This window comes from Streptomyces tateyamensis (assembly GCF_003205575.1).
Lineage (GTDB): Bacteria > Actinomycetota > Actinomycetes > Streptomycetales > Streptomycetaceae > Kitasatospora > Kitasatospora tateyamensis.
Map to the genome: position 1 here is coordinate 57672 of NZ_PYBW01000013.1, position 57671 is coordinate 115342.

Sequence of the window (57671 nt, forward strand, 5' to 3'; positions counted from 1 at the left end):
GCGGCCACGCCGCTGCCGAAGAAGATCAGGAAGAGCGAAAGCACCAGCTTCCAGGACGGGATCCAGCGGCGGAAGCCGGTCTTGCCCCAGCGCGGGTAGTCGATGAACTTCTTCTTGCCCGGCGGCTTGGCCCCGCCGGCCCCGCCGGCGCCACCGGCACCGCCGCGGCCCGGGCCCTGGCCGTCGCCCGCACCGCCGCCCCGCCGACCGCCACCGCCGCCGCCCTTCTGGGCCGCCCGGCGCAGCTCGGCCCGGGTCGGCCGGGGCTGCGCGGCGGTCTCCCGGGCGGCACCGGGCTGCCCGGGAGACCGCCGGGCGGCGCGCTCGCCGGGGTTGTAGTCGGGCGCCCCTTCCGGCGGAGTGCCGTAGGCATACGGGCGTTGGCCGTCCGGCCGCCCGGGGGGCTGCTCACCGCCGCCCCCTTGGGGCGATCGGCGCCGGTGTTCGCTCATAGTCCAGTAACTCCTAGGCCAGGCGGGACGCCTGCTCAGCAGGATCTGCTTGCAATGCCCGAACCGCCCTGGGCCGTGGAACGGCCGCTCCCCGGAGGTGGTCCTCGTGCACACGCGACAGCGTACGCAGCCCGAATGAGTGTCATATCCGGCATAACGGATCAATCCGTCACAAATGACCAGCAGATCATTACATGCCCGTTGCCAAGAACCCCCGGGTCGGACGCGGTCGGCGGCCCCGGACGGCGCCGGGCGAACCCTGGGTGACCGCGATCTGAATCCTTGTGATCACATTCACCCGTGCCCCCCTTGCCCGAATCGTGACCCGGGCCTATCGTTCTCGATATATCGAGTCGATACATCAGCGCGGCATAAGCTCGGCGGAGAACGAGAGGTGGGTGGAGTGAGCAGGCGTTCAGGAGTCCTGGAGTTTGCCGTCCTCGGCCTGCTGCACGACGCCCCGATGCACGGGTACGAGCTGCGCAAGCGGCTGAACATCCTGCTCGGGTCGTTCCGCGCCTTCTCCTACGGGACGCTGTACCCCTGCCTGAAGAGCCTGGTCGCCCAGGGCTTCCTGGTGGAGGACAACCCGGACACCGAGTACGTGCCGGCCACCGCACTGAACGGCAAGCGGTCGAAGATCGTCTACCGGCTCTCCGCGGAGGGCAAGCAGCGCTTCGAGGAGTTGCTCGCCGACTCCGGTCCCAACGCCTGGGAGGACGAGCACTTCGGGGTGCACTTCGCCTTCTTCGGCCAGACCGACCGGGCAGTGCGGATGCGGGTGCTGGAGGGCCGGCGCAGCCGGCTGGAGGAGCGGCTGGAGCGGATGCGCTCCTCGGTCTCCCGCACTCGCGAGCGGTTCGACGACTACACCCTCGAACTGCAGCGACACGGTCTCGAATCGGTCGAGCGCGAGGTGCGCTGGCTCAACGAGCTGATCGAGACCGAGCGGGCCAACCGGAGCGGCCGCACCGCGACCGGGCCCGCAACCCCACAGTCTTCGGACGGCCGTGGCCGCCAGGACGGGTCTCCCGAACCCGAACGGCCACCGTACGACCGCCCGGGGCGCTCCACCTAGGAGTGCCGCCACCGCGTGTTGCCCTTGCCACGCGGCGGATTTGGGCGCAGTGCGCCCGTCAGACAGTCACATTGAAGAGAGCAGGACGAGGAGCGCCGCACCACGGCGCGCCTCACGAGAACAGGGAGCAACCGGAATGGGTTCGGTTCGCGTAGCCATCGTCGGCGTGGGCAACTGCGCCGCCTCGCTGGTGCAGGGTGTCGAGTACTACAAGGACGCCGACCCGGCCGGCAAGGTCCCCGGGCTGATGCACGTCCAGTTCGGCGAGTACCACGTCCGTGACGTGGAGTTCGTCGCGGCCTTCGACGTCGACGCCAAGAAGGTCGGCTTCGACCTGGCCGACGCCATCGGCAGCAGCGAGAACAACACCATCAAGATCTGCGACGTGCCGCCGACCGGTGTCACCGTGCAGCGCGGTCACACCTACGACGGCCTCGGCAAGTACTACCGGGAGACCATCGAGGAGTCCGACGAGGCCCCGGTCGACATCGTCCAGATCCTCAAGGACCGCCAGGTCGACGTCCTGGTCTGCTACCTGCCGGTGGGTTCGGAGGACGCGGCCAAGTTCTACGCGCAGTGCGCCATCGACGCCAAGGTCGCGTTCGTCAACGCCCTGCCGGTCTTCATCGCCGGGACCAAGGAGTGGGCGGACAAGTTCACCGAGGCCGGCGTGCCGATCGTCGGTGACGACATCAAGTCCCAGGTGGGCGCGACCATCACGCACCGCGTGATGGCCAAGCTCTTCGAGGACCGCGGTGTCGTCCTCGAGCGCACCATGCAGCTGAACGTCGGCGGCAACATGGACTTCAAGAACATGCTCGAGCGCGAGCGCCTGGAGTCCAAGAAGATCTCCAAGACCCAGGCCGTCACCTCGCAGATCCGCGACCGCGAGCTGGGCGCCAAGAACGTCCACATCGGCCCGTCCGACTACGTCGCCTGGCTGGACGACCGCAAGTGGGCGTACGTCCGCCTCGAGGGCCGCGCCTTCGGTGACGTTCCGCTGAACCTGGAGTACAAGCTCGAGGTCTGGGACTCCCCGAACTCGGCCGGCGTGATCATCGACGCGGTGCGCGCGGCGAAGATCGCCAAGGACCGCGGCATCGGTGGCCCGATCCTCTCCGCGTCCTCCTACTTCATGAAGTCGCCGCCGGTGCAGTACTTCGACGACGAGGCCAAGGAGAACGTCGAGAAGTTCATCCGGGGCGAGGTCGAGCGCTGAGCACTGCGCTGACCGTTTGACGCTTCGTCATGCCGAGGGCCGATGTTTCACGTGAAACATCGGCCCTCGGCATGACACCCTGGGCAGGTGTCGATCACCCGACGGCCGGCCCCGGCCCCGCCCAGCCCCGCGAGCAGCCGTGCCGCGCTCGGCGAGCTGCTGCACACCCGGGACTTCCGGCGGCTGCTCGGTGCCCGGCTGCTCTCCCAGCTCTCCGATGGGGTCTTCCAGGTCTCGCTGGCCTCGTACGTGATCTTCTCCCCCGAACGGCAGTCCTCCCCCGCGGACATCGCCTCGATGCTCGCCGTGCTGCTGCTGCCGTTCTCGGTGGTCGGTCCGTTCGCCGGAGTGCTGCTGGACCGCTGGCGCCGCCGCCAGGTGCTCTACCTGGGCAACCTGACCCGGTTCGGCCTCGGCCTGGTGACCGCCGCGCTGCTGCTCGCCCGGGTCCCCGAGTGGCTCTTCTTCGCCTCGGCCCTACTGGTCACCGCGCTCAACCGGTTCATCCTGGCCGGCCTCTCCGCCGCACTGCCCCGGGTGGTCACCCCCGACCAACTGGTCACCGCCAACTCGCTCTCCCCCACCGCCGGCACCGTGGCGGCCGCGGCCGGCGGCGGGATCGGCTTCGTGTTCCACCAGATACTGCCGCCGGGCACCCGGGCCGACGCCGTGCTGGTCACCGTCGCCGCCGCGCTCTACCTGGCCGCCGCGCTGGCGGCCCGCCGGATGGACCCCGAACTGCTGGGCCCGGAGCACCACCCCGACCGGCCGGATCTGCGGTCCGCACTCGGCCAGGCCGGGCGCGCCCTGGCGGACGGAGTGCGCCACCTGGTCCGGGAGAGCCGCCCGGCCGTGGCGGCGCTCGCAGCGGTCACGGCGGCCCGGTTCTGCTACGGGATGCTGATCGTCACCGTGCTGATGCTCTCCCGGTACACCTTCAACGCGCCGGGTGACACCAAGGGCGGGCTGGCCACCCTGGGCACCGCGCTGCTCTTCTCGGCGGTGGGCTTCTTCCTGGCCGCCGTGATCAGCCCGTGGTTCTCCCGGCGGCTCGGGCTGGACGGCTGGATGGTGGCCTGCCTGGGCTCGGCGGCGGTCTTCGTCCCGGCGCTCGGGCTCTTCTTCTCGGTCTGGCTCACCATGGTCGCCGCGCTGCTGCTGGGCGTGGTCACCCAGGGCACCAAGATCTGCGCCGACACGATCGTGCAGCGCGAGGTGGAGGACGACTACCGCGGCCGGGTCTTCTCGCTCTACGACGTGCTGTTCAACGTGGGCTTCGTGGCCGCCGCCGGGGTGACCGCGCTGGTGCTGCCGCTGAGCGGGCGCTCGGCGGTGGTGGTGTTGGGCGTCTCGGCGATGTACGCGGGGACGGCCGCCCTCTACGCCCGCACCGCGCGCCGCTAAGGTACGGGAGCACGACGCGTCGTCCGTAAGGTACGGGAGCACGACGCCTCGTCCGTCGACTTGGGGAGAGTCCGCGTGACCAATCCGTACCAGCCGCCGGCCGACCCGGACCAGGACCAGCCGCCGGCCGACCCGAACGCGGTGCCGCCGCGGCCTACCGCGCCTCCGATGGCTGCGCCGCCACCGGTCTTCCCGAGTCAGTCGGCACCACCGGTCGAGGACACCCCGCCCGCGCCGCCCGTGCAGGACGCGGTTCCCGGGCAGGCCCCGCCGCCGGTCTTCGCGCCGCCGAGCACACCGCCGGGAACACCGGCCGTGCCGGCAGCGCCGGCAGCTGCGGGAGCGTCGGCTGCTCCGGGCGCACCTGTCGTGCCGGGCGCACCGCCCGTACCGCAGGGCCCGCCCGCGGCCGTGCTGCCGACCCAGCCGTACGGCTTCCCGCCCCAGCAGCCAGCCGCAGCGGCCGGCTACGGCTTCCCGCCCCAGCAGCCGCCCGCCCCGGCCGGCTACGGCTTCCCCCCGCAGCAGCCGGCCGCAGCGGGGTACGGCTTCCCGCCGCCGAACCCGTACCAGGCCCCGCCACCGCCCGGCCAGGGCTACGGCTTCGGCGCGCCGCCGCCCGGCTACGGTCAGCCGCAGCTGCTCGCCTGCCGGATCTGCGGCGGCGTCCCGGCCGCAGACGTCACCGTCCGCGGCCACCGCGGCCTGATCGTGCTGATGCGCTTCCTGCGCGCCCCGGGGCCGTACTGCTCGGTCTGCGGCACCGCCATGGTCCGCGACATGTCCGAGCAGACCCTGCTGCGCGGCTGGTGGAGCTACCTCTCCTCGCTCTTCACGCTGATCGCGCTGTTGCAGAACCGCGCGGCCTACCAGCGGCTGCGGCGACTGCCCCCGCCGCAGCCCGGCACCCACGGACCGCAGCTGAACCCGGGCCGCCCGCTGACCAAGCGCGGCGCGATCTGGATGCTGCTGCTGCCGGCGCTCTCGCTGGTGCTGGCGGTGACCCTGCTCGTGGTGGCGCTCGCCACCGCGGGCGACGCCCCGGTGGACACCAGCAACGACCGCCCGGTGGCCACCGCGAAGGCGGGCGACTGCCTCTACGACGCCAACGGCTCGCCCGGCTCCGACGACTCGGACGCCTCGGTCACCGTGGTGCCGTGCTCCGACAAGCGGGCCCACTTCCAGGTGCTCGCCCGGGTGGCCACCATGGAGGGCGGCTCCCAGGTCTGCGCGCGCTACCGCAACGCCAGCAAGTGGTTCTCGCACAAGGACGCCGGGTACAGCTTCGTGCTCTGCCTGGGTGCTCCGGGCAGCATCCCGCCGACCGGCAGCAACGGTGACAGCGGCAGCGACGGCACCGGCAGCGGTACCGGGTCGTCCACCTGACGGGTGGACAGGTGGACGGGCCGTCAGCTCTCGGAGCTGACGGCCCGTTCGCGTCAGCTGAGGTCGTCGATCAGCTCCTCCTCCACCCCCTCGTCGAGGGCCCGCAGCAGTGTCAGTCGGCGCCGGGCCGCGGTCCGCTGGTCGTCGTCCAGCACGATCCGCTCCAGACGGTCGACCCGGTCGGTCAGCGCGTCGACCTTCCGGCTGATGTGCGTCACGTCCTGCGCGACGGCGTTCAGCAGCGGGACCACGGCGGTGCCGATCACCTTGGTCACCACGCTCTCGGCGATCCGGGCCACGGCGGCGTCGATGCTGCCGGCCGACGCGCCGAGGAGGTTGTCCACAGGGGGTGCTCCCCAGTTGTCCACAGGCACCTGGCGGGCCTGCTCCTCGACGTTCAGCAGGTGGAACCGCACCTGACGTGCGACGTCGCTCTCCTTCAGCAGCATCGCCACGTTGAGCACGGTCCGCCGGGTGAACAGCGCGAGGGACTTGGCCCGGCTCTGGATCCGACTGACTTCCTTGAAGGAAGCCAGTCGCGCCCCGCTCAGCACGCCGTACCCGTTGGAGCTGAGCTCCGCCCGGTGGTCGTAGACCAGCGAGTGGATCGCCTGCACCGGGACCTCGAAGTACGCCGCGACCCCCTCCGTGGTCACGTGCACCCCGTCCGGCAGCAGGGTCAGCGCGCGGACCTTGTCCAGCACCTCGACCCGGTCGCCCACCCGGGCCCGCATCGTCGGGGACTCCAACAGCACTGCGTCGACGGTCATCGCCACCACTCTCCCTCCGGGGAGGAGACCCTCTCCTCACCCGGACAGAGCAACGCGCTGCTGATCGGCCAGTCACATGAACTGGTGAGTATCCGCACCTTCGGGCGATTTCGCTAAAGTGCCCTCACACAGTTGCAGATCATGGCAAGCAACGGCTCAGGCGCCCTGCTCGGCCCACCACTCCTTGAGCGCCGCGACCGCCGCCTCGTGCTCCATCGGCCCGTGCTCCAGCCGCAGCTCCAGCAGGTGCTTGTACGCCTTGCCGACCAGCGGACCGGGCTTGACCCCGAGCAGCTCCATGATCTGGTTGCCGTCCAGGGCCGGCCGGATCGCGTCCAGTTCCTCCTGCTCCTTCAGCCGGGCGATCCGCTCCTCCAGGCCGTCGTAGGTGCGGGCGAGGGTGGCGGCCTTCTTCCGGTTGCGCGTGGTGCAGTCCGAGCGGGTCAGCTTGTGCAGCCGCTCCAGCAGCGGGCCGGCGTCGGTGACGTAGCGGCGCACCGCGGAGTCGGTCCACTCGCCGCCGCCGTACCCGTGGAACCGCAGGTGCAGCTCGACCAGCCGGGAGACGTCGTCCACCAGCTCCTTGGAGTACTTGAGGTCCCGCATCCGCTTGCGGGTCATCTTCGCGCCGACCATCTCGTGGTGGTGGAAGGAGACCCGGCCGTCGGACTCGAACCGGCGGGTGCGCGGCTTGCCGATGTCGTGCAGCAGCGCGGCCAGCCGCAGCGACAGGTCGGGGCCGTCCTGCTCCAGGTCGATCGCCTGCTCCAGCACGGTCAGCGAGTGCTCGTAGACGTCCTTGTGCCGGTGGTGCTCGTCCTCGGTCAGCCGCAGCGCCGGCAGTTCGGGCAGCACGTGGCCGGCCAGACCGGTGTCCACCAGCAGCCGCAGGCCCTTCACCGGGTGCGCGGCCAGCAGCAGCTTGTTCAGCTCGGCCTGCACCCGCTCGGCGGAGACGATGGTGATCCGGTCGGCCATCGCGGTCATCGCCGCGACCACCTCGGGAGCCGGGTCGAAGTCCAGCTGGGCGGCGAACCGGGCGGCCCGCATCATCCGCAGCGGGTCGTCGGAGAAGGACTCCTCGGGGGTGGCGGGGGTGCGCAGCAGCCGGGCCTCCAGGTCGTCCAGCCCGTGGTGCGGGTCGACGAAGCCGCGCCCGGGCAGGTCGACCGCCATCGCGTTGACCGTGAAGTCGCGCCGGACCAGGTCCTGCTCGATGGTGTCGCCGTAGGTCACCTCGGGCTTGCGCGAGCTGCGGTCGTAGGCCTCGGACCGGTAGGTGGTGATCTCGATCAGGAAGCTGCCCTCGGTGCCGTCGGGCAGCGTCACGTTCTTGCGGGCACCCACGGTGCCAAACGCGATCCCCACGTCCCAGACGGCGTCGGCCCAGCCCTTGACCAGCTTGAGCACCTGCTTGGGCCGGGCGTCGGTGGTGAAGTCCAGGTCGTTGCCGAGCCGGCCGAGCATCGCGTCCCGCACTGAACCGCCGACCAGGGCCAGCCGGAAGCCGGCCTCCTGGAACCGCCGGGCGATCTCGTCCGCGACCGGGGAGACCCGCAGCAGCTCCTGCAGCCCCATGGTCTGGGCCTCGCTCAGCCCTGGCAGGGCGGTGGCGGCAGCGGCGGACGGTGCGGCGGTGGTGCTGGGCTCATTGGCGTTGGACACGGCACAAAGGGTACGTGGCCCGGCCCACCGACCGCCCCCGGCTTTTGCCGGGCCGCTTTGGCCAGGGCCGCAACACTGCGGGCCCGGCCGCGTCGTTACCATGCCGGTTGGGGAAACTGCGGGCACGGCGCGACGCGCCGCAGGTACGACGCGGCCCGACCGCAGTGACCCGACACATCCGACCAGCGGACCGCTGACCAGAACGGCGAGGACGAAGCGCGTGGGCGAGCCTGCACGGCACACCGAGGGTCCCGGTCGGGCGTACCCGGCCACCCGGCGGGGGCGGTCCCTGGTGCGGCGGCTGCCCGTACTGGCCGCGAGCGCCTTGGCGCTGCTCGGCGTGGTGACCGCAGCCGTCCCGCCGGCCCAGGCTGCTCCGGCCTTCGCCACCGTCTCGCCGGAGTACCCGGTCGCGGTCACCATCAAGTCGGTCAGCCAGTCGGGCTTCGGCACCGGCGACACCGTGCAGGTCAGCGGCACCGTGACCAACACCGGCCCGACCGCGCTGAAGGCCCCCACCGTCGGCCTTTCCTTCGGACGCGGCAACCAGCAGCTGGCCTACCGCAGCAGCATCACCCAGCTGCTCTCCCGCACCGATCCGGTCAGCTCCGACGGCACCAAGCTGCAGGGCGCCACCAGGACGCTCGGCGACCTGCCGGCCGGCGGCTCGGCCGCGTTCGATCCGATCAGCATCCCGCTGGGCGACCTCAAGCTGGACGGCAACGGGGTCTACGAGCTCGCCGTCGAGGTGCAGGCCGGCACCCCGGACGACGAGTCGGCCCACCCGGTCGGCATCGCCCGCACCGTGCTGCCGTACTTCCCGGAGCCGAACGGGGTGCAGCCGACCAAGGTCGCCACCCTCTGGCCGCTCACCCACGCCCCGGAGCTGGTCGCGCAGAGCAACTCGGACTCCGAGGACTCCCCGGTGCTGCGCGACGACAGCCTGGCCGCCGACCTGGCACCGGCCGGCCGTCTGGGCCAGCTGCTCAACCTGGGCAGCGACCTGCCCTCGGTGACCTGGGTGGTCGACCCGGAGCTGCTGGACGCGGTCTTCGCGATGACCAAGCCGTACCGGGTGCAGACCCCGGGCCACGGCGGCGCCCCGGCAAAGGACTCCAACACGGTGGCCGGCACCGGCCAGGCGGTGGCCACCGAGTGGCTGGCCAAGCTGCGCACCGCGGTGGCGAAGAACGGCGCCGAGGTGGTCAGCCTGCCCTACGGCGACCCCGACCTGGCCTCGATCGCGCACAACGCCAACGGCGTCGCCGGGCTGGAGACCGAGCTCGACCGGGCCCGGCTGGAGGGCCGGCTGACCGTCGAGGGCCGGCTGTCGGTCGACCCCAAGGACAGCGTGGGCTGGCCCTACCAGGGCGCGCTGGACCAGCCGACCGCGCAGGCCGCCCAGCAGCTCGGCGCGAGCGAGCTGCTGGTGAGCAGCGCGAGCGTGCCGGACCAGCTGTCCTACACGGCCAACGCCGCCCGCCAGCTGAGCACCGGTCAGACCGCGGTGGCGGCCGACAGCACCATCGCCAACCAACTGCAGTCCGACCTGACCACCGCGGACGCCAGGGCCCAGGCCACCCAGCGGCTGCTCGCCGAGACGCTGGCCGTCACCCTGCAGCGGACCACCCAGCAGCGCACCCTGCTGGTGATGCCGCCGCGCACGCTGACCACCGCCACCGCCCAGGTGCTGCACGACGCGCTGAAGACCGCGCAGAAGGCCGGTTGGACCGCCTGGGCCGGCCTGGACGAGGTGGCCAGGACCCCCGCCGACAAGGGCGCCGGCACTTCGATCGCCGAGCCCTACCCCGCCGACCTGCGCGGCTCGGAGCTGCCCGCCGCCACCTTCCAGTCGGTGGCCGCGATGCAGCACGACGTGGAGCTGATGGTCCGGATCCTCACCGTGCCGTCCCGGGTGAGCGCCCCGTTCGGGGCCTCGATGGCCCGCTCGGTCTCCACCGCCTGGCGCGGCGACCCGAGCGGTGCCGCCGGGTACCTGGCCAACAGCCAGGCCTACCTGACGCAGCTGAAGACCGCGGTGAGCATCCCGCCGAAGAGCAGCAGCCTGACGCTGGCCGGCGACTCCGGGCTGATCCAGGTCAGCGTCCGCAACGACCTGCACCAGCCGGTGGTCAACCTGGAGCTGCGGCTGACCTCCAGCCAGCCGAACCGGCTGCGGGTGACCAGCCAGCACTCGATCGAGCTGCCGGCCGGTCAGAGCACCTCGCCGCGGTTCCAGGCCCAGGCGGTGGGCAACGGCACCGTGGCGATGACCGCCCAGCTGTGGACGGTCGGGCCGGACGCGCAGAAGTACGGCGAAGCGGTGACCTTCAACGTGGAGGTCAGCCAGGTCCCCAGCGGCGTCTGGTGGGTGGTCGGGGCCGGCGCGCTGCTGGTGCTGGCGGCCGGCGTGCGGTTCGTGCTGGCCCGGCGCAAGCACGGCGGCCAGCCGCCGGAGGACCCGGACGCCCCGCTGGTCGACCCGCAGGCGCCGCCCCAGGCTGACGGCACCGAGGAGGCCGGGCACGGTGCCGAGGCGGCCGAGGAGACCCCGGGCGGGGTCGCCGAGCCCGGTGCGCCGCGGCCCGACGAGGCGGCGGCGCACCCTTAGGCCCCGCGTGGAAAGTCCGGATTCTGCCGCATGGTGATGAGACAGTAGGCCTCGACGAGGACCGAATCCGGACAGCGATGAGGTGGCATGAGCGAGCGCGGCGCCAACGAACCTGCGACCGAGGAGCCGGACTGGTACCTCAGCGACACCTACGCGCGGGATCCGTTCGCCGCCGACCCGTACGCGCCGCAGCAGGGCCCGGACCCGTACCGGGCGGCCGAGCCGACCGGGTCTGCCCCGGCTGCGGCCGACGCCGTCGCCGCACCCGTCATCGAGGAGGAGCCCGCCCTCCCCGGTGCGGAGCCCGGCCTCGCCCATGGATCGCCCGGACCCGCCGAGGAGGAGCCCGCCGAACTGCCCAGCCAGCAGTCGGAGGGCGCCGAGCCGCTGCAGGAGCCGGTGGTGCCGGCCTCCCGGTGGGCCCGGGCCGCGGCCGAGGGAGCCGAGGCACCCGCGGCGCCCGCCGAGGAGGAGCTGGGCACCGACTTCCTGGGCGTGGACGCGCTGCTCGGCCCGGCGGCCGGCGCGGTGGCCGCCGAGTCCGGCCGCCCGGCCGTTCCGGTGATCGAGTTCGACCCGCCGCTGCGTCCCGCCGAGACGGGCGCGCAGCCGCCCGCAGGGGGCCGACCGCGCCCCGCCGAGGGGGAACCGCCCGGGGAGCTCCCCGAGGACCCGCAGCCGCCCGCGCCGGGCGGCCGGCTGCCCGGCCTGCTGGGTTCCAGCGCGGTGATGGCGGCCGGCACCCTGGTCTCCCGGGCCACCGGCTTCCTGCGCACCATGGTGATCGCCGCCGCGATCGGCGTCGGCACCATGGGCGACTCCTACTCGGCCGCCAACACGCTGCCCACCCTGCTCTACATCCTGATCGGCGGCGGCGCGCTGAACGCGGTCTTCGTGCCGCAACTGGTGCGCAGCATGAAGCAGGACGGGGACGGCGGCACCGCCTACGCCAACCGGCTGCTCACCCTGGTGATGGCCGGCCTGGCCGGGGTCGCCTTCGTCGCGGTGCTGGCCGCCCCGCTGCTGGTCCAGCTGATCTCGCACTCGCTGATGTCCGACCCGGCCAGCGCCGACGCCACGGTCACGCTGGCCCGCTACTGCCTGCCGACCATCTTCTTCATGGGCGTCCACGTGGTGATGGGTCAGATCCTCAACGCCCGCGGCCGGTTCGGCGCGATGATGTGGACCCCGGTGCTCAACAACGTCGTGGTGATCTTCACCTTCGGCAGCTACCTCTGGGTCTTCGGCACCTTCCAGCACAGCCGGGTCACCCCCGAGACCATCTCCCCCGAGGGCCTGCGGCTGCTCGGCCTGGGCACCCTGCTGGGCCTGGCGGTGCAGGCGCTGTCGATGGTCCCGTACCTGCGGGCGGCCGGCTTCGCCTTCCGGCCGCGGTTCGACTGGCGCGGGCACGGCCTGGGCAAGGCGGCCCGGCTGGCCAAGTGGACCTTCCTGTTCGTGCTGGCCAACCAGGCGGGCTACCTGGTGGTCACCCAGCTGGCCACCGCGGCGGGCCGGGAGGCGGCCGCCGACGGCCACCTGGGGGTGGGCCTGGCGGCGTACTCCAACGCGCTGCTGATCTGGCAGCTGCCGATGGCGGTGGTCACCGTCTCGGTGATGAGCGCGGTGCTCCCCCGGCTCTCCCGGGCGGCGGCCGACGGGGACGCCGGTGCGGTGCGGGACGACCTCTCGTACGGGCTGCGCACCTCGGCGGTGGCGATCGTGCCGGCCGCCTTCCTCTTCCTGGTGCTCGGCCCGCAGATCGGCACCGCCATCTACGGGCTGGGCAACGGCGGCAGCGTGGCGCACAGCACCACCCAGGTCGGCTTCATGCTCTCCGCCTTCGCACTGGGCCTGATCCCCTACTCGGTGCAGTACGTGCTGCTGCGCGGCTTCTACGCCTACGAGGACACCCGTACCCCGTTCTCCAACACCGTCTGGGTGGCCGTCGCCCAGGCCGGCACCGCGATGCTCTGCTACCTGGTGCTGCCGGCCCAGTGGGCGGTCACCGGGATGGCGCTGGGCTACGGGGCGGCGTACGCGGTGGGCGTGGGGGTGGCGGTGCCCAAGCTCAAGCGGCGGATCGGCGGGCTGGACTCGGGCCGGATCGCCCGCACCTACGCCCGGCTGGCGATCGCCTGCCTGCCTGCCGCGCTGGCCGGTCTGCTGGTCGAGCTGGCACTGTCCGCCCTGCTCGGCGGCTGGCTCGGCAGCGTGCTCACCGTCCTGGTCGCCGGTACGGTGCAGCTGACGGTCTTCCTGGTGGTGGCCAAGCGGATGCGGATCGAGGAGTTGAACGGGATGATCGGTATGGTCCGTAGTCGGCTGGGACGCTGACCGGTCATCAGTTTGTCTACCGACTGAGCAGTTCGGGCGCCGCGGGAACCGAACGGCCTGAACAACGGTCGTACTCGGGGCGGAAGAGTGGGCACAATTGTCCCGAACGACCGGGTCACAAGGGGAGGCAGGACGACGGTGGCTGACCGCACCAGGGACCGCGCCGAGGCAGTCGTGCAGCTGCCGGCGGCCGAGGCGACGGGCGAGATCACCGCACCGCTCTCCGCCGCGGAGATCGCCGCCGAACTGGCCGGGTCGGTCGCTCCGGCGGCCGAACCCGAGCCGGCCGCCGAGACCGACCCGAAGGCTGCACCCGAGCCCGAGCCGAAGGCTGCCTCCGAGCCCGACCCGGAACCGGCCGCAGAGGCCTCGGGGGCCGCAGACGCGGCAGACGCCGCCGGCGAGGCGGACGGGCCGGCCGAGCAGGTGCCGGTACCGGAGCGGCACAGCGGCGACCGGATCGCCGACCGCTACCGGCTGGAGGAGTGCATCTCCCGCACCACCCAGTTCAGCAGCTGGCGCGCGGTGGACGAGACGCTGCGCCGGGCCGTCGGGGTGCACCTGCTGGCGGCCGGCAACCCGCGTGCCGACGGCGTGCTGGCGGCCGCCCGCTCGGCCGCGCTGCTCGGCGACCCCCGGTTCGTCCAGGTGCTGGACGCGGTCCGCGAGGGCGACCTGGTCTACGTGATCCGGGAGTGGCTGCCCGCCGCCACCGATCTGGCCACCCTGCTCTCCGACGGTCCGCTGGAGCCCTACGAGGCCTACCAGATGGTCCGTCAGGTCACCGACGCGGTCGCCGCCGCCCACGCCTCGGGCCGGTCCCACCTGCGGCTCACCCCCCGCTGCGTGCTGCGTACCGACACCGGCCAGTACCGGATCAACGGGGTGGCGGTGGATGCCGCACTGCGCGGTGCGGCCGACCCCGCGGACGCCACCGGCCCGGCCGCCGAACTGGCCGACACCCGGGCGATCGGCACCCTGCTCTACGCCGCCCTGACCCACCGCTGGCCGCATCCGCAGGACCGCTACGACCTGCGCGGCCTGCCCGCCGACGCCGGCCTGCTGCCCCCGGACCAGGTCCGCTCCGGGGTCCACCAGGGCCTGTCCGACCTCGCCGCCCGGACCCTGTGCGAGCCGCCGCCCGGCGAGCTCGCCCCGATCACCAGCCCGGCCGAACTGGCCAAGGAGATCGCGCTGCTGCCGCGGATCCGGCCGCCCCAGGCCGAGTCCGGCGCCGCCACGGACCGCTACCCCGCCCCGGGCCAGACGGTGCAGCGGGACCGGGTCGCCCGCCCCGGGCCGGCCTCCCGGCACACCCCGCCGCCGCCCGGCACCCGGCCTGCCCGCCCGCAGCCGCCGCGCCCGGCCCGGCGGCGCAGCCGCCGCCAGCTGGCCAAGCGGACGGCCCAGTGGACCGTCTCGGTGGTGCTGCTGGCCGCGATCGGCTACGGCTCCTGGCAGCTGGCCGGCAAGCTCGGCGAGAGCGGCCCGCCCACCGCACTGGGCACCTCCGGAGCCGGCCTGCCGCCGTCCAGCTCAGCCTCGGCCAAGCCGACCCCGCTGACGATCGCGAACCTCACCTCGTTCAACCCGTTCGGCGACCACCCGATGCACCCCGACCTGCTGGGGGCCGCCCACGACAACGACCCGAGCACCGCCTGGCAGACCGACGGCTACTTCGACGACCTGCCCACCATCGGCCACGGCACCGGCCTGCTGGTCGACCTCGGCGCGGCGCGGCCGGTCAGCTCGGTCAGCGTCCAGTTCCTCGGCGCCACCAGTGCCGAGCTGCGGGTGCCCACCGGCGCCGGGGACGGCACGCCGACCAAGTTCGAGGAGTTCGGCCAGCCGGTGGCCCACGGCAACGGCACCGACGTACAGCTGCAGCCCGGCTCCCCGGTCACCTCGCGCTACCTCTTGATCTGGCTGACCGGCCTCCCCAAGGATGGGACCGGCAGATACCGCGGCCAGGTGGCCGAGATCAAGGTGACCGGCTGACCCGTCGGACCGTGCGGTGTGGTCCGACGGCCCCGGAAGGTGTGGGCGGATGGCAGAACCGGCAGGACCAGGGGCACAGGCGCCCACCCCGACCGAGGGGCTCGGCGACGCCGAGCTGCTCGCCCGGCACGTGGCCGGTGACCCGACGGCCTTCGGCCTGCTGGTGCACCGGCACCGCGACCGGCTCTGGGCGATCGCGCTGCGCACCCTGGGCGACCGCGAGGAGGCCGCGGACGCACTGCAGGACGCGCTGATCTCGGCCCTGCGTTCGGCGGGCTCCTTCCAGGGCCGCTCGGCGGTCACCACCTGGCTGCACCGGATCGTGGTCAACGCCTGCCTGGACCGGGCCCGCCGGGCCGCCGTGCGCCGGGCCGGGTCGCTGGACGAGCAGCCGCAGGCGCTGGACACCCTGGTACCGGCGGCCGAGCCGGCCGAGAGCCTGGTGCTCCGCCAGGAGCTGCGCCGCGAGCTGGGCGCGGCGCTGGCCGAGCTGCCCGCGGACCAGCGCGCCGCCCTGGTACTGGTGGACATGCAGGGCTACTCGGTGGCCGAGGCGGCCGAGCTGCTGGGTGTTCCGGTGGGCACCGTGAAGAGCCGCTGCGCCCGCGGCCGGGCCCGGCTGCTGCCCCTGGTGCGCCACCTGCGGGGTCCGGGCGCCGACGATGTTTCACGTGAAACGCCGGCACCGGGAACGCCGACGCCGAGAACCTCGGCCCGGAGCACGGCCGCCGCCGGCGCGGTTTCACGTGAAACACCGTCGGGCGCACCACCACCACGGAACCGGAGAGCGGGCGGATCCGTCCCATCCGCAGCCGTCCCCGCGCCGGAGTCGAGCAAGGAAGGAGGTGCGATCGACCGATGACGAAGCACACCCCCGGAGCCACCGAGCCGGCCGCGGCGTCGCACCCCTCCGCCGAGCAGCTGGCCGACCTGGCCGAGCAGCTGCTGCCGGCCGCCGAGGCGGCCGAACTGGACACCCACCTGGCCGGGTGCGCCGAATGCGCGGACACCCTGGCCGCGCTGGACGAGCTGCGCCTGCTGCTGGGCCAGGACTGGGTCGGACCGATGCCGCCCGAGGTGGCGCTGCGGATCGACGCCGCGCTCGCCCTGGCCGCCACCGAGGCCCTCCCCGGGCCCGGAGCGCCCGGCACCCCGGCAACCGCCCCGCGCCCCGCCCCGGCCGCTCCCCCGGCCCGCCGCGACCGCGCCACCGGCCCGGCCGGCCGCTCCCGGGCCCGCCGCCGCGGCCTGCTGGTGTTCGCCGCCACCGCGGTGGCGGGACTCGGCCTGGTCTCGTCCGCGATGCTCGGCCTCTTCGCCGGCCACGACCAGGCGACCGGCTCGAGTGCCAGTGCCGCCCGCCCGGCCGACACCGGCGCGCCGGCCCTGCGGCCGGCCACCGGAACGCAGTTCAGTGCCGAGGACCTGCCGGCCCAGATCCACCAGTTGCTGGCCGGCTCCTCACCGGGCCCCGGCGCACAGCCGCACCTGAGCACCGCGCAGGGCCCCGACTCGGCCACCGGCGGCCCGCTGCCCCCGTTCTGCGTGCGCGAGTCGGTGGGCGAGCACCAGGACGAGTCACCGCTCACCGTGGCGCACGGCAGCTACGCCGGCGCGCCGGTGGACGCCTACGTCTACCGCAGCGCCGCGGACCGGCTGGACGTCTTCCTGGTCACCCCCGGCTGCACCACCTCCCCCGCCCCGGTGCTGCTGCGCCAGCAGGTCCCGGCGAGCTGACCCGGGCCGCCGCACGCCCCGTCAGCTCCGGGAACGCTGTCGGGGCGCCCGAGGGGTGGGCCGCGCTGCCCCTGCCGCAGGGAATGCGGGACACTGGGCAGTCGTTGACCAGGGCGGCGGCAAGGTCGCCGTCCTCCCCGCGTGGCGCGGGCCGCGATGCCAACCAGGAGATGCAGTGAGCGACGTCCGTAACGTGATCATCATCGGTTCCGGCCCGGCCGGCTACACGGCCGCGCTCTACACGGCGCGGGCCTCCCTCCAGCCGCTCGTCTTCGAGGGCGCGGTGACGGCGGGCGGTGCCCTGATGAACACCACCGAGGTCGAGAACTTCCCCGGCTTCCGGGACGGCATCATGGGCCCCGAGCTGATGGACAACATGCGCGCCCAGGCCGAGCGCTTCGGCGCCGAGCTGATCCCCGACGACGTGGTCGCGGTCGACCTCTCGGGTGACATCAAGACGGTCACCGACTCCGAGGGCACCGTGCACCGGGCCCGCGCCGTGATCATCACCACCGGCTCGCAGCACCGCAAGCTCGGCCTGCCCCGCGAGGACGCCCTGTCCGGCCGCGGCGTCTCCTGGTGCGCCACCTGCGACGGCTTCTTCTTCCGCGACCAGGACATCGCGGTGGTCGGCGGCGGCGACACCGCCCTGGAGGAGGCGACCTTCCTCTCCCGCTTCGCCAAGTCCGTCACCGTGGTGCACCGCCGCAGCGAGCTGCGCGCCTCCAAGGCGATGCAGGAGCGCGCCTTCGCCGACCCGAAGATCAGCTTCGCCTGGGACAGCGCGGTGGAGGAGATCCACGGCGACCCGAAGCTGACCGGCGTCACCCTGCGGGACACGAACACCGGGGAGCTGCGCGAGCTGCCGGTCACCGGCCTGTTCATCGCGATCGGCCACGACCCGCGCACCGAGCTGTTCAAGGGCCAGCTCGAGCTGGACGAGGAGGGCTACCTCAAGGTGGCGGCCCCCTCGACCCGGACCGGGATCCCCGGCGTCTTCGCCGCCGGCGACGTGGTCGACCACACCTACCGCCAGGCGATCACCGCCGCCGGCACCGGCTGCTCCGCCGCGCTGGACGCCGAGCGGTACCTGGCCCACCTGGCCCACGAGGCCGAGCAGGCCGCGGCCGCGGTCGCCGTCTGACCCGGACCCGCGGTCCGGCCGATCCGCAACCGGGGCGCGAAAGAAATCCGCACTCCCTGTTGTTGTGATCGTCTGAGCGACACTCTCCGCGACCTTAAGGAGCTCCCGTGGCCGGCGCCACCAAGACCGTGACCGACGCGACCTTCGACACCGAGGTCCTCAAGAGTGACAAGCCCGTGCTGGTGGACTTCTGGGCCACCTGGTGCGGCCCGTGCAAGCAGGTGGCCCCGGTCCTGGAGGCCATCGCCGAGGAGTACGAGGGCAAGCTGACCGTGGCCAAGGTCGACGTCGACCAGAACGCCGCCGTCGCCGCCCAGTACGGCGTGATCTCCATCCCGACGCTGAACGTCTACGTCAACGGCGAGTTGGTCAAGAGCATCGTCGGCGCCAAGCCGAAGGCCGCCCTGCTGCGCGACCTGGCGGAGTACCTCCCGTCGGCCGAGTAGGGCGCGACCGGGCATGACGAAGGGGCGGGCCCGCTCGGGCTCGCCCCTTCGTCATGCCCCACTGCCGCGGTGCGGCCGGGTGTGCTCAGAACGGCCGCAGCACCGGCTCCTGCCGCCCGCCGCCCAGCAGCAGCTCCAGCGCGCCCTCCCGCCAGGAGGCGGTGGAGCGTGCCTCCAACCGCAGCCGCGGGTACCGGTGGTGCGGGCGCACCGTCTTGAAGCCGACCGCCAGCAGGTGGTCGGCCGGCAGCAGGCAGCTCGGCCGCTCCAGCCCGGCCGCCCCGAACGCCTCGATCGCCCGGAAGCCGCGCTGCACCAGGTCCTTGGCCACCGTCTGCACCAACACCCGCCCCAGCCCCTGCCCCTGGAACTCCGGCAGCACCCGACTGGTCATCAGCTGGACCGCGTCCGGCGACACCGGGCTGGTCGGGAAGGACTGCGAGCGCGGCACGTAAGCCGGCGGCGCGTACAGCACGAAGCCGGCCGGCTGCTGGTCCACGTAGGCGATCCGCCCGCAGGAGCCCCACTCCAGCAGCACCGCCGAGATCCACCCCTCCTTCTCCTGCTCCGCCTTGCCCCCGTCCACCGCCTCCCGCCCGCGCACCGGGTCGAGCTCCCAGAAGACGCAGGAGCGGCAGGGCAGCGGCAGGTCCGCCAGGTTGTCCAGCGTCAGCGGGACGATCCTGCGACCCATCCGGCACACCTCCTCGTTCGGTTCCCCCGGGGGCCAGGCCCTACCGGACGTCTCCCCCGTACAACGAGAGTGGGTGCATGTTTCACGTGAAACATGCACCCACCACTTCCGTTCTCCCGACCGTTCGACCGCCTCAGCTCTGCGAGAGCCGCAGGCCGTCCTCCCCGGGGGCCAGGCTGTCCAGGATCCGGTTCAGGTCCTCCACCGAGGCGAACTCCAGGACCACCTTGCCCTTGCCCAGCTTCCCGTTGCGCTGCGAGACCTCGACCTTGACCCGGGTCTCGAAGCGGTCTGAGAGGCGACCCGCCAGATCGTTGAAGGCCGGCGAGATCAGTCGGCCAGCCTTGGGGCCGATCGGCCGCCGGGGCTTGTCCTCCTCTTCCTCCTTCATCAGCGCCACGATCTCCTCGGTGGAGCGCACCGAGAGACCCTCCGCGACGATCCGCTTGGCCAGCGCCTCCTGCCGCTCGGCGTCCGGCGCCCCGAGCAGCGCCCGGGCGTGGCCGGCCGACAGCACCCCGGCCGCCACCCGCGGCTGCACCGCGGGCGAGAGCTTGAGCAGCCGCAGCGTGTTGGAGACGTGCGTGCGGGAGCGGCCGATCCGGTCGGCCAACGCGTCGTGGGTGCACCCGAAGTCGCGCAGCAGCTGGTCGTAGGCGGCGGCCTCCTCCAGCGGGTTGAGCTCGGCCCGGTGCAGGTTCTCCAGCAGCGCGTCCAACAGCAGCTTGTCGTCCTCGGTGGCCCGGACGATCGCCGGGATCCGCTCCAGACCAGCCGCCCGGGAGGCCCGCCAGCGGCGCTCGCCCATGATCAGCTCGTACTGCTCCGGGCCGACCTGACGGACCACCACCGGCTGGAGCAGACCCACCTCCTTGATCGAGGTGACCAGCTCCTCCAGCTTGGCCTCGTCGAACACCTCCCGCGGCTGGCGCGGGTTGGGGGTGATCGCCTCCAGCGGCAGCTCGGCGAACCGCGCCCCGTCCACCGGAGCCAGCACCTGCTCGGTCACCGCCGCCTTCTCGGCGACCGTGCCGCGCCCGGGCGGCGGCAGCAGCGGCACCGCACTGGGCGACACCGCCGCGGCGCCGGCGGACGCCGGAGCCGGCCGGGTCGGCGCGGCGATGGCGGGCCCGACGGCCGCCGGCGAAGCGGCCGGCGGGATCAGCGCGCCCAGCCCCTTACCCAGTCCCCTGCGCCCACTCACCGATTGCCCTCCATCGTGCTCTGTTCTGCCACCGGCGACGCCTGCGCGCCGATGGTGTGGCGATGCTGGCCGACCGCGTCCAGCGCCTCGGCGGCGGCCTGGGTGGAAGCGGCCGGCCCGGCCTGGCCCACCGCGCGCAGTGCCAGCTCGCGGGCGGCCTCCAGGTAGGAGAGCGCCCCGGTCGAACCCGGGTCGTAGGTCAGCACGGTCTGCCCGTAGCTGGGCGCCTCGGAGACTCGGACCGAGCGCGGGATCGCGGTGCTCAGCACCTCGGTGGTGAAGTGGTTGCGCACTTCCTCCGCCACCTGCGAGGCCAGCCTGGTCCGCGCGTCGTACATGGTGAGCAGGATCGTCGACACGTGCAGCACCGGGTTCAGGTGGGCCCGGACCAGCTCGACGTTGCGCAGCAGCTGCCCCAGGCCCTCCAGTGCGTAGTACTCGCACTGGATCGGGATCAGCACCTCCTGGCCGGCCACCAGGGCGTTGACCGTCAGCAACCCCAGCGAGGGCGGACAGTCGATCAGGATGTAGTCCAGCGGCTGCTCGTAGGCCTGGATCGCGCGCTGCAGCCGGCCCTCCCGGGCCACCATGGAGACCAGCTCGATCTCGGCGCCCGCCAGGTCGATGGTGGCCGGGACGCAGAACAGCCCCTCCACCTCGACCACCGGCTGCACCACGTCGGCCAGCGGCTTGCCCTCCACCAGGACGTCGTAGATCGAGGGCACCTCGGCGTGGTGGTCGATGCCGAGGGCGGTGGAGGCGTTGCCCTGCGGATCGAGGTCGATCACCAGGACCCGCAGCCCGTGCATGGCCAGTGAGGCGGCCATGTTCACGGTGGTGGTGGTCTTGCCGACCCCACCCTTCTGGTTGGCCACCACGATCACCCGGGTCGCCGACGGCCTGGGCAGGCCCTCGCCCGCCCGTCCCAGCGCCTGGACCGCAGCCTGGGCGGCCCGCGCTATGGGGGTGTCATCGATCTGCTCGATGGTCTCCGACTCCTGCATGGGGGTCAGTGTTTCACGTGAAACCGGAGCGGCAACAGTCACCGCCTGGCTGCGGGCCAGGATGCCCGAGAGGAGGGAACGACGTTTCACGTGAAACACCATGCCCGCAATGTCGGAAATCTGACGGTGCGACACTCCGGGCGAAAGCAAGAGCCCCTGATCGCACACGGGCGACCAGGGGCTTTGTCGAAAACCGGGGATCAGCGGCGGCGGCGCCCACCGGCCCGGGTCTCGGCCGGGCGACCGCCCGAGCGCCCGGCCCGCGCCGCCTTGGCCCGCCGAGTTGCCGCCTTCACGCCACCGGGACTCTCCCCGGCCTTCACCTGGACCACCCGGGTCGCGGCGCCGAGCGCCCCCTCCCCCACCGGGATCACCGCCCACTCCACCGCGCCCAGCCGGGTCAGCGCGGACCGCGAGTCGGCCAGCTCCTGCTCGGCGGTGTCCCCCTTGAGCGCGAGCATCTGCCCGTACGGGCGCAGCAGCGGCATCCCCCAGCCGGCCAACCGGTCCAGCGGTGCCACCGCTCGGGCGGTGACGATCTGCACCGAGATCTTGCCGACCATCTCCTCGGCCCGGCCGCGCAGCACCGTGACGTTCTCCAGCCCGAGCTCGCGGACCACCTCCTCCAGGAAGGTGGTGCGCCGCAGCAGCGGCTCCAGCAGGGTCACCGAGACGTCCGGACGGGCCAGCGCCACCGGGATGCCCGGCAGCCCGGCCCCCGAGCCCACGTCGCACAGCGTGGCGTCGGGCGGCAGCAGTTCGGAGAGCACCGCGCAGTTCAGCACGTGCCGGTCCCACAGCCGCGGCACCTCCCGCGGCCCGATCAGACCGCGCTGCACACCTGCCGTCGCCAGCAGCTCCGCGTAGCGCTGCGCCGACGGGAACTGCTCCCCGAAGATCTCCCGCGCCGCTGCGGGGGCCTCGGCCAGCCCTGCCACGTCGTCGGGCTCCGCCGCACTCTCCGTCGCCATCTCAGCCTCTCCGCTCACCGAGTCCACCGACCCGCCCACCAGCACCGTTTCACGTGAAACATCCCCCCGCCATTCTCCGGACCCACCCGCCTCAGAACGGTGACCCCGCCCGCACCGACGTGCGAGCGGGGTCACCGTTCAGCAGGGAGTTCGGCTCGCCCGACCGCCGGTCAGCCGGCCAGGACGACGACGAAGCGCTGCGGCTCCTCGCCCTCCGACTCGCTGCGCAGCCCGGCGGCGGCCACCGCGTCGTGGACCACCTTGCGCTCGAACGGGGTCATCGGCCGCAGCTTGACCGGCTCGCCGGTCCGCCTGGCCTCCGCCGCCGCCTTGGCACCCAGCTCGGCGAGCTCGGACCGCTTGCGCGCCCGGAAGCCGGCGATGTCCAGCATCAGCCGGCTGCGCTCGCCGGTCTCCCGATGCACGGCCAGCCGGGTCAGCTCCTGGAGCGCCTCCAGCACCTCCCCGTCCTGGCCCACCAACCGCTGCAGCGAGCGGTCGTTGCCGTCACCCACGATGGACACCAGGGCCCGGTCGCCCTCCACGTCCATGTCGATGTCGCCGTCCAGGTCGGCGATGTCCAGCAGGCCTTCCAGGTAGTCGGCCGCGATATCCCCTTCCTGCTCCAGGCGAGCGAGCAGGGTGTCCGCGGACTCGTCGGCCGGGGCGGCCGGATCGGCGGTGGTGCCTTCCGTCACGGGAGGACTCCGTTTCTGGGAACTGGGGCCCACGGGTACGGGCCGAAATCGACGATCGTGAGGGGGTGCGGGCTAGGACTTCTTCTTCGGCCGCTGGCCGCCCTGCGGCCCTCGCTTGGCGCCGCCGCCCTGCTTGGTCGCCGGACGCTTCGCCGTACCGCCGGCGCCCTTGGCCGCTCCCTGACCGCTCGGCACCGCATCCTGCACCGAGTCGGCATCCGACTCCGCGGGCTCCACCTCGTCGGCCTCGTCGGCCCGCTCGGTGCCCGGCCTGGCCCCGGACTGCTGGCGCTGCGCCTTGGTCTGCTTGCGCGGCTGCTGGCGGCGCACCTGCACCGACTCCTCCACCGCACTGGCCGCCTGCTGCTGGGCCGCGGCCGTCTTGCCGCCGAGGAAGCCGAACATCCCGGTCTTGATCACCGTGCCGTCCGGGTTGAGCCGGCCGGCCGCCTTGAGCCGCACCTGCCGCTCGTCCCAGGCCTTGCTGCCCGGCGTCGGGTTGTTGCGGATCACGACCAGCTGCTGGCCCATCGACCAGACGTTGGTGGTCAGCCAGTAGACCAGCACACCGACCGGGAAGTTGACGCCCATGATGGCGAACATCACCGGGAACACGTACATCAGCATCTTCTGCTGCTGCATGAACGGCGTCTGGACCGACATGTCGACGTTCTTCGTCATCAGCTGGCGCTGGGTGATGAACTGCGACAGCGACATCATGACGATCATCACCGCGGTGACGATCTGCACGTTGAGGTCGTGGCTGCCCCAGAACTTCGCCGACAGCGGGGCGCCGAAGATGTGCGCCTGGTGCGCGCTGTCCAGCAGGCTGCCCTTGATGACACCGATCGGCTTGTGGTTGGCGACCGAGGAGAGGACACCGTAGAGGGCCGTGAAGAACGGCATCTGCACCAGGATCGGGAGACAGCTCGAGAAGGGGTTGGTGCCCGCCTCCTTGTAGAGCTTCATCATCTCTTCGGACTGGCGCTGCTTGTCGTTCTTGTAGCGCTCCTGGATGGCCTTCATCTTCGGCTGGATCGCCTGCATGGCCCGGGTCGAGTTGATCTGCTTCACGAAGAGCGGGATCAGACAGATCCGGATCACGACGACCATCGAGACAATGGCGAGGCCCCAGGCCCAGCCGCTGTTCGGATTGAAGATGTGGCTGTACAGCGAGTGGAACTGGACGATGATCCAGGACACCGCGGTGTACAGGGGGTTCAGGAAGGACCAGGTCACCGGTCAGACTCCTTGAGCATTGGGCTTGGTCGTCGGCTCCGGGAGCACGGCGCTACCGGTCCTGGACTGCACCAGGGCACGCAGCCGCTGATGCCAAACGGGACGCTTGCGCGGTGGTACGTGGTCCACTCCACCCGGGGACCAGGGGTTGCAGCGCAGGATGCGCCAGGCGGTCAGCGCACTGCCCTTCACCGCGCCGTGCGTGCGCACGGCTTCGTAGCCGTAGTGCGAACACGACGGGTAATAACGGCAGACCGGACCGAGCAGCGGACTGATGGTCCACTGGTAGAGCCTGATCAGCCCCATGAACAGGTACTTCATCGCCCTGATCCTGTCGGCCCTGAGCCGGCCTCGCTGGCCGGATCCGTCCGGAGCAACCGCTTGAGCGCGGCATCCAGGTCATGTGCCAGATCCGGGTACGAGGCCGTCGCCGCCGGTGGCAGCGCTCGTACCACTATCAGGCTACCTGCGGGCAACCGGGACATACGTTCGCGTACCAAGTGACGTAGACGACGCTTCACCAGGTTGCGGACGACCGCCGGACCGACCGCCTTGCTCACGACGAAACCCGCACGCGCCGAGGGAGTTCCCTCGGCGTCGTGCGGGTGGGAGTCGCTGTACCCGCCGCCCGGCTCCGCCTGCTCGTCCGCTCTTCGCAGATGGACGACCAGCAGGGGCCGGCCGGCTCGACGGCCGCGTTTCACCGCGGTCGCGAAGTCCTGGCGCCGCCGCAGCCGATTCTCGGAGGGCAGCACTGCAGACCCTGGACGCGGATCAGGCGGAGAGGCTCGCGCGGCCCTTGCCACGGCGGGCCGACAGGATGGCGCGGCCGGCACGGGTACGCATACGCAGCCGGAAGCCGTGGGTCTTGGCGCGACGGCGGTTGTTCGGCTGGAAGGTGCGCTTGCTCACTCGGGGGCTCCTGGGGTGAATCGTAGGATGACGGGTCGTGGCTTGGCCGTCACCGTGCGTCCGCGTGATCTCCCCTTCGTTCCTGGGAAATCCGACCCGGATCCCCAGGTCCGCTGGGGTCCGGGCAATCCACGGCGCCCGTGCTGCGCGCCTTATGTGAAGCGGGGTGACCCGCGGACATGCGGCAGCGGCCATCGACAACTCGACCTCGTTACGGTACGCGGACGGGCACCCGAGGGTCAAACCGGCACCCCAGGAGCCCGATGCCCACAGCCTGTGGACAACAACTTGAATCAGCTCTGCCCGCTGACTACCGTTGCAGGACTTGTCTGGTTTTGTTCATCCCCTCCTATCTGCGGGGGAACGAGAAAGCGTGCACCAGTGGCTGATGTCAACAGCGACCTCGTCCCCGCCTGGGCGAAGGTCGTCGAGCGGCTGGTCAACGACACCTCTGTGGGTGACAAGGACAAGGTCTGGGTGCAGCGCACCCAGCCGATGTGGATGATGCACGACACCGCACTGCTGGCCGCCCCGAACGAGTGGGCGAAGCAGGTGCTGGAGGGCCGGCTGCTGCCGCAGCTGACCGACGGGCTGAGCCAGCAGTTCGGCCGCCCGGTCCGGATCGCGGTGATGGTGGACGCCAACGCGGCGCCCCCGGGGCCGACCGCGCCCCAGCCGCCGGCTCCCGGCCCCGCTCCCGTCGAACCGGCGCAGCAGTCCCGCCCGGCCGACCAGCCCCAGCAGTCCCAGCAGTCGGCGGCCGAGTACGGTGAGCCGGACTACGGCTACGCCCGCCGCCCGGCCGACTACCCCGAGCCGCAGCCCTACCAGTCCTCGCAGCCGGCGCAGTCCTACGGCGACTACACCGGCTACCAGGAGCCGCGCGACTACGGCCGCCCCGAGGAACTCCCCCCGCCGCCCGCCTACCAGTACCGCGACTGGCAGCCCGCCCAGGAGCCCGCGCCGGGTGGCGGGCAGCCGCCGGCCGGCCGCCCCGGCGCCGAACCGGCCCAGGGCGACCTGTTCGGCGGCGCCTTCGACGCGACGACGGGGGAGCCGCGCCCGCGCGGCGGTCGCCAACTGCCCCCCGCCCGGCGCGACCTGCCGCCGGCCAGGCCCGGGGGCGGGGCCGACCCCGGCCGGTCCGGCCCGCCGAGCGCGCTGCCCGAGCGGGTCGGCGACCGCACCCCGGTACCCGGCGTGCCGGCCCCGCCCGGCGGCCCGGCGCCCGACCTCGGGCGCAAGGACGAGCCGGCCGCCCGGCTCAACCCCAAGTACCTCTTCGACACCTTCGTGATCGGCGCCAGCAACCGGTTCGCGCACGCGGCCGCCGTCGCGGTGGCCGAGGCCCCGGCCAAGGCGTACAACCCGCTCTTCATCTACGGCGAGTCCGGGCTGGGCAAGACCCACCTGCTGCACGCGATCGGGCACTACTCGCGCAGCCTCTTCCCGGGCACCCGGGTGCGGTACGTGAGCTCGGAGGAGTTCACCAACGAGTTCATCAACTCCATCCGGGACGGCAAGGCGGACGCGTTCCGCAAGCGGTACCGGGACATGGACATCCTGCTGGTCGACGACATCCAGTTCCTGGCGAGCAAGGAGTCGACCCAGGAGGAGTTCTTCCACACCTTCAACACGCTGCACAACGCGAACAAGCAGATCGTGCTCTCCTCGGACCGGCCGCCCAAGCTGCTGACCACCCTGGAGGACCGGCTGCGCAACCGCTTCGAGTGGGGCCTGATCACCGACGTCACCCCGCCGGAGCTGGAGACCCGGATCGCGATCCTGCGCAAGAAGGCGATCCAGGAGCGGCTCAACGCCCCCGCCGACGTGCTGGAGTTCATCGCCTCCCGGATCACCCGCAACATCCGCGAGCTGGAGGGCGCGCTGATCCGGGTGACCGCCTTCGCCAACCTGAACCGCTCGCCGGTCGACCTGGAGCTGGCCGGGATCGTCCTCAAGGACCTGATCCCGGGCGGCGACGAGGACGCCGGGCCGGAGATCACCGCGCAGGTCATCATGCAGCAGACCGCGGCCTACTTCGGCCTCACCGTCGAGGACCTGTGCGGCTCCTCGCGCAGCCGGGTGCTGGCGACGGCCCGTCAGATCGCCATGTACCTGTGCCGCGAGCTCACCGACCTCTCGCTGCCGAAGATCGGCGCCCAGTTCGGCGGCCGCGACCACACCACGGTGATGCACGCCGACCGCAAGATCCGCTCGCTGATGGCCGAGCGCCGCTCGCTCTACAACCAGGTCACCGAGCTCACCAACCGCATCAAGAGCTAGCCGCGGGAAGGCCGTTGAGGGCCCGTCACCACCCCGACCGGGGGTGGGGCGGGCCCTTCGCCGTTCCCGGGCCCCGCCGCGGCGGGCGGCCCACGGCCGGCGGTTGAGGCCGGCCCGCGGAGCGGGTCGGGGCCGGGTGGATCGGGTGTGTAGCGCAGGACGGGCCGGGGAAGGCTTCCCGCTGACGCTCCACCAGGGGCCGGGCTATTTCGCACATCTGAGCATCTATTCGAACGATGCCGCGCCGCCCGGCCGTTCTCCACAGGTTTCGGTGCTTTCTCCCGTCCACACCCTGGAGAGTTCGGAGTTATCCAGAATTCCTCCACAGGCAGCCGGACGCTACGCTCTTCGGCGCAGGTCAGACCCCTGTGGACTTGTGCACAACAGTTATCCACAGGGTGTGGACAGTTGGCGCCCCGTCAGCTGCCCCGGCTGGTTGTCCACCGGTCATCCCCAGGCTCGGGGCTGTTATCCCCAGCTTTTCCACAGCGGTATCCACTGTTCGACAACGGAAAGCCCCGGTTCATCAGCCGGTGTGAAAGGCGTCACGTGATGTTGCCCAGGGCCCCGTGGATAACCCGGCCCGTAGCTGGGGACGATGCTGGGGATAACCTGTGGATACTCAGCGTGCCCTGTAGATAACGCTCCGCTGTCCACAGCAGGGCCGAGTTATCCACCGGCTCGGTCCACACCCCTTGTGGACAAAAAACCTGGGTTGACCTGCGGAAACAAGGTTATCCACGGTATCCACAGGCCCTACTACTACCGCTACACCTAGAGACCAGTCGATGCGCTCAACAGCGGGGTGGGCCGAAATCTGTGGACAACCGGATCCCGACACCTGTTCGCCCCAGTTGCGCCCATCGGCCTCGGCTGTCGGCGGAGTGCGTCAGACTGTCCTCGGCACACCGCGACGGAGGTCCGTCGGGCCGGGTGCCCAGAAGCCAGCAAGCAGCACTGCACGAGCAGCAGCGACAGCAGGACCCAGGAGGCGGTGACCGGTGAAGTTCCGGGTGGAGCGTGACGTCCTCGCGGAGGCGGTGGCCTGGGCTGCCCGCAGCCTCCCGGCGCGGCCCTCGGTGCCGGTGCTGGCCGGCCTGCTGCTGACCGCCCAGGACGGCAGCCTGGCCCTGTCCGGCTTCGACTACGAGGTCTCGGCCCGGGTCGAGCTGGAGGCCGAGGTCGAGGAGTCGGGCACCGTGCTGGTCTCCGGCCGGCTGCTGAACGACATCTCGCGCAACCTGCCCAACCGGCCGGTCGAGATCTCCACCGACGGCCAGCGGGTCAGCGTGGTCTGCGGCAGCTCCCGGTTCACCCTGCCCACCCTCCCGGTGGACGAGTACCCGTCGCTGCCCCAGATGCCCAGCGCCACCGGCACGGTGGCTGGCGAGGTCTTCGCCACCGCCGTCAGCCAGGCCGCCGTGGCCGCGGGCCGGGACGACACGCTGCCGGTGCTGACCGGTGTCCGGGTCGAGATCGAGGGCGACCGGATCACCCTGGCCGCCACCGACCGCTACCGGTTCGCCGTGCGCGAGCTGCTCTGGAAGCCCGAGCAGCCGGACATCTCCGCGGTCGCCCTGGTCCCCGCCCGCACCCTGCAGGACATCGCCAAGTCCCTGGGCAGCGGCGACACCGTCTCGATCGCGCTCGCCTCCGGCGGCGCCGGCGAGGGCCTGATCGGCTTCGAGGGCGCCGGCCGTCGCACCACCACCCGGCTGCTGGAGGGCGAGTTCCCCAAGTTCCGCAGCCTCTTCCCCAAGTCCGAGGACTTCAGCGCGGTCGCCGCGGTGCAGACCCAGCCGTTCCTGGAGGCGCTCAAGCGCGTCTCGCTGGTGGCCGAGCGCAACACCCCGGTCCGGCTCAACTTCGAGCAGGGCGTGCTGACCCTGGAGGCCGGCTCCGGCGACGACGCCCAGGCCACCGAGCGGATCGACGCCGACCTCGAGGGCGACGACATCTCGATCGCCTTCAACCCCGGCTACCTGGAGGAGGGCCTCAAGGCGGTGGACGCCGCCTTCGCCCAGCTCTCGTTCACCACCCCGACCAAGCCCGCGCTGCTCTCCGGCAAGCCCGCGCTGGACGCCGAGGCGGACGAGGCCTACCAGTACCTGATCATGCCGGTCCGCCTCTCCGGCTGAGCCACCCGCCGGGCCCCGCCCGGACCTGACGCTCCCGGTGTCCACGCCATGCTCCACAGCCTGTGGACACCGGGCGCGGCGTAGGCTCTTGTGTCGCGGCAACGGCGCCGCCGTCAGGCACGACACCACAGGTAAGGACTTGTCATGGAGCTCGGCCTCATCGGTCTCGGCAAGATGGGCGGCAACATGCGCGAGCGCATCCGCCGCGCCGGCCACACCGTCATCGGCTACGACCGCAACCCTGACCTCGCCGACGTCTCCAGCCTCCAGGAGCTGGTCACCAAGCTCCAGGGGCCCCGGGTGGTCTGGGTGATGGTCCCGGCCGGCGCCCCCACCCAGGCGACCGTCGAGGAGCTGGCCGAGCTGCTCTCCCCCGGCGACATCGTGGTGGACGGCGGCAACTCGCGCTGGACCGACGACGAGAAGCACGCCGAGCTGCTGGCCGCCAAGGGCATCGGCTTCGTCGACTGCGGCGTCTCCGGCGGCGTCTGGGGTCTGCAGAACGGCTACGCGCTGATGTACGGCGGCGAGGCCGCGGACATCGCCCGGGTCCAGCCGATCTTCGACGCGCTGAAGCCGGAGGGCGAGTTCGGCGCGGTGCACGCCGGCAAGGCGGGCGCGGGCCACTTCGCCAAGATGGTCCACAACGGCATCGAGTACGCCATGATGCAGGCCTACGCCGAGGGCTGGGAGCTGCTCGAGGCGGTGGACAGCGTGACCGACGTCCGGGAGATCTTCCGCTCCTGGAAGGAGGGCACCGTGATCCGCTCCTGGCTGCTCGACCTGGCGGTCGACGCGCTGGACAAGGACGAGCACCTGGGCAAGCTCAAGGGCTACGCCGCCGACTCCGGCGAGGGCCGCTGGACCGTCGAGGCCGCGATCGACCACGCGGTGCCGCTGCCGGCCATCACCGCCTCGCTGTTCGCCCGGTTCGCCTCCCGGCAGGACGACTCCCCGCAGATGAAGATGATCGCCGCGCTGCGCAACGAGTTCGGCGGCCACGCGGTCGAGTCGAAGTAACCACCACTCAGAAGGCGGGCGCAGTACCTCCCCATGCATGTCGCGCACCTCTCGCTCGCCGACTTCCGCTCCTACGCCCGGGCCGAGGTTCCCCTCGACCCGGGCGTCACCGCGTTCGTGGGGCCCAACGGGCAGGGCAAGACCAACCTGGTCGAGGCGATCGGCTACCTGGCCACCCTGGGCAGCCACCGGGTGGCCACCGACGCCCCGCTGGTGCGCCAGGGCGCCGAGCGCGCGGTGGTCCGCGGTTCGGTCCAGGACCGCGGCCGGACCACCCTGGTCGAACTGGAGATCACCCCGGGCAAGGCCAACCGGGCCCGGATCAACCGCTCGGACAACGTCCGCCCGCGCGACGTGCTGGGCCTGCTGCGCACCGTGCTGTTCGCCCCCGAGGACCTGGCCCTGGTCAAGGGCGACCCGGGCGAGCGGCGGCGCTTCCTGGACGAGCTGCTGACCGCCCGGGCGCCCCGGCTGGCCGGGGTCCGCTCGGACTACGAGCGGGTGCTCAAGCAGCGCAACGCCCTGCTGAAGACCGCCGCGATGGCCCGCCGGGCCGGCGGCGGCAAGGGCGCCGACCTGTCCACCCTGGAGGTCTGGGACGGCCACCTGGCCCGGGCCGGCGCCGAGCTGACGGCCTTTCGGCTGCAGCTGGTGGCCGCCCTGCAGCCCCTGGTCGAGCAGGCCTACGAGCACCTGGCCCCGGGCGGCGGGCCGACCCGGCTGGAGTACCGCTCCTCCTTCGAGGGCGCGCTGCCGGGCAGCCGGGAGGAGGCCGAGAGCCAACTGCTGGAGGCGCTGCGCTCGGTGCGCAAGCAGGAGGTGGAGCGCGGGCTGACCCTGGTCGGCCCGCACCGGGACGAGCTCGGCCTGCTGCTGGGCCCGCTGCCCGCCAAGGGCTACGCCAGCCACGGCGAGTCCTGGTCCTTCGCGCTGGCGCTGCGGCTGGCCAGCTACGAGCTGCTGCGGGCCGACGGCGGCGAGCCGGTGCTGATCCTTGACGACGTCTTCGCCGAGCTGGACGCCAAGCGGCGCGACCAGCTGGCCGAGCTGGCGGCCGGCGGCGAGCAGGTGCTGGTCACCGCCGCGGTGCCGGAGGACGTGCCCAAGGCGCTGGCCGGGGTGCGGTACGCGGTCGGCGGCGGCGAGGTCACCCGGGTCGCGGGCTGATGGGCCGGGTGCTGTTGTGCCGGGTGCCGGGGAGCTCGGCGGGGGACGGCGTACTCTGGTGGGTCCGTCCACAGCCTGGGGATAAGAGATGAGCGACGAACAGCAGCTCTCGGGCGTCGACCTGGCCCGGGTCGCGCTGCGGGCGGCCAAGGAGCAGGCCCGCAGCCGCGGCGAGCAGGTCCGGGAGAAGCGCGAGGCGCGTCGGCACGGACTGCGCAGCGGGGCCCGGGCGGACGGCCGGGACCCGGTGCCGCTGGGGGCCGCGCTCAATCGTTTGATCACGGAGCGTGGCTGGGAGACGCCGGCCGCGGTGGCCGGCGTGATCGGCCGCTGGCCGCAGATCGTCGGCCCCGACATCAGTGCGCACTGCGTCCCGGAGCAGTTCGACGAGGCCGAGGCGGTGCTCACGGTGCGCTGCGACTCCACCGCCTGGGCCACTCAGTTGCGTTTGCTGGCAAGGCAGTTGGTGGCCCGGCTGAACCACGAGCTGGGGCACGGCACGGTGAAGGTGATCCGGGTGCTCGGTCCGGCCGCCCCGCAGCGCCGCTACGGCCGGCTGCGGGCTCCCGGCAGCCAGGGCCCGCGGGACACCTGGGGCTGAGCCGGAACCGGCTCCGACCCTTGACGGAGCGCGAACCTCCGGAACCGCTGACGGCCCTTGTGAGGCCGCTGAGCCCCCCAGGCGAGTATCGGGACATGTGCGGAGGGGATTCGGGGCGGTGAATCCGCCTTCAGGGCCTGCCAAAAGCCCATCTATGTCGGTCGTACCGGTAGACTGAGACGCAAATGCCGCTGCTTGCGGTAACTGAGTCGAAACGCCGTGGTCGCATGCCCTCCCCCACCGGGGTGGTGTGCGGCCCGCGCTGTGCCAGAGAGGGCGCTTCGTGGCCGATACCGGCGAGTCCAGCCAGTCCCCCGTCTCCACCGACCCGACCACCGGCAGGGCCTACGACGCCAGCGCCATCCAGGTGCTGGAGGGCCTCGACGCGGTCCGCAAGCGCCCCGGCATGTACATCGGTTCCACCGGTGAGCGCGGCCTGCACCACCTGGTGCAGGAGATCGTGGACAACTCCGTCGACGAGGCGTTGGCGGGGCACGCCGACACCATCGGCGTGACGATCCTGGCCGACGGCGGCGTGCGCGTGGTCGACAACGGCCGCGGCATCCCGGTCGGCATCATGCCGGGCCAGGACCGGCCCGCCGTCGAGGTCGTGCTGACCGTGCTGCACGCCGGCGGCAAGTTCGGCGGCGGCGGCTACGCGGTCTCCGGCGGTCTGCACGGCGTCGGCATCTCGGTGGTCAACGCGCTCTCCACCCGCCTGGCGGTGGAGATCCACACCGAGGGCCACCGGTGGACCCAGGACTACAAGATGGGCGCCCCGACCGCCGCGCTGGCCAAGCACGAGGCCACCGACCGGACCGGCACCAGCGTCACCTTCTGGGCCGACCCGGACATCTTCGAGACCACCGTCTACTCCTTCGAGACCCTCTCGCGCCGGTTCCAGGAGATGGCCTTCCTCAACAAGGGCCTGACCATCTCGCTGACCGACGAGCGGGCGGAGCACACCGACGACAAGGGCAAGCCGCTCTCCGTCACGTACCACTACGAGGGCGGCATCGCCGACTACGTGACGCACCTCAACTCCCGCAAGGGGGACGTGGTCCACCCGTCGGTGATCGACATCGAGGCGGAGGACAAGGAGAAGACGATCTCGGTGGAGATCGCCATGCAGTGGAACTCCTCGTACACCGAGAGTGTCTACTCCTTCGCCAACACCATCCACACGCACGGCGGCGGTACCCACGAGGAGGGCTTCCGGGCCGCGCTGACCGGCCTGGTCAACCGCTACGCGCGGGAGAAGAAGCTGCTCCGGGAGAAGGACGAGAACCTCTCCGGCGAGGACATCCGCGAGGGCCTGACCGCGATCATCTCGGTCAAGCTGGGCGAGCCGCAGTTCGAGGGCCAGACCAAGGACAAGCTCGGCAACACCGAGGCGAAGACCTTCGTCCAGCGGGTGGTGCACGAGCAGCTGAACGACTGGCTGGACCGCAACCCGAACGAGGCCGCGGACATCATCCGCAAGTCCATCACCGCGGCCACCGCGCGGATGGCGGCCCGCAAGGCGCGCGACCTGACCCGCCGCAAGGGCCTGCTGGAGAGCGCCTCGCTGCCGGGCAAGCTGAGCGACTGCCAGTCCAAGGACCCGGCCGAGTGCGAGATCTTCATCGTCGAGGGCGACTCGGCCGGCGGCTCGGCCAAGCAGGGCCGTGACCCGCGCGTCCAGGCGATCCTGCCGATCCGCGGCAAGATCCTGAACGTCGAGAAGGCCCGGGTCGACAAGGTGCTGCAGAACACCGAGGTCCAGGCGCTCATCTCGGCCTTCGGCTGCGGCATCCAGGAGGACTACGACGAGTCCAAGCTGCGGTACCACAAGATCGTCCTGATGGCCGACGCCGACGTCGACGGGCAGCACATCCGCACCCTGCTGCTGACCCTGCTCTTCCGCTTCATGCGGCCGCTGGTGGAGTCCGGATACGTGTACCTGGCGATGCCGCCGCTCTACAAGATCAAGTGGGGCAAGGACGACTTCGAGTACGTCTACTCCGACCGCGAGCGCGACGCCGTGATCGAGGCCGGGGTCGCGGCCGGGCGCCGGCTGCCCAAGGACGACGCGATCCAGCGCTTCAAGGGCCTGGGCGAGATGAACGCCGAGGAACTGCGGATCACCACCATGGACGCCGCGCACCGCCTGCTGCAGCAGATCACCCTGGAGGACGCGGCCCGGGCCGACGACCTCTTCTCGGTCCTGATGGGCGAGGACGTGGAGGCCCGCCGGTCCTTCATCCAGCGCAACGCCAAGGACGTCCGCTTCCTGGACGTGTGACGACCCCTCGTCAGCACATGTACCAGTCACGCGTGAAAGGAAACTGACCACCAGTGGTCGACGACAACCGTCCCGACGGCGAGCAGCCGGACGCCGGCTCCACCGACACCTTCGTCAGCCGGGTCGAGCCGATCGAGCTCGAGACCGAGATGCAGCGCTCCTACCTCGACTACGCGATGAGCGTGATCGTCAGCCGTGCGCTGCCCGAGGTCCGCGACGGCCTCAAGCCGGTGCACCGCCGGGTGCTGTACGCGATGTACGACGGCGGGTACCGGCCGGAGAAGGGCTACTACAAGTGCGCCCGCGTGGTCGGCGACGTGATGGGCAACTACCACCCGCACGGCGACACCTCCATCTACGACACCGTGGTGCGGCTGGCCCAGCCCTGGTCGCTGCGGCTACCGCTGGTCGACGGCAACGGCAACTTCGGCTCCCCGGGCAACGACCCGGCTGCGGCGATGCGCTACACCGAGTGCAAGATGGCGCCGCTCGCGATGGAGATGATGCGCGACATCGACGAGGAGACCGTCGACTTCGCCGCCAACTACGACGGCCGCTCGCAGGAGCCGACCGTCCTGCCCTCGCGCTTCCCCAACCTGCTGGTCAACGGCGCCACCGGGATCGCGGTCGGCATGGCCACCAACATCCCGCCGCACAACCTGCGCGAGGTGGCCTCCGGCGCGCTCTGGGCGCTGGAGCACCCGGACGCCTCCAACGAGGAGCTGCTGGAGGCGCTGATCGAGCGGATCAAGGGCCCGGACTTCCCGACCGGTGCACTGATCGTGGGCCGGCGCGGGATCGAGGAGGCCTACCGGACCGGCCGCGGCTCGATCACCATGCGCGCGGTGGTCGAGGTCGAGGAGATCCAGGGCCGCCAGTGCCTGGTGATCACCGAGCTGCCGTTCCAGGTCAACCCGGACAACCTGGCGCTGAAGATCGCCGACCTGGTCAAGGACGGCCGGGTGGCCGGCATCGCCGACGTGCGCGACGAGTCCTCCTCGCGCACCGGCCAGCGCCTGGTGATCGTGCTCAAGCGTGACGCGGTCGCCAAGGTGGTGCTGAACAACCTCTACAAGCACACCGACCTGCAGACCAACTTCGGTGCCAACATGCTGGCCCTGGTCGACGGGGTGCCGCGCACCCTGGCGCTGGACGCCTTCATCCGGCACTGGGTCAACCACCAGGTCGACGTGATCGTGCGCCGCACCCGGTTCCGGCTGCGCAAGGCCGAGGAGCGGGCGCACATCCTGCGCGCGCTGCTCAAGGCGCTGGACATGATCGACGCGGTGATCGCGCTGATCCGCGCCTCCGACTCGGCCGACGCCGCCCGCAGCGGCCTGATGGACCTGCTCACCATCGACGAGCTGCAGGCCAACGCGATCCTCGAGATGCAGCTGCGCCGGCTGGCCGCCCTGGAGCGGCAGCGGATCACCGACGAGCACGACGAGCTGCAGCGCAAGATCGACGAGTACAACGCGATCCTGGCCTCGCCGCCCCGGCAGCGGCAGATCATCTCCGAGGAGCTCACCGCGATCGTCGAGAAGTTCGGCGACGAGCGGCGCTCCACCCTGATCCCCTCGGACGGCGACCTGTCGATCGAGGACCTGATCGCGGAGGAGGACATCGTCGTCACGATCACCCGTGGCGGCTACGTCAAGCGGACCCGCTCCGACCTCTACCGCTCGCAGAAGCGCGGCGGCAAGGGGGTGCGCGGCGCCCAGCTCAAGCAGGACGACCTCGTGGACCACTTCTTCGTGACTACGACCCACAACTGGATCCTTTTCTTCACCAACAAGGGCCGGGTCTACCGGGCCAAGGGCTACGAGCTGCCGGACGCCGGCCGCGACGCCCGCGGCCAGCACGTGGCCAACCTGCTGGCCTTCCAGCCGGAGGAGCACATCACCCAGGTGATGGCGATCCGCACCTACGAGGACAAGCCCTACCTGGTGCTGGCCACCCGCGAGGGCCTGGTCAAGAAGTCGCACCTGAAGGACTACGACTCACCGCGCACGGGCGGGCTGATCGCGATCAACCTGCGCACCGACGAGAACGGCCGGGACGACGAGCTGATCGGCGCCGAGCTGGTCTCCGCCGAGGACGACCTGCTGCTGGTCTCCAAGAAGGCCCAGTCGATCCGGTTCACCGCCACCGACGAGGCGCTGCGCCCGATGAGCCGGGCCACCTCCGGCGTCAAGGGCATGGCCTTCCGCGAGGACGACGAGCTGCTGTCGATGAACGTGGTCCGCCCTGGCACCTTCGTCTTCACCGCGACCGACGGCGGCTACGCCAAGCGGACCCCGGTGGACGAGTACCGGGTGCAGGGCCGCGGCGGCTTCGGCACCAAGGCCGCGAAGATCGTCGAGGGCCGCGGTTCGCTGGTCGGCGCCCTGGTGGTCGAGGAGACCGACGAGATCATGGCGATCACGCTGTCGGGCGGCGTGATCCGGACCCGGGTTTCCGGAGTTCGTGAAACCGGACGTGACACCATGGGCGTCCAACTGATCAACCTCGGAAAGCGCGACGCGGTGGTGGGCATGGCCCGCAACGCGGAGGCGGAGGACGAGGAGGCGGTCGACGAGGGCACCGATGTGGCGGACGCCGCAGTGGACCCGTCCGACGCCGCTGACCAGGGCTGACGTACGTCCGGCAGCCGGTGCCCGGCCCGTTGGGGCCTGGCACCGGCTGCCCCGGTTTCGGGCTTCTCAGCTTGATGCCGCACAGTGGAGTGTCAACCGGGCCGCGGCCGCGACCCGGTGAGGAACTGCGGGAGGAACCAGAGTGAGTGGGACCACGGGTGCTGCGGGAGGTGCCGCACCGGGCGGTGCGCCGTACGGAGGGGTACCGCAGCCGCCTGCCGAGCACCCGGCTGCGTCCACCTCGCTGATGTCCGCGATGGACTCGACCGGCGGCTACGGCCAGCCGGCCCAGCCGCCGGTGCCCCCGCCGCCGGGCACTCCCCCGGCGGCCGGCTACTCGCAGCCGACCACCTACACCAAGGGGCAGCCCACGCCGCCGCGCGGCACCCGCACCGGGCCGGCCGGCCCTGGCGCGGCCACCGGCCCGGGCGCGCCGCGCCGGCCCGCGCAGCCCACCCCGGCTGCGGGCACCCCGGTCGGCGCCGCCGGCCGGATGCGCCGGGCCCGGCTGCGGATCACCCGGGCCGACCCGTGGTCGGTGATGAAGGTCAGCTTCCTGCTCTCGCTGGCCGTCGGGATCATCATGATCGTGGCCGCCGCGGTGCTGTGGACCACGCTGGACGCGATGGGTGTCTTCGACTCCATCGGCAAGACGCTCAAGGACGTCACCGGCTCCGGCGCCTCCGGCTCCGGCGGGGTCAACATCATGGACTACGTCGGCTTCGGCAAGGTACTCACCTTCACCGCGCTGATCGCGGTGGTGGACGTGGTGCTGCTGACCGCGCTGTCCACCCTGGCCGCCTTCATCTACAACGCGGCCGCGGGCTTCACCGGCGGGATCGAGCTGACCCTCACCGAGGAGGAGTGACCCCGGCCCACTGACGTGATGTCAGAAAGTACCCACGAGTTCTGCGGAACCCGGCATCAGCGGGCCCCTTCGGTTGTTTGATCGAAGGGGCCCGCTCCTGTCATTCGAGTGACAGCCGGTCCGGTCGCGGCGCGCCGCCGCTCCCGGGCCGCACGGTTGCGGATTGGCTGGAGCGGCCTGGCACGGCTACCGGCTCGGATCCCACTGGCTGCGCGGAGGTTCCCATGGCTCAGATCGCACCCCGGCTCGTCGGCGCGCTGGAGGAGTTGCTCGGCACTCGACTGCCGTTGCGCCTGCAGGCGTGGGACGGCAGTACCGCCGGGGCGCCGGACGCCCCGCTGCTGGTGCTGCGCAACCGCCGGGCGCTGCGGCGGCTGCTCTGGGCCCCGGGCGAGCTGGGTGCGGCCCGCGCCTACGTGGCCGGCGACCTGGACCTCGGCCCCGGCGAGGACCTCTACCGGGTGCTGGCCGCCGTCGCGCACTTCACCGAGTGCCCCGAGGTGCGCGCCCACCACCTGGGCCCCGCCGACCTGCTCGGGCCCGCCGGACGCCGCGCGCTCGCCGAACTGGCCCGGATCGGTGCGCTCGGCCCCAACCCCCCGCTGCCCCCGCAGGAGGCCCGCCCGCAGGGCCGGCTGCACAGTCGCACCCGGGACCGGGCCGCGATCAGCCACCACTACGACGTGGGCAACGAGTTCTACCGCCTGGTGCTCGGCCCCTCGATGGTCTACTCGTGCGCCTACTGGACCCCGCAGGGCCGCAGCCTGGAGGACGCCCAGGCCGCCAAGCTCGACCTGATCTGCCGCAAGCTGGGCCTGCGCCCCGAGATGCGCCTGCTGGACGTGGGCTGCGGCTGGGGCTCGCTGGTGCTGCACGCGGCCCAGCACCACGGGGTCCGGGCGGTCGGGGTGAGCATCTCCGCCGAGCAGGTGGCGCTGGCCCGCGAGCGGGTCGAGCAGGCCGGGCTGGCGGACCGGGTGGAGATCCGGCTGCAGGACTACCGGGAGGTCCAGGACGGGCCGTACGACGCGGTCTCCAGCGTCGGGATGGCCGAGCACGTCGGCGAGGAGCAGTACCGGGTCTACGCCGAGGGGCTGCACGCCCTGCTGGCCCCCGGCGGCCGGCTGCTCAACCACCAGATCGCCCGCCGCCCCGAGCGCCCCGGCGAGCCGCACGTGTCCAGCGCCTTCATCGACCGCTACGTCTTCCCGGACGGCGAGCTCTCCCCCGTCGGCAGCACCGTGTCCCGGCTCGAGGAGGCCGGCTTCGAGGTGCGCGACGTCGAGTCGCTGCGCGAGCACTACGCGCTGACCCTTCGTGAGTGGGTGGCCAACCTGGAGGCGAACTGGCCGCAGGCCGTCCGGCTGGTCGGCCGCGGCCGGGCCCGGGTCTGGCGGCTGTACATGGCCGCCTCGGCGCTCGCCTTCGAGGAGAACCGGATCGGCGTCAACCAGGTGCTGGCCGTGCGCCCCACCCCGCAGGGGGGCAGCCTGCTGCCCGCGACCCGCGAGCAGTGGCTGCTGGCGCGTGACGCGGACGGCTCCGGTGCCCCTGAGCTGCGCCTTGCGATCGGCGGGCCAGACGGGGTCGGGAGTATGGATTTGGGAGATCGGCCATCGGTCCGCTAATCTTTCAGTGCGGCAAGGGCCTATAGCTCAGACGGTTAGAGCGCTTCCCTGATAAGGAAGAGGCCACAGGTTCAAGTCCTGTTAGGCCCACCTGCGAGAGCGCCCCGGATGGTTCACCATCCGGGGCGTTTCTGTTTGGCGCGTCCGTCGCCGCCGGGCCGTTGGGCCTGCCGGGTGGTCCGCGTGGCGGGCGGCGGACCGTCAAAGCTGCTCCGGCTGCGGCAGGTTGGTCCGCTGTCGGCCGGTCTCGACCAGGACACGGGTGTGTATCATCGGCCGCAGGGCGGTTTGGCCGATCGACCGCCGGTTCATACGTGCACATCCGAGGGTTCGCCGCCCCGGGCCGATCGGTTCGGGACCCTTGCCGGCGAATCCCCCACTCCTGAGAAGGACGAGGTCCCGCGGTGAAGAAGCTCCTCCTGGTCGCCCTGGTCGCCCTCGGCGGCTTCTTTGTCTACCGTCAGGTGCAGGCCGACAAGGCCGAGCAGGACCTGTGGACCGAGGCGACCGACCCGATCCCGGCCGGCCGCTGACCCCCTCGGCCGGACGCTGACGGGAGGTCCGCCACGGGCCTCCCGGCGCCCGGCCGACACCGCTGCGCACGCCGCAGCGGCGGACCCGGTACGCTGTTCTTCCGACGGCGCCCGGTGTGCCGTCACGGGGCTTTAGCTCAGTTGGTAGAGCGCTGCCTTTGCAAGGCAGATGTCAGGAGTTCGAGTCTCCTAAGCTCCACAGCACGAACGGGACCCCGGACCAGTCACTGGTCCGGGGTCCCGTCGCATGCGCGGCCGGTGGCCGTAGGCGGGGCTAGTCGTCCTCCCGCTGCTCCTCCGCGGCCGGCTCGGTGGCCGGGCCGGTGCCGTTGAGCGGGGTGGTGGCGGCGGCGCTGCCCGGGGTGGTGGTATCCCGGCTCACCGGGTGGACCCGGTCGGGCGGGGTCTGCACCTCCGGCGGCTCGACCAGCCAGTCGGGCTCGCTGCTGCGGCGGCACCAGGCCCAGACCAGCACCCCGCTGCCGACCGCCAGGGTGCCGACTACCGCGAGGGCGGTGGCCAGCCGGGACCGGCGGGCGCGGCGGGCGTTGCGGGCGGCCAGCTTCTCGATCTCGGCCGCGCTGACGTGGCCGTGCAGCGCGGTGAAGGCGGCGGCGGAGCGGGCCTGGGCCTCCTGCACCACCGGCGCGGCGGCGGCGCGGGCGTCCTCCAGTGCGCCGGTCAGCCGGGGCAGTGCGTGGTCGGCCGAGAGCTTGGCGGCCAGCGCCGCCTCCTGGGCCCGGTGCACGGCCTTCAGGGTGCTCTGCTGGGTCCTGGGCGGCAGCGCGGCGAAGGCCTGCTCCACGTGCGGTGCCAGGTGCCTGGTGTACCCGACCCGGGCCGAGTGGGCGGCGTGCACGGTGCCTGCCTTGGCCTGCTCGGCCGCCGCCTCCAGTCGGGGCCCGAGCGCCTCCACGGCGGGGCCGAGGCGCTGGCGGGCCTCGGTGCCGTAGTGCGCGGCGGTCTCCTTGGCGGTGGCAGCGTAGGGCGCCAGCGTCTCCAGGGTCTTGCCGGCCGTCTCGCGTGCGGTATCCAAGCGGGTCACAGGGATCCTCCTCCTGGGGGCGTCCTTAGGCACTTATCCACCTGGTTCGAGATCATGCATCCCTAATTGTCCGTTCGCACCGCAGGCTGGGCCGTCTGCCAGCCGTCGTGTCGGGCCCGGGGTCGCGGCGTGCTGTGCGGGGCAGGTCACCGGCAGTAGCCTGGACGGTCCAGGGGCCCGGCTGGCGCCCCCGGCCCCTGTGCTGAGGAGAAGAGGCGCGTGATGGCCCAGGACCAGCCCGGAGGCGGCGAGCGCGCCACCCGGCCGCGGGTGCCCACCACCCCCTACGGCGGTCGGCTCACCGGTGACGGCGCGCTGGTCACCAAGGTGCTGATCGCCGCCAACGTGGTCGTCTTCCTGGCCGCCCACTACCTCTACCGGTCGATGGCGGGGGACGACTACCACGTCGGCAGCTGGGACATGTTCAGCGCGGTGGCCCCGGACGGCACCCGGTACGGCGTGGCCGCCGGGCCGGGCGGTTGGTACCGACTGCTGACCGGGATGTTCATGCACCAGGGCTGGGTCCACCTGGGCTCCAACATGCTCGCCCTGTGGTGGCTGGGGCCGGCGCTGGAGCGCGCGCTGGGCCGGCTGCGGTTCCTCGCGCTCTACCTGGTCAGCGGACTGGCCGGGAACGCCCTGGTGTTCCTGCTGAGCGGGGACGCGGCCCGCTCGGTGGGCGCCTCGGGGGCGGTCTTCGGGGTGTTCGGGGCCACCGCGGTGCTGCTGCGGGCGGCCCGGCAGCCGCTGGGCCCGGTGGTGGCGCTGATCGCCGTCAACCTGGTGATCACCTTCTCGGTGCCCGGGATCGACTGGCGGGCCCACGTCGGCGGGCTGGCGGCCGGGATGCTGACCGGGGCCGGCATGGTGCACGCGCCGCGGGCCAACCGGGACCTGGTGCAGGCCGGCACGGTGGTGCTGATGCTGGCGGTGGTGCTGGGCACCGTGCTGGTGGGGACGGCGCGGTTGGCCGGCTGAGCCGGCGGGGGTTTCGCACGGTTGTCCACAGTCTGCTGCGGACCGTGCACAGGCTGTGGGTCGGCGACGGGTCTACGCGTGTCCTGCTGCACTGTCCACGGCGGGGGACGCTGCAGGTGAGCGACTTGACGACAAGTTATCCACAGGGCGGGTCGACTTTTCCCCACTGTGGATAACCGTGTGGACAAGCTGATGGTATGACGGTGATGCAGGCGGGGGCGGGCCATGGGCAGCACGACGCACCGCCCCACCCGTGCTGCGGTGGGGCGGTGCGGAGGATCGCGGTCAGCGGTCCGTCACTTCCACTGGGTGGAGACGCCGAAGCCCGCGGCGATGAAGCCGAAGCCCACCAGGATGTTCCAGTTGCCCCAGCTCTGCACCGGCCAGCTGCCACTGGTCACGTAGTAGGTGACGATCCAGACCAGGCCGATCAGGAACAGGGCGAGCATCACCGGTGCCACCCAGGAGCGCCCAGAACTGATCTTGACCGCCGTCGCCGTGGCGGGCGGGGTGTAGTCGGACTTCTTGCGGAGTCGAGACTTCGGCACGAGGGGTTCTCCTGTCGATGCGCTGTGAGACCGCGCAGGGAGCAGCGGGCGGGTGGCTGTGGCGACCGGTCCTCCGTACGGGACGGACCTGGAAGGGTACTCCGCACATGCCACCGGCGTCCGTTAGCGTAGTGGCTCGCCGGGTCGGAAGGAGATAAGGGTACGGTGCCGAATTCCACGATTTCTGCGGCGCGCGACCCAGAGCCGGTGCCGAGCCGCCGCAGACCCACCCGAATTGTCGGACGTGCCCTGACCTGCACCGTCTTCGCACTGGCCGGCGTCCTCTTCTACGTCAGCGCGCACGCGGCCCGCGGCATCGACCTGCGCTCCGACAATTCACTGCTGCGGCTGAGCGACGTGATACAGCAGCGCAGCGACCAGAACCAGCAGACCCAGTCCGAGCTCTCCGACCTCCAGCAGAAGGCGGACCAGCTGGTCAAGCAGCAGGCCGGTACCCCGTCCGGCGGCGACCCGCTGGCCGCCCTGCGCGACCAGACCGGCCTGGACCCGCTGCAGGGCCCGGGCCTGACGGTGACCCTGAACGACGCCCCGCCCGGCGCCACCGCCAAGATCGCCGGGGTGCCCGAGCCCGGCGTCAACGACCTGGTGATCCACCAGCAGGACATCCAGGCCGTGGTCAACGCGCTCTGGCGGGGCGGCGCGGCCGGCGTCCAGGTGATGGACCAGCGGCTGATCTCCACCAGCGCGGTGCGCTGCGTCGGCAACACCCTGCTGCTCCAGGGCCGGGTCTACTCCCCGCCCTACGTGATCCGGGCGGTAGGCCGCACCGCCGACCTCAGGGCCGCGGTGGACGGGGACCCGTCGATCCACACCTACCTGCAGTACGTGGCGGCCTACGGGCTTGGCTGGAAGCTCCAGGAGAACGGCGAGCTGAACCTGCCCGGCTACACCGGCAGCACCGACCTGCACGCCGCCCAGGGCCAGTAGCCGGGCGCCCGGCGGTGGCACAGCGGCCGTCCGGGGAGCGGGAAAAGGCCCGCAGCCCCCGCCGGTCCCAGCTCGGCGGTCTACTCTGGTGCCGCAACGGGACCACCATCGAGGGAGCAGCATGTACAGCTGGATCTGGCGCCACCTGCCGGGGAACAGCCTGGTGCGGGCCGTCATCTCGCTGCTGCTGGTGATCGGCGCCGTGTACGTGCTGTTCCAGTACGTCTTCCCGTGGCTGGAACCGTTGCTCCCGTTCAGCGACGTCACAGTGGACAACGGCGGCGGCACCGGCTGAGCCCGCCCCCGACCGACCGCCCTGCTCCTTCGCACTCCCGGAGACAGCCCGTATGACCTCGCCCGCCGCCGCGCCGCGGATCCTCGTCGTGGACAACTACGACAGCTTCGTCTTCAACCTGGTCCAGTACCTCTACCAGCTCGGCGCCACCTGCGAGGTGGTCCGCAACGACGAGCTGACGGTGGACCAGGCCGCCCGGCGGGCCGGCGGCTCGGGCTACGACGGGGTGCTGCTCTCCCCCGGCCCCGGCACCCCCGAGGAGGCCGGGATCTGCGTGGAGATGGTCCGGCACTGCGCCGCGGCCGGGCTGCCGCTGTTCGGCGTCTGCCTGGGCCTGCAGTCCATCGCGGTGGCCTACGGCGCCGTGGTGGGCCGGGCGCCCGAGCTGCTGCACGGCAAGACCTCGCTGGTCACCCACGAGGACGGCGGCGTCTTCGCCGGCCTGCCCTCGCCGCTGACCGCCACCCGCTACCACTCGCTCGCGGTCGAGGAGCCCACCGTGCCGGCCGAGCTGCGGGTGACGGCGCGCACCGGGAGCGGCGTGATCATGGGCCTGCGCCACCGCGACCTGCCGGTGGAGGGCGTCCAGTTCCACCCGGAGTCGGTGCTCACCGAGGGCGGGCACCGGATGCTGGCCAACTGGCTCGCGGAGTGCGGCGACACCGGCGCGGTGGCGCGCTCGGCCGGGCTCGCCCCGGTGATCGGCCGGGGCTGAGGATGACCGCGGTCCGCCCGGAGGGGCGCCAGGACGACTGGTACCGGCCGGAGGAGCCGGACGGCTGGGGCGTCTACGAGCCCAGCGGCCCCGCCCCCGGCCACCCGGGCGGGCAGCAGCCGCCCGCCGAGCCCGCGGAGTACCCCTGGCTGGCCGACCAGACGCTGCAGCTGCGGGTGATCAGCGCGCCCGGGCAGCCGGGGGAGCCGGTGGTGACCGGCGGCCGGGCCGAGCGGCGGCGGGCCGCCCAGGGCCGGATGGCGGTGCGATCGGGCAACGGCCGGCGCCGGTCCGGCGGCCGGTCGGCGGCGGTGGTCCGGCCCAAGGAACCCAAACGGGTGATCGCCGCCCGGCTGATCGGCGAGCTGTGCATCACGCTCGGCCTGGTGATGCTGCTCTTCGTCTCGTACCAGCTCTGGTGGACCAACGTGCAGGCCGACGCCTCGGCCAACGGCACCCGCAACCAGCTGGAGCAGCAGTGGACCGCCCCGGTGGCGCCCGGCGGGCCCACCCCGGTGCCGGCCGGCACCTTCGCCCCCGGCCAGGGCTTCGCGATCCTGCACGTGCCCAAGATCGGCATCACCTACCCGATCGCCGAGGGCACCGACAAGCAGAAGGTGCTGGACCACGGCCTGGTCGGCCACTACACCGGCACCGCGATGCCCTCCGACGCGGCCGGCAACTTCGCGGTGGCCGCCCACCGCACCACCCACGGCCAGCCCTTCCGCCGGCTCGCCGAGCTGGCCCCGGGCGACAAGATCGTGGTGGAGACCGCCACCACCTACTTCACCTACGAGGTGGCCGGCGGCATCCCGGAGACCCCGCCGACCAACGTGACGGTGCTTCAGGCGGTGCCCAAGGGCTCGCCGTTCACCGGTCCGGGCCGGTACCTCACGATGACCACCTGTACACCCGAGTTCAGTGCCCGCGGTCGGTTGATCGTCTTTGGCAAACTGGTCGACGAGAGACCGAGGAGTCAGGGCCAGCCGCCCGCGCTGACCGGCTCCTGAGCCATCGTCAGGGCGGAGCCCCGGTGTGAGCAGAACTGTGTCCGGTCGTCGCCGCCGTCCCCCGTGGGCGGTGGCGCTCGGTCTCCTGGGGGAGTTGCTGGTCACCGCCGGGGTGCTGGTGGGACTGTTCACCGCCTACTCGCTGTGGTGGACCGACGTGCTGGCCGACCGTCAGGCCGGGCACCAGGCGGGCCGGCTGCGCCAGGACTGGACCGCTCCAGGCAGCGGCCCCACCGCCCCGGCCGGGCCGGGCTACCAGGCCGGCGACGGGCTCGGCTTCCTGCACGTGCCGGCCATGGGCAAGGACTACCAGGTGCTGATCAAGCTCGGCACCACCCCCGAGGTGCTCAACCAGGGCGTGGCCGGGGTCTACCAGGCGCCCTACACCAGCGCGATGCCCTGGGACCGGGCGGGCAACTTCGCGCTGGCCGCGCACCGCGACGGGCACGGCGCCAAGTTCCACGACCTGGACGCGGTCGGCAAGGGCGACGCGATCGTGGTGGAGACCCGGGACCGCTGGTACGTCTACCGGGTGGACGCCACCCTGGCGCAGACCGACAAGGAGGACGTGGGCGTGGTCGCCCCGGTCCCCGCCGAGGCCGGCTACACCGCGCCCGGCCGCTACATCACGCTGACCACCTGCACCCCGGTCTACACCTCACGGTTCCGGATGGCGGTCTGGGGCTCGCTGGTGCGGGTCGACGCGGTGGACGCGCAGCGGACCCCGCCGCCCGAGCTGCGCGCCGGGTGACGGGGTCCGCGGGGTCAGTGCCTACTGGCCGGTGGTGCCGCCGATCGGGGGGAAGCCGATGGTCCCGCCGGTCCCTTTGGTGTCGCCGGGCCGGGTGGTGATCTGGATGTTGGTGCTCGGGTCGATCAACTGGTTGGGACCGGGGTTGGTGATGACCACCACGGCCTTGTCGTCGCTGGGGCCGTTGAAGGTCCAGGCGGTGAACCCGGCCGACTTCAGGGCCGCCGTGGCGTCCTTGACCGTCCGGTTGCTCACGTCCGGCACCTGGGCCTTGGCCGGGGCCGCGTAGACCGTCAGGGTGATCTTGGCGCCCTTGGGCTGCTTCGAGTTGGCCGGCGGGTTCTGCGAGGCGACGGTGCCGACCGGCTTGCTCGGGTCGGTGGTGGGCGTGGTCTTCGAGGAGTCCACGGCGAAGCCGGCATCCTGCAGGGTCTGGGTGGCCACCTCGACGGTCTGGCCGACCACGCTCGGCACGCCGGACTTGTTCGGGCCCTGCGAGATGGTCAGGGTGACCGCGGTGCCCGGGTCGGCCTTGGTGCCGGCCGCCGGGTTCTGCGAGATCACCGAGTCCTGCGGCACCGTGTCGTCGCCCGCGTACTGCGGCGGGCCGACCGTGAAGCCCGCGTCCTGCAGCGCCTTGGTGGCGGCGGCGCTGGACTGCCCGGTCACCGAGGGCACCGGGCTCTGGCCCGGGCCGCTGGACAGCTGCACGGTGATGGTGCCGTTGTCGGGCATCTTGGCGCCGGCCGCCGGGTTCTGCTGGCAGACCTGGTCCTTGGGCACCGCGCCGCAGGGGATCGCCGCGCCCTTGGCCACGGTCAGCTTGGTGCTGGTGTTGTGCGCGGCCGAGACCGCGTCGTCGAAGCTGCGACCGGTCAGTGTGGGGGCGTTGATCTGGGTGCTGGCGGCGCCGTTGCCCTTGAACATGGCCGAGGCCACGAAGAACGATCCGACCAGCACCAGCACCGCCGCCACCGCCAGGATGATCCAGGAGGTGTTGCTCTTCTTCGGAGGCTCCTCGCGCCGGCGCGAGGAGCGCGGGCCCTCGTCGTAGCCGTCGTTGCCGCCGCCGGCCTGCGGGTCGTCGTAGCCTCCCGGGTAGCCCTGCTGACCGTAGCCCTGCTGGCCGACCTGCGGCAGCATCGCGGTCGGCGCGGAGCCGGCCGGCGGCATCAGGTTGGTCTGGCCGTAGGGGTCGTGCTGGGCCGGGTAGCCGTTCTGGTCGTAGCCGTAGCCGCCCATCCCGTAGGCGGCGGCCTGCTGGGCCGCGGCCACCGGCAGGCCGTCCAGGAAGCGCTCGATGTCGTCGCGCATCTCGTCGGCGCTCTGGTAGCGGTAGTCCCGCTCCTTGGCCAGCGCCTTGAGCACGATCGCGTCGACCTCGGGGCGCACCTCGGGGTCGTAGCTGGACGGCGGCGCCGCCTCCTCGCGCACGTGCTGGTAGGCCACCGCGACCGGCGAGTCGCCGACGAACGGCGGGCGCAGGGTGAGCAGCTCGTACAGCAGGCAGCCGGTGGAGTACAGGTCGGAGCGGGCGTCCACGGTCTCGCCCTTGGCCTGCTCGGGCGAGAGGTACTGGGCGGTGCCGATCACGGCCGAGGTCTGGGTCATCGTCATGCCGGCGTCGCCCATCGCGCGGGCGATGCCGAAGTCCATCACCTTGACGTTGCCCTGGCGGGTCAGCATCACGTTGGCGGGCTTGATGTCGCGGTGCACGATGCCGGCCCGGTGCGAGTACTCCAGCGCCTGCAGGATGCCGATGGTCATCTCCAGCGCGCGCTCCGGCAGCAGCCGGCGCCCGGAGTGCAGCAGCTCGCGCAGCGTCGAGCCCTCGACGTACTCCATCACGATGTACGGGATGGAGATGCCGTCGATGTAGTCCTCGCCGGTGTCGTACACGGCGACGATCGCGGGGTGGTTCAGCGAGGCGGCGGACTGCGCCTCGCGGCGGAAGCGGGCCTGGAACGACGGGTCGCGGGCCATGTCGGTCCGGAGCGTCTTCACGGCGACGGAACGGCCGAGCCGGGTGTCATGGGCGAGGTAGACCTCGGCCATGCCACCGCGTCCGAGGACGCCGCCGAGCTCGTACCTGCCGCCGAGGCGACGAGGCTCTTCCATAGTTCCGACCCTCTCCCTCACCGGGGGGTGAGGATGTGACGTAGGTGTCCCCGCACGTTTCTGTAGTGACGCTGCCCACGTCACAGGTGGTTCTGTGAGACAGGTCACGCCCACCCGGGCGGGTGCGACCGAGCCGCGGGTACACCCGCCGCTCGCGGATACGCTACCGGTCGCCGCCAGCACAACTCGACACGCCCGGCAGCTGAGACCAGACCGTATCCGTCAGCCAGTATCCGGCAATCCGGTCAGCCCAGTATCGGTCAGCGACCGATGACCGCCTGCATGATCTGCTTGGCGATCGGCGCCGCGATCGAGCCGCCGCTGATCTCGTCGGACTGGGCGGCGCCGTCCTCGACCACCACCGCAACCGCCACCGGGACGTCCTGGCCGACCTTGGCGTAGCTGACGAACCAGGCGAACGGCAGGCCCTTGTTGTCGGTGCCGTGCTGGGCGGTGCCGGTCTTGCCGCCGACCTCGACGCCGTTGATCCGCGCGTTGCGGCCGGTGCCGTTCTGCACCACGTCGACCATCATCTGCTGCAGCTTCTGCGCGGTGGCCGGGCTGACCGCCTGGGAGAGCTGGCTCTCGGTGTGCTTGGAGATCACCGTGCCGCTGCCGGAACGCTCCTCGTCGACCAGGTAGGGCTGCATCAGCTTGCCGTTGTCGGCGATCGCGGCCGCCACCATGGCCATCTGCAGCGGGGTCGCGGTGGTGTTGTGCTGGCCGATCGCGTCCATCGCGGTGCCGTCGGGGGTGGAGTCGGTGGGGAAGACGCTCTTCACCGAGCGGATCGGGGTGTCCACCGTGTTGTTGAACCCGAACTTCTCGGCCTGCGTCTGCAGCTTCTCCTTGCCCAGGTCGGCGCCGAGCTTGCCGTAGACGGTGTTGCAGGAGATGGTCAGCGCGTGCATCAGGGTGGCCTGGCCGCAGTCCTCCTGCGGGCTGTCGTTCTGCAGCTCGGTCGTGGTGCCGGGCAGGATGAAGTGGTCCGGGGTGTCGGTCTGGTCGTCCGGGCTCTGGTACTTGCCGGTCTCGAACGCGGTGGCCGCGGTGACCAGCTTGAAGGTGGAGCCCGGCGGGTAGGTCTGGCGCAGCGCGCGGTCCAGCATCGGCTGGTTCTGGTCGGAGTTCAGCGCGTTCCAGGCCGAGGAGTCGGTGAAGCCGGCGATCGTGCCCGGGTCGTAGGACGGGGTGCTGACCAGGGCCAGGATCGCGCCGGTGCGCGGGTCGATGGCCACCGCCGCGCCCTTCTTGCCGTTCAGCGCGCCGTAGGCCGCCTTCTGCACCGCGGGGTTGATCGTGGTGGCGACGTCGCCCCCCTGGCGCTGCTTGCCGGTCAGCTGGTCCACCGTGTTGCGGAAGAACAGCCGGTCGTCGGTGCCGGTGAGGATCCCGTTCTCCAGGTTCTCCAGCGCGTTCGAGCCGTAGACCTGGGAGGTGTAGCCGGTCACCGCGGCGTACAGCTGACCGTCGGTGTAGCCGCGCTTGTACTTGTACTGGTAGCCGCCGGTCAGGTCGGAGCGGGTCACCGGCTGGCCGCCGACCAGGATGTTGCCGCGCGGGTAGGAGTACTGGTCCATCAGCACCCGCCGGTTGTGCTGGTCCTTGGCCAGGCTGTCCGCCTCGACCACCTGGACCCAGTTGGTGCGCAGCAGCAGCGCGAACACCAGGATCATGCAGAAGACGGACACCCGTCGGATGGGCTTGTTCACGAGACGGGTCCCCTCCGGCGGCGTTCTGGGCGACAGTCATTCAACCGCACTGTCCCTCACGCCCGTGCCGCCCGGGTCGGTTCCCGGGCGGTCGGCCGGTCGGCAGGCGGTCGGTCAGGAGGCGGGCGGGCAGTTGGCGGCCAACCGCTGCTCGTCCTGGCTCAGCTGCGGCGGGGCCGGGTCCGGCGTCGTCGGGCTGGGCGAGGCGGAGGCGGAGGCGCCGGCGGACGGCTGGGCGCCGGCGGACGGGCCCGGGCTCGGTACCGCGGGGGAGGCGCCGACCCTGGGGGCGGCGTGGTACGCGGCGGCGGTGGCCGGGCCGGCGGTGCCGGGGAGCGCGGTGCCGCCCGTGTTCTGGCCGACCTTCGCGCAGACCGCGGCCTGCGCGGCGTAGTCCTTGACCCGCTGGTCGGCGCTGCCCAGGCTGTCCACCTTGATGGTGCCCTTGAGCTGCTGCTGCTGGTCCAGCGGGAGCAGCCGGGTCGGCACGTCGGTCTGCTGCTTCACCGAGGACAGGCTGACCCCGGCGACGTTCCGGTTGACCCCCTGGTAGACCGTCACCTTGCCGTCGCTGGCGCCCAGGTAGTACTGGCCCTGGGTCCACGACCAGCCGGCGTACGCGGCGCCGCCGATCAGGCCGAGCGCCACCACGCCGATCGCCGAGCGGCGGAACCAGCGGCGCTTGCGCGGGGGCTGCTCGGCCAGCGGGTACTCCTCGGTGCCCGGCTGCTCGGGCTCGGCGGGGGCGCCGTAGCCCTGCTGCTGCCCGTACTCCTCGCCGTACCCGGGTGACTCGTAGCCCTGGGCCGGGCCGAAGCCGGCGCCGGACTGGTCGTAGCCGGCCGCGGGGCCGAAGGCGCCCGGTGCCTGCTGCTGCGGGGCCGGGCGGCCCAGGCCCGCGGCGCGGCCGGCCGGGGTGTCGATGACCTGGTTGTCCACCGCGGTGCCGTGCGGACCCTCGGCCACGGCGCCGACCACCACCGGGGTGGTGGCGAACTGGCCGCTGAGGGTGTCGCTGGGGCCCACGTCGAGCACGTCGGCCACGACGCAGGTGATGTTGTCCGGGCCGCCGCCGCGCAGCGCCAGCTGGATCAGCTCCTGGATGGTCGACTCGGGGGCGTAGTAGCTCCCCAGCGTCTCCTCCAGGGTCTGGTGGCTGACCGGTCCGGACAGGCCGTCGGAGCAGATCAGGTACCGGTCGCCGGCCCGCACCTCGCGGATCGACAGGTCCGGCTCGACCTGGCCGCGCCCGTCCAGCGCCCGCATCAGCAGCGAGCGCTGCGGGTGGGTCTCGGCCTCCTCCGGGGTGATCCGGCCCTCGTCCACCAGGCGCTGGACCCAGGTGTGGTCCTGGGTGATCTGGGTCAGCACGCCCTCGCGCAGCAGGTAGGCGCGGGAGTCGCCGACGTGCACCAGGCCCATCCGCTCACCGGTCCACAGCAGCGCGGTGAGGGTGCAGCCCATGCCCTCCAGGTGCGGGTCGTGGTCGACCATCTGGCGCAGCCGCTCGTTGGCGTTCTGCACCGCGTCGTTCAGCAGGGTCAGCAGGTCGGCCTGGGGGTCGGCGTCGTCCAGGCCGATGATCGAACTGAGCGCCTCGGAGGAGGCGACCTCACCGGCCGCGGCGCCGCCCATGCCGTCGGCGACGGCCAGCAGACGGGGACCGGCGTACCCGGAGTCCTCGTTCCCCTCCCGGATCAGTCCCTTGTGGGACCCGGCGGCGAATCGCAGCACGAGGCTCATACGGTGTGTGCCCCCCTCAGGGCCGGTCGCCCGGACCCGGCAGCGTGCGTGCTGCCCTCCCGGCTGCTCATGGACGGGGTGCTGTCCCTCATGCGCCACTACTTCCGCAGTTCGATGACGGTCCTGCCGATACGGATCGGCACGCCGACCTGCAGCGGCGTCGGCTGTGTCAGCCGCTGACGCTCCAGATAGGTGCCGTTGGTGGAGCCTAGATCCTCCACGGTCCACTGCCCAGTCTGATCGGGGTAGATCCTGGCATGGCGCGAGGAGGCGTAGTCGTCATCGAGCACGATGGTGGAGTCGTGGGCCCGGCCCAGCGTGATCACCTGGCCCTGCAGTGCGACCGTGGTGCCGGCCAGCGCGCCCTCGACCACCACCAGCTGGGTCGGTGCCGTGCGGCGCCGGCTGCCCGGACCGGCGGGGGCGGCTGCCTCCCGGGTGCCCTGCTGCGGGCGGGCCGCGGCCGGTGCCGCGGTGGCCGCGGCGGTGGCGGCCGCACCCCGGCGGCCGGCCCGGACGGTGCCCTTGGCGCCGAACAGGTCGCTGCGGATCACCTGGACCGCGACGATCACGAACAGCCACAGCACGGCCAGGAAACCCAGCCGCATGACTGTCAGAGTCAGTTCGGACACCGCTGCTCGCCCTACCCCTCGACCTGTCGGTAGATGATCGTCGTGGAGCCCACGACGATCCGCGAGCCGTCGCGGAGCGTAGCGCGCTGGGTGTGCTGGCCGTCCACCACGATGCCGTTGGTGGAGCCCAGGTCGAGCACCATGGCGGGGTTGCCGGGGCGGATCTCGGCGTGCTTGCGGGACACCCCGGGGTCGTCGATCCGCACGTCGGCCTCGGTGGAGCGGCCCAGTACGCAGGCGTTGCCGGTGATCTGGTGCCGGGTGCCGTTCACCTCGATCCAGCGCCGGGTGCCCGCTCCGGTGCCGGAGCCGGGGAACGGGCGGACGTTGGAGCCCGGGCCGGCCTGCGGGGGGCTGCTGGGAACCGGGGCGGGCGCGGCGGGCGGCACGGGTGCGCCGGCGTACGTCGGCTGCGGGCTCTGCGACCACGGCGCGCCGGGGGCCGGCTCGGCGGCCGGCGGGCGGCCGAAGTTCGGCGGCGGGGCGGCCTGGTAGGCGGCCGGCTGCTCGGGCTGCTCGGTGGCCAGGGTGCGGCTGCGCACCCGGTACAGACCGGTGTCCAGGTCCTCGGCGCGCTCCAGGTTCACCTGCAGCGGCCCCAGGAAGCTGTAGCGCTGCGCCTCGGCGTACTCGAGCACCATGCCGGCCAGCTCCTGGCCGAGCTGCGCGGCGTACGGGCTGAGCCGCTCGTGGTCGTGCGGGCTCAGCTCGACGATGAAGTCGTTCGGCACCACCGTGCGCTCGCGGTTCCAGATGGTGGCGTTGTTGTCGCACTCGCGCTGCAGCGCGCCGGCGATCTCCACCGGCTGGACCTCGGACTTGAACACCTTGGCGAAGGTGCCGTTCACGAGACCCTCAAGCCGCTGTTCGAACTTCTTCAGGACTCCCACGGGGCAACCCCCTTCCAAGGGTTCTCGGGCTTGCGGTCCGGGCCCCAGGGCCCGATTGCGGTACTTCCGTACTGATCGTATCCACGCCGCGGCCATCTGTACGGTTCCCCGGCCACGACAGGTACCCCCGTCGCCCGCGCCTCACCCCTGGCTCACCCGTTCGTCCCTTCCCGGCCGCCCGGTCCCGCCGGCGGCCGGCGGCACCGCTGCGGTGGCGGTCCGCACGCAGCTGTGCAGGCCGGGGCGGGGAAGGGATTCGTAGGTTCCCCGAAGGCCGTGCTAATGTTTTCCACGTCGGAAGGGGCGCCCGAGAGGGAGCCGAAACCGGCCGAGTGAGAAGGACCCGGGTCCAAACCGGCCAACTCTCACCCGGACGATCGGCTAGCATCGACGACATCACCCAAATGCGCGGGTGGCGGAATAGGCAGACGCGCTGGATTCAGGTTCCAGTGCCCGAAAGGGCGTGGGGGTTCAACTCCCCCCTCGCGCACCAGTGAGGCCGGTCGGTCCGAAAGGACCGACCGGCCTCAGTGTTTTCCCCGGGCCGGTCGTTCTTCCCGAACCGGGCACGGGCAGGGGCGGGGGCTCAGGCTTCGCCGCGTTCCTCCTCCACGGTGTGCTCCAGGGCGATTCCGTGGCTGGCGGCCAGCCGGAGCAGGCCGGAGATCCGGCCCTGGCTGGCCTGCACCCCGTCCAGGTCGCCGTCGGCCCTGGCAGCTGCCAGGTCGTTGCGGGCCTGGGCCAGCTGGGCGCGCAGTTCCTCTTCGAACATGGCGGTCACCTCACCAGGATGGGCGCGGGTGGGCGATTCCTCAACCGTCCCGGCCCGGCGGCCCACTACTTCCGGTGACTGCGCTGGGCCATCCGGTGGCCGACCTGGCTGCGCAGCCGCTGGGTGAGCGAGGTGAAGCCGGCCGCCAGGAAGACCAGCGTGTAGGCGATCTGCAGCAGCACCACGACCCTGGCCGGCTGGCCGGTGGGAACGATGTCGCCGTAACCGACGGTGGCCATGGTCACCACGGTGAAGTAGAGCGCGTCTATCCGGGTGTGCAGGCCGTTGAACTCGCCCGGCTGGCGGGCCAGCGAGTAGTAGGTCGCGGCGAAGACGAAGACGGTCAGCGTGGAGACCCCGGAGATCACCAGAGCGGGGCGCCCGTGCGGCGACTGAAGCACGATCAGCCGGATCTGACTGAGCAGCAGCAGCGCCAGCAGGGTCAGCACCACGGCCAGGACGGTCCAGCTGAACTCGGGGTGCTCCGGGCCGAACACCCCGAGCGGCACCGTGAAGTAGGCCGTGCCCAGCAGCAGCGGACCGGCGGAGCACAGCAGCCAGAGCCAGAGCGCGGAGCGGTGCGGCGGGCGGACCATGAACCCCACCTTGGCCGGGGCCGGCCCGGTCGGCCCGCCGTGCTGGGCCGACGGGGGGACGGCGCCCGGTAGTTTGGGCGCCATGAAAGGCGCCGTGAGAGAGGCCGAGATCCTCGCCGTGGTCGCGCTCGGCGGCGTGCTCGGCGCGGAGGCGCGCTACGGGCTCGGACTGCTGTGGCCCACCCCGGTCGCGAGCTTCCCCTGGACCACGCTGCTGGTCAACGCGCTGGGCTGCCTGGTGATCGGCGTCTTCCTGGTGGCGATCACCGAGGGGCGCCCGGCCCACCGGCTGCTGCGCCCGTTCTTCGGCACCGGGGTGCTGGGCGGCTTCACCACCTTCTCCACCTACTGCCTGGACCTGCACCGACTCTTCGAGGCGCACCAGCCTGGCCTGGCCGTCGGCTACCTGGCCGGCACCCTGGCGGCCGCGCTGGGCGCGGTGGGGCTGGGCGCGGCCGGTACCCGGCGGCTGCTGGCCGTGAGGCGGGCGGGCGGTGCGGCGGCGTGAACGGAGCCCTGCTGGTGGCCGCGGGCGCCGCGGTGGGCGCGCCGCTGCGCTACCTGACGGACCGTGCGGTGCGGGCCCGGCGCGACCCGCTGCTGCCCTGGGGCACCTTCGCGGCCAACCTGCTGGGGTCGGCGGTGCTGGGTCTGGTGACCGGCGCGGTGCAGGCGCACGGGGCCTCGCCGCAGCTGCAACTGCTGGTCGGCACCGGCTTCTGCGGCGCGCTGACCACCTACTCGACCTTCAGCTACGAGACGCTGCGGCTGGCCGAGAGCGGGGCGCGCCGGTGGGCGGCGGTCAACGTGGCCGGCTCGCTGACGGCCGGTCTGGCGGCGGTGTACGCAGGGTGGGGACTGGCCGGCCTGATCGGCTGAGGCGGCTGCCCGGTACCCTCCCAGCACCCTGTCACAGGGTCAGCTCGCTCTCGATCCGGCGGGTGTGGTGGCGGGCCATGGCCAGGTTGGAGCGGGCCCGGTCCAGCACCAGGTACAGGAAGAGCCCCTGGCCGCCGGGGCCGGTGAGCGGACGGACCAGGTGGTACTGGTGGGTCAGCGTGGTGAGGATGTCCTCCATCCCCTCGTTGCGGCCCTGCAGCTCGACGGCCCGCGCGGTGGCCCGCACCACGTCGGTGCTGCCGGCCGCCGCCAGGGCCAGGTCGAGCTCGGCGGCATGGCCCATGGTGCCCAGTGCCATCCCGCTGCCCATGTCCACCAGCGCCGCACCGAGCGCGCCCTCGATGCTCAACGCCTCTTTCAGCGCGCTTTCGACCCCGGCCATCGCACCTCCACGAATGATCGTTCCGGACGGGTTCGAGAGTAGGCAGTGCAGCGGGGCGGATCATTGGCTGACCGGTATTGGCCGAACCTCGGCTGAGGCTGTTATCGGTGACGCTGATTCGGTGTCATCGGGACGACCAGGACTGATCGTTCTCGGTCTGATTCTGGATTCTTATGACGATTTGAGGGGAGGCCCGGTGACCGGGCGGCTGCGGTGGTGGCGGCGGGACGAGGCGGCGCGGGCGGCGGTGCTGGTGCTGCACGGCGGGCAGGAGGCCAACACCAGGACGGCGCGGCCCTGGCAGCCGGCCGCGCTGCGGATGCAGGGGTTCCGGTGGCCGCTGGCCCGGGCCACCGGGGGCGGGGCGGTGGCGCTGGGCACGGTCCGGTACCGCTACCGCGGCTGGAACGGCGAGCGGGCGGACCCGGCACAGGACGTGCGGGAAGCGCTGGACGAGCTGGCGGCGCAGCTGGGGCCGGTGCCGGTGGTGCTGCTGGGCCACTCGATGGGCGGACGGGCGGCGCTGCGGGCCGCGGGGCACCCGCGGGTGACCGCGGTGGTGGCGTTGGCGCCCTGGTGCCCGGGGGGCGACCCGTGCGGGCAGCTGGCCGGGCGCCGGCTGGTCACCCTGCACGGCGACCACGACCGGGTGACCGACCCGGCCGACACCGTGCGGTTCGCGGTCAGGGCCCGGGCCGCCGGGGCGGCGGTGGCCGGGATCACGGTGGCCGGGGGCGACCACGCGATGCTGCGCCGGGCCCGGGACTGGCAGCGCGCCGCCGCCGCGCTGGCCGCCGCGCTGCTGGACCTCGGCCCGCTGCCGGGGCCGGTGGCCGAGGCGCTGGCGCTGCCCGGCGCCGTCGCCCAAGCCGACGCCGCGGGGCTGGGGCTGCTGCTGCCGCGGGCCGGGGGCGGCTGGACACCGACCGGCTGAGCAGCCCGGGCCCCGGGAGGCGGCGGGCCGGTCCGGGAACGCGAACGGCCGGCCCCGCCGTGGTGGCGGGGCCGGTCGTCGAGCGGGAGGCTCAGTCGTTCACGCACACGTTGCCGAAGGCCGGGTTGAGAAGGCCCACCACGTTGACCGAGTTCCCGCAGATGTTGATCGGGATGTGGATCGGGACCTGGATGAGGTTGCCGGACAGCACGCCGGGCGAGCCGGCCGCGACACCCTCGGCAGTGGCATCGGCCGCGGCCGCACCCGCGCCGCCCAGCACCAGCGCGCCGGCGGCGACAGCCAGACCCAGAGCCCTGCGGAAGTCCTTCATGGGTGTACTCCATTCCTCGACGGGATCGCTCCTCGCGGAGTGACCGAGATCGCATGAGAACGCCTACGACCGATAGTGGCCGAAAGTGTTCCTTTGGTCACTCTTCGTCCTCGACTGCCCGGAGCGCGGTATCTCCACCCCGCGTCCGCCCCAAGTCACCCGCTCGGCGCAGCTACCGGGCCCGTGCGAGGGGAGCCTGGGGCCGCCCCGGCCGGACGGGCCCTAAGCCCGGCCCGGCCGG

Annotated in this window: 54 protein-coding genes and 3 tRNA genes (2 of these 57 cut by a window edge); 33 read left to right on the plus strand and 24 right to left on the minus strand. The window is 72.2% G+C overall.

Annotated features, from left to right (window positions below; translation table 11 throughout):
• A protein-coding gene (locus C7C46_RS04150; protein ID WP_181442184.1) for a transglycosylase domain-containing protein crosses the window boundary here: on the minus strand, positions 1-452 show its start. It extends 2257 nt beyond the left edge of the window; only the first 452 of its 2709 coding nucleotides appear in the window; it begins with the start codon at positions 450-452; its stop codon lies off the left edge, out of view.
• A gap of 403 nt (positions 453-855) precedes the next feature.
• Between C7C46_RS04150 and C7C46_RS04160 the strand changes: the two genes are divergently transcribed.
• The 4 genes from C7C46_RS04160 (at position 856) to C7C46_RS04175 (ending at position 5539) form a co-directional block, all read left to right on the plus strand.
• On the plus strand, positions 856-1530 hold the full coding sequence (locus C7C46_RS04160; RefSeq protein WP_110665789.1) for a PadR family transcriptional regulator: 675 nt from the start codon (positions 856-858) through the stop codon (positions 1528-1530).
• Positions 1531-1666: 136 nt separating this feature from the next.
• On the plus strand, positions 1667-2749 hold the full coding sequence (locus tag C7C46_RS04165) for an inositol-3-phosphate synthase (protein WP_110665791.1): 1083 nt from the start codon (positions 1667-1669) through the stop codon (positions 2747-2749).
• A gap of 87 nt (positions 2750-2836) precedes the next feature.
• Positions 2837-4153, plus strand: a complete 1317-nt coding sequence (locus C7C46_RS04170) for an MFS transporter (RefSeq protein WP_425470017.1) — start codon at positions 2837-2839, stop codon at positions 4151-4153.
• A gap of 75 nt (positions 4154-4228) precedes the next feature.
• On the plus strand, positions 4229-5539 hold the full coding sequence (locus C7C46_RS04175) for an LppU/SCO3897 family protein (RefSeq protein WP_146258979.1): 1311 nt from the start codon (positions 4229-4231) through the stop codon (positions 5537-5539).
• A 53-nt stretch (positions 5540-5592) separates the two neighbouring features.
• On the opposite strand, the gene C7C46_RS04180 is transcribed toward C7C46_RS04175, so the two are convergent.
• Complete coding sequence (locus tag C7C46_RS04180) at positions 5593-6309, minus strand: restriction endonuclease (RefSeq protein ID WP_146258980.1); 717 nt, start codon at positions 6307-6309, stop codon at positions 5593-5595.
• Positions 6310-6465: 156 nt separating this feature from the next.
• On the minus strand, positions 6466-7887 hold the full coding sequence (locus C7C46_RS04185) for a CCA tRNA nucleotidyltransferase (protein ID WP_110665911.1): 1422 nt from the start codon (positions 7885-7887) through the stop codon (positions 6466-6468).
• A gap of 307 nt (positions 7888-8194) precedes the next feature.
• On the opposite strand from C7C46_RS04185, the gene C7C46_RS04190 reads away from it, so the two are divergent.
• The 7 genes from C7C46_RS04190 to trxA all read left to right on the plus strand — a co-directional run bounded on the left by C7C46_RS04190 (position 8195) and on the right by trxA (position 18247).
• Complete coding sequence (locus C7C46_RS04190) at positions 8195-10585, plus strand: DUF6049 family protein (protein WP_110665797.1); 2391 nt, start codon at positions 8195-8197, stop codon at positions 10583-10585.
• A gap of 87 nt (positions 10586-10672) precedes the next feature.
• Positions 10673-12922, plus strand: a complete 2250-nt coding sequence (gene murJ, locus C7C46_RS04195; RefSeq protein ID WP_110665799.1) for a murein biosynthesis integral membrane protein MurJ — start codon at positions 10673-10675, stop codon at positions 12920-12922.
• Positions 12923-13060: 138 nt separating this feature from the next.
• Positions 13061-14920 carry a protein kinase family protein gene (locus C7C46_RS04200; protein ID WP_110665801.1) on the plus strand — a complete coding sequence of 620 codons (1860 nt, stop codon included), beginning with the start codon at positions 13061-13063 and terminating at the stop codon, positions 14918-14920.
• A gap of 49 nt (positions 14921-14969) precedes the next feature.
• The gene (gene sigM / locus C7C46_RS04205) at positions 14970-15782 is read left to right on the plus strand and encodes an RNA polymerase sigma factor SigM (RefSeq protein ID WP_110665803.1); all 813 of its coding nucleotides are present in this window, start codon (positions 14970-14972) and stop codon (positions 15780-15782) included.
• Positions 15779-16657 carry an anti-sigma factor gene (locus tag C7C46_RS04210; RefSeq protein WP_110665805.1) on the plus strand — a complete coding sequence of 293 codons (879 nt, stop codon included), beginning with the start codon at positions 15779-15781 and terminating at the stop codon, positions 16655-16657. Before sigM ends, C7C46_RS04210 begins: the two co-directional genes overlap by 4 nt.
• 175 nt (positions 16658-16832) lie before the next feature.
• Positions 16833-17801, plus strand: a complete 969-nt coding sequence (gene trxB / locus C7C46_RS04215; RefSeq protein WP_110665807.1) for a thioredoxin-disulfide reductase — start codon at positions 16833-16835, stop codon at positions 17799-17801.
• 107 nt (positions 17802-17908) lie between these two features.
• Positions 17909-18247 (plus strand): thioredoxin, encoded by a 339-nt coding sequence (trxA, locus tag C7C46_RS04220; RefSeq protein WP_110665809.1) that lies wholly within the window; start codon positions 17909-17911, stop codon positions 18245-18247.
• An 85-nt stretch (positions 18248-18332) separates the two neighbouring features.
• On the opposite strand, the gene C7C46_RS04225 is transcribed toward trxA, so the two are convergent.
• The 9 genes from C7C46_RS04225 to rpmH form a co-directional block, all read right to left on the minus strand.
• Positions 18333-18941: a GNAT family N-acetyltransferase gene (locus tag C7C46_RS04225; RefSeq protein ID WP_110665810.1), complete on the minus strand. Its 609-nt coding sequence runs from the start codon at positions 18939-18941 to the stop codon at positions 18333-18335.
• A 133-nt stretch (positions 18942-19074) separates the two neighbouring features.
• Positions 19075-20145 (minus strand): ParB/RepB/Spo0J family partition protein, encoded by a 1071-nt coding sequence (locus C7C46_RS04230; RefSeq protein WP_110665812.1) that lies wholly within the window; start codon positions 20143-20145, stop codon positions 19075-19077.
• A complete protein-coding gene (locus C7C46_RS04235) occupies positions 20142-21149 on the minus strand; it encodes a ParA family protein (protein WP_181442185.1) in 1008 nt (335 codons plus the stop codon). Before C7C46_RS04235 ends, C7C46_RS04230 begins: the two co-directional genes overlap by 4 nt.
• Positions 21150-21349: 200 nt before the next feature.
• On the minus strand, positions 21350-22120 hold the full coding sequence (gene rsmG / locus C7C46_RS04240; RefSeq protein WP_110665915.1) for a 16S rRNA (guanine(527)-N(7))-methyltransferase RsmG: 771 nt from the start codon (positions 22118-22120) through the stop codon (positions 21350-21352).
• Between the two features lie 170 nt (positions 22121-22290).
• Positions 22291-22818, minus strand: coding sequence for a Jag family protein (locus tag C7C46_RS04245; RefSeq protein ID WP_110665814.1), 528 nt, complete (start codon positions 22816-22818; stop codon positions 22291-22293).
• A 72-nt stretch (positions 22819-22890) separates the two neighbouring features.
• Positions 22891-24057, minus strand: coding sequence for a membrane protein insertase YidC (gene yidC / locus C7C46_RS04250; RefSeq protein WP_110665816.1), 1167 nt, complete (start codon positions 24055-24057; stop codon positions 22891-22893).
• A gap of 3 nt (positions 24058-24060) precedes the next feature.
• Entirely contained in the window at positions 24061-24378 is a 318-nt protein-coding gene (yidD, locus tag C7C46_RS04255; protein WP_110665818.1) for a membrane protein insertion efficiency factor YidD, read from the minus strand.
• Positions 24375-24812: a ribonuclease P protein component gene (gene rnpA / locus C7C46_RS04260; protein ID WP_110665819.1), complete on the minus strand. Its 438-nt coding sequence runs from the start codon at positions 24810-24812 to the stop codon at positions 24375-24377. The genes yidD and rnpA overlap by 4 nt, the downstream gene beginning before the upstream one ends.
• Positions 24813-24831: 19 nt before the next feature.
• A complete protein-coding gene (gene rpmH / locus C7C46_RS04265) occupies positions 24832-24969 on the minus strand; it encodes a 50S ribosomal protein L34 (RefSeq protein WP_110665821.1) in 138 nt (45 codons plus the stop codon).
• 381 nt (positions 24970-25350) lie between these two features.
• Here rpmH and dnaA point away from each other — a divergent pair, with 381 nt between their 5' ends.
• From dnaA to C7C46_RS04320, 12 genes are all read left to right on the plus strand, one after another.
• Positions 25351-27255, plus strand: coding sequence for a chromosomal replication initiator protein DnaA (gene dnaA / locus C7C46_RS04270; RefSeq protein WP_110665823.1), 1905 nt, complete (start codon positions 25351-25353; stop codon positions 27253-27255).
• Between the two features lie 1001 nt (positions 27256-28256).
• On the plus strand, positions 28257-29393 hold the full coding sequence (gene dnaN, locus C7C46_RS04275) for a DNA polymerase III subunit beta (RefSeq protein ID WP_110665825.1): 1137 nt from the start codon (positions 28257-28259) through the stop codon (positions 29391-29393).
• 144 nt (positions 29394-29537) lie between these two features.
• Complete coding sequence (gene gnd, locus C7C46_RS04280; protein WP_110665827.1) at positions 29538-30413, plus strand: phosphogluconate dehydrogenase (NAD(+)-dependent, decarboxylating); 876 nt, start codon at positions 29538-29540, stop codon at positions 30411-30413.
• 33 nt (positions 30414-30446) lie between these two features.
• Positions 30447-31580, plus strand: a complete 1134-nt coding sequence (recF, locus tag C7C46_RS04285) for a DNA replication/repair protein RecF (protein WP_110665829.1) — start codon at positions 30447-30449, stop codon at positions 31578-31580.
• An 88-nt stretch (positions 31581-31668) separates the two neighbouring features.
• Positions 31669-32181, plus strand: coding sequence for a DciA family protein (locus tag C7C46_RS04290; RefSeq protein ID WP_110665831.1), 513 nt, complete (start codon positions 31669-31671; stop codon positions 32179-32181).
• Between the two features lie 283 nt (positions 32182-32464).
• Complete coding sequence (gene gyrB, locus C7C46_RS04295; protein WP_181442186.1) at positions 32465-34465, plus strand: DNA topoisomerase (ATP-hydrolyzing) subunit B; 2001 nt, start codon at positions 32465-32467, stop codon at positions 34463-34465.
• A 53-nt stretch (positions 34466-34518) separates the two neighbouring features.
• On the plus strand, positions 34519-37101 hold the full coding sequence (gyrA, locus tag C7C46_RS04300; protein WP_110665833.1) for a DNA gyrase subunit A: 2583 nt from the start codon (positions 34519-34521) through the stop codon (positions 37099-37101).
• A gap of 247 nt (positions 37102-37348) precedes the next feature.
• Positions 37349-37969 (plus strand): DUF3566 domain-containing protein, encoded by a 621-nt coding sequence (locus C7C46_RS04305; protein ID WP_181442187.1) that lies wholly within the window; start codon positions 37349-37351, stop codon positions 37967-37969.
• Between the two features lie 224 nt (positions 37970-38193).
• Positions 38194-39597, plus strand: a complete 1404-nt coding sequence (locus tag C7C46_RS04310; protein WP_110665837.1) for an SAM-dependent methyltransferase — start codon at positions 38194-38196, stop codon at positions 39595-39597.
• Positions 39598-39613: 16 nt separating this feature from the next.
• Positions 39614-39687: transfer RNA gene (locus C7C46_RS04315), tRNA-Ile, on the plus strand.
• Between the two features lie 314 nt (positions 39688-40001).
• The gene (locus C7C46_RS35800; RefSeq protein ID WP_220040553.1) at positions 40002-40130 is read left to right on the plus strand and encodes a DLW-39 family protein; all 129 of its coding nucleotides are present in this window, start codon (positions 40002-40004) and stop codon (positions 40128-40130) included.
• A gap of 126 nt (positions 40131-40256) precedes the next feature.
• Positions 40257-40329 (plus strand) — tRNA-Ala (locus C7C46_RS04320).
• A gap of 75 nt (positions 40330-40404) precedes the next feature.
• On the opposite strand, the gene C7C46_RS04325 is transcribed toward C7C46_RS04320, so the two are convergent.
• Positions 40405-41175, minus strand: coding sequence for a DUF5324 family protein (locus C7C46_RS04325; protein ID WP_110665838.1), 771 nt, complete (start codon positions 41173-41175; stop codon positions 40405-40407).
• A 222-nt stretch (positions 41176-41397) separates the two neighbouring features.
• On the opposite strand from C7C46_RS04325, the gene C7C46_RS04330 reads away from it, so the two are divergent.
• Complete coding sequence (locus C7C46_RS04330; protein ID WP_110665840.1) at positions 41398-42153, plus strand: rhomboid family intramembrane serine protease; 756 nt, start codon at positions 41398-41400, stop codon at positions 42151-42153.
• Between the two features lie 296 nt (positions 42154-42449).
• Here the strand turns inward: C7C46_RS04330 and crgA are convergent, their stop codons facing one another.
• Positions 42450-42701 (minus strand): cell division protein CrgA, encoded by a 252-nt coding sequence (gene crgA, locus C7C46_RS04335; RefSeq protein WP_110665842.1) that lies wholly within the window; start codon positions 42699-42701, stop codon positions 42450-42452.
• 165 nt (positions 42702-42866) lie between these two features.
• On the opposite strand from crgA, the gene C7C46_RS04340 reads away from it, so the two are divergent.
• The 5 genes from C7C46_RS04340 to C7C46_RS04355 all read left to right on the plus strand — a co-directional run bounded on the left by C7C46_RS04340 (position 42867) and on the right by C7C46_RS04355 (position 46420).
• Positions 42867-43649, plus strand: a complete 783-nt coding sequence (locus C7C46_RS04340) for a DUF881 domain-containing protein (protein WP_110665843.1) — start codon at positions 42867-42869, stop codon at positions 43647-43649.
• 121 nt (positions 43650-43770) lie between these two features.
• On the plus strand, positions 43771-43944 hold the full coding sequence (locus C7C46_RS34780) for a hypothetical protein (protein WP_181442188.1): 174 nt from the start codon (positions 43771-43773) through the stop codon (positions 43942-43944).
• Positions 43945-43996: 52 nt separating this feature from the next.
• On the plus strand, positions 43997-44659 hold the full coding sequence (locus C7C46_RS04345; RefSeq protein ID WP_110665845.1) for an aminodeoxychorismate/anthranilate synthase component II: 663 nt from the start codon (positions 43997-43999) through the stop codon (positions 44657-44659).
• Between the two features lie 2 nt (positions 44660-44661).
• Complete coding sequence (locus C7C46_RS04350; protein ID WP_110665847.1) at positions 44662-45669, plus strand: class E sortase; 1008 nt, start codon at positions 44662-44664, stop codon at positions 45667-45669.
• A gap of 25 nt (positions 45670-45694) precedes the next feature.
• Positions 45695-46420: a class E sortase gene (locus C7C46_RS04355; RefSeq protein ID WP_245984148.1), complete on the plus strand. Its 726-nt coding sequence runs from the start codon at positions 45695-45697 to the stop codon at positions 46418-46420.
• 21 nt (positions 46421-46441) lie between these two features.
• Here C7C46_RS04355 and pknB read toward each other — a convergent pair whose 3' ends face one another.
• The 5 genes from pknB to C7C46_RS04380 form a co-directional block, all read right to left on the minus strand.
• Positions 46442-48538 (minus strand): Stk1 family PASTA domain-containing Ser/Thr kinase, encoded by a 2097-nt coding sequence (gene pknB / locus C7C46_RS04360; protein WP_110665850.1) that lies wholly within the window; start codon positions 48536-48538, stop codon positions 46442-46444.
• Positions 48539-48798: 260 nt separating this feature from the next.
• Complete coding sequence (locus C7C46_RS04365; protein ID WP_110665852.1) at positions 48799-50250, minus strand: peptidoglycan D,D-transpeptidase FtsI family protein; 1452 nt, start codon at positions 50248-50250, stop codon at positions 48799-48801.
• Between the two features lie 114 nt (positions 50251-50364).
• Entirely contained in the window at positions 50365-51993 is a 1629-nt protein-coding gene (locus C7C46_RS04370; protein ID WP_110665854.1) for a protein phosphatase 2C domain-containing protein, read from the minus strand.
• 98 nt (positions 51994-52091) lie between these two features.
• Complete coding sequence (locus C7C46_RS04375) at positions 52092-52625, minus strand: FHA domain-containing protein FhaB/FipA (RefSeq protein WP_110665856.1); 534 nt, start codon at positions 52623-52625, stop codon at positions 52092-52094.
• Positions 52626-52636: 11 nt separating this feature from the next.
• Positions 52637-53515, minus strand: a complete 879-nt coding sequence (locus tag C7C46_RS04380) for an FHA domain-containing protein (RefSeq protein WP_110665858.1) — start codon at positions 53513-53515, stop codon at positions 52637-52639.
• Between the two features lie 406 nt (positions 53516-53921).
• Here C7C46_RS04380 and C7C46_RS04385 point away from each other — a divergent pair.
• Positions 53922-54008: transfer RNA gene (locus tag C7C46_RS04385), tRNA-Leu, on the plus strand.
• Positions 54009-54101: 93 nt separating this feature from the next.
• Here the strand turns inward: C7C46_RS04385 and C7C46_RS04390 are convergent.
• Both C7C46_RS04390 and C7C46_RS04395 read right to left on the minus strand, forming a co-directional pair.
• Positions 54102-54287, minus strand: coding sequence for a hypothetical protein (locus C7C46_RS04390; protein WP_146258982.1), 186 nt, complete (start codon positions 54285-54287; stop codon positions 54102-54104).
• 65 nt (positions 54288-54352) lie between these two features.
• Positions 54353-54883 (minus strand): potassium channel family protein, encoded by a 531-nt coding sequence (locus tag C7C46_RS04395; protein WP_110665863.1) that lies wholly within the window; start codon positions 54881-54883, stop codon positions 54353-54355.
• Positions 54884-54977: 94 nt separating this feature from the next.
• On the opposite strand from C7C46_RS04395, the gene C7C46_RS04400 reads away from it, so the two are divergent.
• Together C7C46_RS04400 and crcB are read left to right on the plus strand one after the other, a co-directional pair.
• Positions 54978-55391, plus strand: coding sequence for a fluoride efflux transporter FluC (locus tag C7C46_RS04400; protein ID WP_425470018.1), 414 nt, complete (start codon positions 54978-54980; stop codon positions 55389-55391).
• Entirely contained in the window at positions 55388-55762 is a 375-nt protein-coding gene (crcB, locus tag C7C46_RS04405) for a fluoride efflux transporter CrcB (protein ID WP_110665867.1), read from the plus strand. Before C7C46_RS04400 ends, crcB begins: the two co-directional genes overlap by 4 nt.
• 31 nt (positions 55763-55793) lie before the next feature.
• Here the strand turns inward: crcB and C7C46_RS04410 are convergent, their stop codons facing one another.
• Entirely contained in the window at positions 55794-56165 is a 372-nt protein-coding gene (locus C7C46_RS04410) for a hypothetical protein (RefSeq protein WP_110665869.1), read from the minus strand.
• Between the two features lie 196 nt (positions 56166-56361).
• Here C7C46_RS04410 and C7C46_RS04415 point away from each other — a divergent pair, with 196 nt between their 5' ends.
• Positions 56362-57099, plus strand: a complete 738-nt coding sequence (locus C7C46_RS04415; RefSeq protein WP_245984150.1) for an alpha/beta hydrolase — start codon at positions 56362-56364, stop codon at positions 57097-57099.
• A gap of 91 nt (positions 57100-57190) precedes the next feature.
• Here the strand turns inward: C7C46_RS04415 and C7C46_RS04420 are convergent, their stop codons facing one another.
• Both C7C46_RS04420 and C7C46_RS04425 read right to left on the minus strand, forming a co-directional pair.
• A complete protein-coding gene (locus C7C46_RS04420; protein WP_110665873.1) occupies positions 57191-57430 on the minus strand; it encodes a chaplin in 240 nt (79 codons plus the stop codon).
• 222 nt (positions 57431-57652) lie between these two features.
• On the minus strand, positions 57653-57671 hold the final stretch of the coding sequence (locus tag C7C46_RS04425) for a response regulator (RefSeq protein ID WP_110665875.1). 644 nt of this gene lie beyond the right edge of the window; the window shows 19 of its 663 coding nt (coding positions 645-663); its start codon lies beyond the right edge, outside the window; the stop codon is at positions 57653-57655.

Bases quoted from the DNA above. Each gene is read 5' to 3' on its own strand.
- C7C46_RS04210 (WP_110665805.1), top strand. From the start codon at position 15,779: ATGACGAAGCACACCCCCGGAGCCACCGAGCCGGCCGCGGCGTCGCAC.
- C7C46_RS04395 (WP_110665863.1), bottom strand. From the start codon at position 54,883: ATGGTCCGCCCGCCGCACCGCTCCGCGCTCTGGCTCTGGCTGCTGTGC.
- C7C46_RS04185 (WP_110665911.1), bottom strand. From the start codon at position 7,887: ATGGGGCTGCAGGAGCTGCTGCGGGTCTCCCCGGTCGCGGACGAGATC.
- gnd (WP_110665827.1), top strand. From the start codon at position 29,538: ATGGAGCTCGGCCTCATCGGTCTCGGCAAGATGGGCGGCAACATGCGC.
- C7C46_RS04345 (WP_110665845.1), top strand. From the start codon at position 43,997: ATGACCTCGCCCGCCGCCGCGCCGCGGATCCTCGTCGTGGACAACTAC.
- rsmG (WP_110665915.1), bottom strand. From the start codon at position 22,120: ATGGCGACGGAGAGTGCGGCGGAGCCCGACGACGTGGCAGGGCTGGCC.
- C7C46_RS04225 (WP_110665810.1), bottom strand. From the start codon at position 18,941: ATGGGTCGCAGGATCGTCCCGCTGACGCTGGACAACCTGGCGGACCTG.
- C7C46_RS04410 (WP_110665869.1), bottom strand. From the start codon at position 56,165: ATGGCCGGGGTCGAAAGCGCGCTGAAAGAGGCGTTGAGCATCGAGGGC.
- sigM (WP_110665803.1), top strand. From the start codon at position 14,970: ATGGCAGAACCGGCAGGACCAGGGGCACAGGCGCCCACCCCGACCGAG.
- recF (WP_110665829.1), top strand. From the start codon at position 30,447: ATGCATGTCGCGCACCTCTCGCTCGCCGACTTCCGCTCCTACGCCCGG.
- C7C46_RS04290 (WP_110665831.1), top strand. From the start codon at position 31,669: ATGAGCGACGAACAGCAGCTCTCGGGCGTCGACCTGGCCCGGGTCGCG.
- C7C46_RS04370 (WP_110665854.1), bottom strand. From the start codon at position 51,993: ATGAGCCTCGTGCTGCGATTCGCCGCCGGGTCCCACAAGGGACTGATC.
- C7C46_RS04165 (WP_110665791.1), top strand. From the start codon at position 1,667: ATGGGTTCGGTTCGCGTAGCCATCGTCGGCGTGGGCAACTGCGCCGCC.
- C7C46_RS04235 (WP_181442185.1), bottom strand. From the start codon at position 21,149: ATGCAGGAGTCGGAGACCATCGAGCAGATCGATGACACCCCCATAGCG.
- C7C46_RS04350 (WP_110665847.1), top strand. From the start codon at position 44,662: ATGACCGCGGTCCGCCCGGAGGGGCGCCAGGACGACTGGTACCGGCCG.
- pknB (WP_110665850.1), bottom strand. From the start codon at position 48,538: ATGGAAGAGCCTCGTCGCCTCGGCGGCAGGTACGAGCTCGGCGGCGTC.
- C7C46_RS04180 (WP_146258980.1), bottom strand. From the start codon at position 6,309: ATGACCGTCGACGCAGTGCTGTTGGAGTCCCCGACGATGCGGGCCCGG.
- yidD (WP_110665818.1), bottom strand. From the start codon at position 24,378: ATGAAGTACCTGTTCATGGGGCTGATCAGGCTCTACCAGTGGACCATC.
- C7C46_RS04305 (WP_181442187.1), top strand. From the start codon at position 37,349: ATGTCCGCGATGGACTCGACCGGCGGCTACGGCCAGCCGGCCCAGCCG.
- C7C46_RS34780 (WP_181442188.1), top strand. From the start codon at position 43,771: ATGTACAGCTGGATCTGGCGCCACCTGCCGGGGAACAGCCTGGTGCGG.
- C7C46_RS04310 (WP_110665837.1), top strand. From the start codon at position 38,194: ATGGCTCAGATCGCACCCCGGCTCGTCGGCGCGCTGGAGGAGTTGCTC.
- C7C46_RS04330 (WP_110665840.1), top strand. From the start codon at position 41,398: ATGGCCCAGGACCAGCCCGGAGGCGGCGAGCGCGCCACCCGGCCGCGG.
- C7C46_RS04390 (WP_146258982.1), bottom strand. From the start codon at position 54,287: ATGTTCGAAGAGGAACTGCGCGCCCAGCTGGCCCAGGCCCGCAACGAC.
- C7C46_RS04420 (WP_110665873.1), bottom strand. From the start codon at position 57,430: ATGAAGGACTTCCGCAGGGCTCTGGGTCTGGCTGTCGCCGCCGGCGCG.
- murJ (WP_110665799.1), top strand. From the start codon at position 10,673: ATGAGCGAGCGCGGCGCCAACGAACCTGCGACCGAGGAGCCGGACTGG.